This window comes from Kribbella sp. NPDC023972 (assembly GCF_040639075.1).
In the GTDB taxonomy this organism is placed as follows: domain Bacteria; phylum Actinomycetota; class Actinomycetes; order Propionibacteriales; family Kribbellaceae; genus Kribbella.
The window spans coordinates 1-56,137 of the sequence record NZ_JBEZZH010000009.1; the positions used below are offsets into that span (position 1 = coordinate 1).

51 protein-coding genes and 1 pseudogene (1 of these 52 cut by a window edge) are annotated in these 56,137 nt (G+C 68.0%); 28 read left to right on the top strand and 24 right to left on the bottom strand.

Going from position 1 to position 56,137, the window contains the following annotated elements:
* The first annotated feature begins 1,157 nt into the window (after positions 1–1,157).
* From AB0F43_RS29540 to AB0F43_RS29550, 3 genes are all read left to right on the top strand, one after another.
* Positions 1,158–2,150: an NADPH:quinone oxidoreductase family protein gene (locus AB0F43_RS29540; RefSeq protein WP_360483953.1), complete on the top strand. Its 993-nt coding sequence runs from the start codon at positions 1,158–1,160 to the stop codon at positions 2,148–2,150.
* 65 nt (positions 2,151–2,215) lie between these two features.
* The gene (locus tag AB0F43_RS29545) at positions 2,216–2,557 is read left to right on the top strand and encodes an EthD family reductase (RefSeq protein ID WP_360483956.1); all 342 of its coding nucleotides are present in this window, start codon (positions 2,216–2,218) and stop codon (positions 2,555–2,557) included.
* A 121-nt stretch (positions 2,558–2,678) separates the two neighbouring features.
* Positions 2,679–3,668: an RNA polymerase subunit sigma-70 gene (locus AB0F43_RS29550; protein ID WP_360483959.1), complete on the top strand. Its 990-nt coding sequence runs from the start codon at positions 2,679–2,681 to the stop codon at positions 3,666–3,668.
* A 150-nt stretch (positions 3,669–3,818) separates the two neighbouring features.
* Here AB0F43_RS29550 and AB0F43_RS29555 read toward each other — a convergent pair whose 3' ends face one another.
* The gene (locus AB0F43_RS29555; RefSeq protein WP_360483962.1) at positions 3,819–4,115 is read right to left on the bottom strand and encodes a helix-hairpin-helix domain-containing protein; all 297 of its coding nucleotides are present in this window, start codon (positions 4,113–4,115) and stop codon (positions 3,819–3,821) included.
* A gap of 88 nt (positions 4,116–4,203) precedes the next feature.
* On the opposite strand from AB0F43_RS29555, the gene AB0F43_RS29560 reads away from it, so the two are divergent.
* Entirely contained in the window at positions 4,204–4,677 is a 474-nt protein-coding gene (locus AB0F43_RS29560) for an AAA family ATPase (RefSeq protein ID WP_360483965.1), read from the top strand.
* On the opposite strand, the gene AB0F43_RS29565 is transcribed toward AB0F43_RS29560, so the two are convergent.
* Both AB0F43_RS29565 and AB0F43_RS29570 read right to left on the bottom strand, forming a co-directional pair.
* The gene (locus AB0F43_RS29565) at positions 4,674–5,324 is read right to left on the bottom strand and encodes a hypothetical protein (protein ID WP_360483968.1); all 651 of its coding nucleotides are present in this window, start codon (positions 5,322–5,324) and stop codon (positions 4,674–4,676) included. The two genes, AB0F43_RS29560 and AB0F43_RS29565, sit on opposite strands and share 4 nt — an antisense overlap.
* Positions 5,325–5,859: 535 nt before the next feature.
* The gene (locus AB0F43_RS29570) at positions 5,860–6,912 is read right to left on the bottom strand and encodes an aldo/keto reductase (RefSeq protein WP_360483970.1); all 1,053 of its coding nucleotides are present in this window, start codon (positions 6,910–6,912) and stop codon (positions 5,860–5,862) included.
* A gap of 176 nt (positions 6,913–7,088) precedes the next feature.
* On the opposite strand from AB0F43_RS29570, the gene AB0F43_RS29575 reads away from it, so the two are divergent.
* On the top strand, positions 7,089–8,045 hold the full coding sequence (locus tag AB0F43_RS29575) for an AraC family transcriptional regulator (RefSeq protein ID WP_360483973.1): 957 nt from the start codon (positions 7,089–7,091) through the stop codon (positions 8,043–8,045).
* Here AB0F43_RS29575 and AB0F43_RS29580 read toward each other — a convergent pair.
* The 4 genes from AB0F43_RS29580 to AB0F43_RS29595 all read right to left on the bottom strand — a co-directional run bounded on the left by AB0F43_RS29580 (position 8,042) and on the right by AB0F43_RS29595 (position 13,985).
* Entirely contained in the window at positions 8,042–11,164 is a 3,123-nt protein-coding gene (locus tag AB0F43_RS29580) for a chromosome segregation ATPase (RefSeq protein ID WP_360483976.1), read from the bottom strand. The genes AB0F43_RS29575 and AB0F43_RS29580 overlap by 4 nt on opposite strands.
* A gap of 67 nt (positions 11,165–11,231) precedes the next feature.
* Positions 11,232–12,092, bottom strand: a complete 861-nt coding sequence (locus tag AB0F43_RS29585; protein WP_360483979.1) for a hypothetical protein — start codon at positions 12,090–12,092, stop codon at positions 11,232–11,234.
* Positions 12,085–12,798: a hypothetical protein gene (locus AB0F43_RS29590; protein ID WP_360483982.1), complete on the bottom strand. Its 714-nt coding sequence runs from the start codon at positions 12,796–12,798 to the stop codon at positions 12,085–12,087. Before AB0F43_RS29590 ends, AB0F43_RS29585 begins: the two co-directional genes overlap by 8 nt.
* Positions 12,795–13,985: a hypothetical protein gene (locus AB0F43_RS29595; RefSeq protein ID WP_360483985.1), complete on the bottom strand. Its 1,191-nt coding sequence runs from the start codon at positions 13,983–13,985 to the stop codon at positions 12,795–12,797. Before AB0F43_RS29595 ends, AB0F43_RS29590 begins: the two co-directional genes overlap by 4 nt.
* Before the next feature lie 347 nt (positions 13,986–14,332).
* Between AB0F43_RS29595 and AB0F43_RS29600 the strand changes: the two genes are divergently transcribed.
* The 3 genes from AB0F43_RS29600 to AB0F43_RS29610 are packed head-to-tail and all read left to right on the top strand — an operon-like array spanning position 14,333 to position 16,555.
* Positions 14,333–15,127 carry a TrmH family RNA methyltransferase gene (locus tag AB0F43_RS29600; protein WP_360483987.1) on the top strand — a complete coding sequence of 265 codons (795 nt, stop codon included), beginning with the start codon at positions 14,333–14,335 and terminating at the stop codon, positions 15,125–15,127.
* Positions 15,128–15,172: 45 nt separating this feature from the next.
* Complete coding sequence (locus AB0F43_RS29605) at positions 15,173–16,153, top strand: GDSL-type esterase/lipase family protein (protein ID WP_360483990.1); 981 nt, start codon at positions 15,173–15,175, stop codon at positions 16,151–16,153.
* Positions 16,154–16,201: 48 nt separating this feature from the next.
* Positions 16,202–16,555: a DUF1801 domain-containing protein gene (locus AB0F43_RS29610; RefSeq protein ID WP_360483993.1), complete on the top strand. Its 354-nt coding sequence runs from the start codon at positions 16,202–16,204 to the stop codon at positions 16,553–16,555.
* Here AB0F43_RS29610 and AB0F43_RS29615 read toward each other — a convergent pair.
* Together AB0F43_RS29615 and AB0F43_RS29620 are read right to left on the bottom strand one after the other, a co-directional pair.
* Positions 16,539–17,840 (bottom strand): SWIM zinc finger family protein, encoded by a 1,302-nt coding sequence (locus AB0F43_RS29615; RefSeq protein ID WP_360484706.1) that lies wholly within the window; start codon positions 17,838–17,840, stop codon positions 16,539–16,541. The two genes, AB0F43_RS29610 and AB0F43_RS29615, sit on opposite strands and share 17 nt — an antisense overlap.
* Positions 17,830–20,718 (bottom strand): DEAD/DEAH box helicase, encoded by a 2,889-nt coding sequence (locus AB0F43_RS29620; RefSeq protein ID WP_360483996.1) that lies wholly within the window; start codon positions 20,716–20,718, stop codon positions 17,830–17,832. The genes AB0F43_RS29615 and AB0F43_RS29620 overlap by 11 nt, the downstream gene beginning before the upstream one ends.
* Before the next feature lie 90 nt (positions 20,719–20,808).
* On the opposite strand from AB0F43_RS29620, the gene AB0F43_RS29625 reads away from it, so the two are divergent.
* Positions 20,809–21,786 carry a zinc-binding dehydrogenase gene (locus tag AB0F43_RS29625; RefSeq protein ID WP_360483999.1) on the top strand — a complete coding sequence of 326 codons (978 nt, stop codon included), beginning with the start codon at positions 20,809–20,811 and terminating at the stop codon, positions 21,784–21,786.
* Here the strand turns inward: AB0F43_RS29625 and AB0F43_RS29630 are convergent.
* Positions 21,783–23,117 carry a GGDEF domain-containing protein gene (locus tag AB0F43_RS29630; protein ID WP_360484002.1) on the bottom strand — a complete coding sequence of 445 codons (1,335 nt, stop codon included), beginning with the start codon at positions 23,115–23,117 and terminating at the stop codon, positions 21,783–21,785. The two genes, AB0F43_RS29625 and AB0F43_RS29630, sit on opposite strands and share 4 nt — an antisense overlap.
* A gap of 120 nt (positions 23,118–23,237) precedes the next feature.
* On the opposite strand from AB0F43_RS29630, the gene AB0F43_RS29635 reads away from it, so the two are divergent.
* Positions 23,238–23,435: a DEAD/DEAH box helicase gene (locus AB0F43_RS29635; RefSeq protein WP_360484005.1), complete on the top strand. Its 198-nt coding sequence runs from the start codon at positions 23,238–23,240 to the stop codon at positions 23,433–23,435.
* 78 nt (positions 23,436–23,513) lie between these two features.
* On the opposite strand, the gene AB0F43_RS29640 is transcribed toward AB0F43_RS29635, so the two are convergent.
* Positions 23,514–24,758 carry an MFS transporter gene (locus AB0F43_RS29640; protein WP_360484008.1) on the bottom strand — a complete coding sequence of 415 codons (1,245 nt, stop codon included), beginning with the start codon at positions 24,756–24,758 and terminating at the stop codon, positions 23,514–23,516.
* A 405-nt stretch (positions 24,759–25,163) separates the two neighbouring features.
* Here AB0F43_RS29640 and AB0F43_RS29645 point away from each other — a divergent pair, with 405 nt between their 5' ends.
* The 4 genes and pseudogenes from AB0F43_RS29645 to AB0F43_RS29660 all read left to right on the top strand — a co-directional run bounded on the left by AB0F43_RS29645 (position 25,164) and on the right by AB0F43_RS29660 (position 30,274).
* The gene (locus AB0F43_RS29645; protein WP_360484011.1) at positions 25,164–27,728 is read left to right on the top strand and encodes an MXAN_6230/SCO0854 family RING domain-containing protein; all 2,565 of its coding nucleotides are present in this window, start codon (positions 25,164–25,166) and stop codon (positions 27,726–27,728) included.
* Positions 27,729–28,532: 804 nt separating this feature from the next.
* The gene (locus tag AB0F43_RS29650; RefSeq protein WP_360484014.1) at positions 28,533–29,105 is read left to right on the top strand and encodes a hypothetical protein; all 573 of its coding nucleotides are present in this window, start codon (positions 28,533–28,535) and stop codon (positions 29,103–29,105) included.
* Positions 29,106–29,284: 179 nt separating this feature from the next.
* Positions 29,285–29,434 (top strand): annotated as a pseudogene (locus tag AB0F43_RS29655) (type IV toxin-antitoxin system AbiEi family antitoxin domain-containing protein); the annotation flags it as partial.
* A gap of 342 nt (positions 29,435–29,776) precedes the next feature.
* Entirely contained in the window at positions 29,777–30,274 is a 498-nt protein-coding gene (locus AB0F43_RS29660) for a hypothetical protein (RefSeq protein ID WP_360484738.1), read from the top strand.
* A gap of 68 nt (positions 30,275–30,342) precedes the next feature.
* Here the strand turns inward: AB0F43_RS29660 and AB0F43_RS29665 are convergent, their stop codons facing one another.
* From AB0F43_RS29665 to AB0F43_RS29675, 3 genes are read right to left on the bottom strand one after another with little or no spacing between them, the layout of a single operon-like run.
* On the bottom strand, positions 30,343–31,734 hold the full coding sequence (locus AB0F43_RS29665; RefSeq protein ID WP_360484017.1) for an ATP-binding protein: 1,392 nt from the start codon (positions 31,732–31,734) through the stop codon (positions 30,343–30,345).
* Positions 31,734–33,383 carry an FAD-dependent oxidoreductase gene (locus AB0F43_RS29670; protein WP_360484020.1) on the bottom strand — a complete coding sequence of 550 codons (1,650 nt, stop codon included), beginning with the start codon at positions 33,381–33,383 and terminating at the stop codon, positions 31,734–31,736. Before AB0F43_RS29670 ends, AB0F43_RS29665 begins: the two co-directional genes overlap by 1 nt.
* A gap of 51 nt (positions 33,384–33,434) precedes the next feature.
* Positions 33,435–34,193: a FadR/GntR family transcriptional regulator gene (locus AB0F43_RS29675; RefSeq protein ID WP_360484023.1), complete on the bottom strand. Its 759-nt coding sequence runs from the start codon at positions 34,191–34,193 to the stop codon at positions 33,435–33,437.
* 194 nt (positions 34,194–34,387) lie between these two features.
* On the opposite strand from AB0F43_RS29675, the gene AB0F43_RS29680 reads away from it, so the two are divergent.
* The 9 genes from AB0F43_RS29680 (at position 34,388) to AB0F43_RS29720 (ending at position 44,196) form a co-directional block, all read left to right on the top strand.
* Positions 34,388–35,917 carry an ABC transporter substrate-binding protein gene (locus AB0F43_RS29680; RefSeq protein ID WP_360484026.1) on the top strand — a complete coding sequence of 510 codons (1,530 nt, stop codon included), beginning with the start codon at positions 34,388–34,390 and terminating at the stop codon, positions 35,915–35,917.
* A 10-nt stretch (positions 35,918–35,927) separates the two neighbouring features.
* Entirely contained in the window at positions 35,928–36,878 is a 951-nt protein-coding gene (locus AB0F43_RS29685; protein ID WP_360484029.1) for an ABC transporter permease, read from the top strand.
* Positions 36,875–37,693, top strand: coding sequence for an ABC transporter permease (locus AB0F43_RS29690; protein ID WP_360484032.1), 819 nt, complete (start codon positions 36,875–36,877; stop codon positions 37,691–37,693). Before AB0F43_RS29685 ends, AB0F43_RS29690 begins: the two co-directional genes overlap by 4 nt.
* 76 nt (positions 37,694–37,769) lie before the next feature.
* Positions 37,770–38,765: an ABC transporter ATP-binding protein gene (locus AB0F43_RS29695; RefSeq protein ID WP_360484035.1), complete on the top strand. Its 996-nt coding sequence runs from the start codon at positions 37,770–37,772 to the stop codon at positions 38,763–38,765.
* A complete protein-coding gene (locus AB0F43_RS29700; RefSeq protein WP_360484038.1) occupies positions 38,758–39,615 on the top strand; it encodes an ATP-binding cassette domain-containing protein in 858 nt (285 codons plus the stop codon). Before AB0F43_RS29695 ends, AB0F43_RS29700 begins: the two co-directional genes overlap by 8 nt.
* Entirely contained in the window at positions 39,612–41,045 is a 1,434-nt protein-coding gene (locus AB0F43_RS29705; RefSeq protein WP_360484041.1) for an aldehyde dehydrogenase family protein, read from the top strand. The genes AB0F43_RS29700 and AB0F43_RS29705 overlap by 4 nt, the downstream gene beginning before the upstream one ends.
* Positions 41,046–41,064: 19 nt before the next feature.
* Positions 41,065–41,832 (top strand): SDR family oxidoreductase, encoded by a 768-nt coding sequence (locus tag AB0F43_RS29710; RefSeq protein WP_360484043.1) that lies wholly within the window; start codon positions 41,065–41,067, stop codon positions 41,830–41,832.
* Between the two features lie 90 nt (positions 41,833–41,922).
* Positions 41,923–43,299 (top strand): amidase, encoded by a 1,377-nt coding sequence (locus AB0F43_RS29715; protein ID WP_360484046.1) that lies wholly within the window; start codon positions 41,923–41,925, stop codon positions 43,297–43,299.
* Between the two features lie 12 nt (positions 43,300–43,311).
* A complete protein-coding gene (locus tag AB0F43_RS29720; RefSeq protein ID WP_360484049.1) occupies positions 43,312–44,196 on the top strand; it encodes a hypothetical protein in 885 nt (294 codons plus the stop codon).
* Between the two features lie 5 nt (positions 44,197–44,201).
* Here the strand turns inward: AB0F43_RS29720 and AB0F43_RS29725 are convergent, their stop codons facing one another.
* From AB0F43_RS29725 to AB0F43_RS29740, 4 genes are all read right to left on the bottom strand, one after another.
* A complete protein-coding gene (locus AB0F43_RS29725; RefSeq protein WP_360484053.1) occupies positions 44,202–44,423 on the bottom strand; it encodes a hypothetical protein in 222 nt (73 codons plus the stop codon).
* A gap of 190 nt (positions 44,424–44,613) precedes the next feature.
* A complete protein-coding gene (locus AB0F43_RS29730) occupies positions 44,614–45,414 on the bottom strand; it encodes a L,D-transpeptidase (RefSeq protein ID WP_360484056.1) in 801 nt (266 codons plus the stop codon).
* A gap of 71 nt (positions 45,415–45,485) precedes the next feature.
* A complete protein-coding gene (locus AB0F43_RS29735) occupies positions 45,486–45,716 on the bottom strand; it encodes a GNAT family protein (protein ID WP_360484059.1) in 231 nt (76 codons plus the stop codon).
* A gap of 205 nt (positions 45,717–45,921) precedes the next feature.
* Positions 45,922–46,338: a hypothetical protein gene (locus AB0F43_RS29740; protein ID WP_360484061.1), complete on the bottom strand. Its 417-nt coding sequence runs from the start codon at positions 46,336–46,338 to the stop codon at positions 45,922–45,924.
* 134 nt (positions 46,339–46,472) lie between these two features.
* On the opposite strand from AB0F43_RS29740, the gene AB0F43_RS29745 reads away from it, so the two are divergent.
* Positions 46,473–47,360, top strand: a complete 888-nt coding sequence (locus AB0F43_RS29745) for a LysR family transcriptional regulator (protein WP_360484064.1) — start codon at positions 46,473–46,475, stop codon at positions 47,358–47,360.
* A gap of 76 nt (positions 47,361–47,436) precedes the next feature.
* Here AB0F43_RS29745 and AB0F43_RS29750 read toward each other — a convergent pair whose 3' ends face one another.
* Together AB0F43_RS29750 and AB0F43_RS29755 are read right to left on the bottom strand one after the other, a co-directional pair.
* On the bottom strand, positions 47,437–47,748 hold the full coding sequence (locus AB0F43_RS29750) for a nuclear transport factor 2 family protein (protein WP_360484067.1): 312 nt from the start codon (positions 47,746–47,748) through the stop codon (positions 47,437–47,439).
* A gap of 170 nt (positions 47,749–47,918) precedes the next feature.
* A complete protein-coding gene (locus AB0F43_RS29755) occupies positions 47,919–48,923 on the bottom strand; it encodes an aldo/keto reductase (protein ID WP_360484070.1) in 1,005 nt (334 codons plus the stop codon).
* Between the two features lie 61 nt (positions 48,924–48,984).
* Here AB0F43_RS29755 and AB0F43_RS29760 point away from each other — a divergent pair, with 61 nt between their 5' ends.
* Entirely contained in the window at positions 48,985–49,848 is an 864-nt protein-coding gene (locus tag AB0F43_RS29760) for a LysR substrate-binding domain-containing protein (RefSeq protein WP_360484073.1), read from the top strand.
* A 305-nt stretch (positions 49,849–50,153) separates the two neighbouring features.
* Here the strand turns inward: AB0F43_RS29760 and AB0F43_RS29765 are convergent, their stop codons facing one another.
* Positions 50,154–51,128 (bottom strand): aldo/keto reductase, encoded by a 975-nt coding sequence (locus tag AB0F43_RS29765; RefSeq protein ID WP_360484076.1) that lies wholly within the window; start codon positions 51,126–51,128, stop codon positions 50,154–50,156.
* A 136-nt stretch (positions 51,129–51,264) separates the two neighbouring features.
* On the opposite strand from AB0F43_RS29765, the gene AB0F43_RS29770 reads away from it, so the two are divergent.
* Positions 51,265–52,026 (top strand): alpha/beta fold hydrolase, encoded by a 762-nt coding sequence (locus AB0F43_RS29770; protein WP_360484079.1) that lies wholly within the window; start codon positions 51,265–51,267, stop codon positions 52,024–52,026.
* A 221-nt stretch (positions 52,027–52,247) separates the two neighbouring features.
* Here AB0F43_RS29770 and AB0F43_RS29775 read toward each other — a convergent pair whose 3' ends face one another.
* The 3 genes from AB0F43_RS29775 to AB0F43_RS29785 all read right to left on the bottom strand — a co-directional run bounded on the left by AB0F43_RS29775 (position 52,248) and on the right by AB0F43_RS29785 (position 54,171).
* A complete protein-coding gene (locus tag AB0F43_RS29775; protein WP_360484709.1) occupies positions 52,248–52,883 on the bottom strand; it encodes an aminoacyl--tRNA ligase-related protein in 636 nt (211 codons plus the stop codon).
* The gene (locus tag AB0F43_RS29780; protein WP_360484082.1) at positions 52,787–53,527 is read right to left on the bottom strand and encodes a hypothetical protein; all 741 of its coding nucleotides are present in this window, start codon (positions 53,525–53,527) and stop codon (positions 52,787–52,789) included. The genes AB0F43_RS29775 and AB0F43_RS29780 overlap by 97 nt, the downstream gene beginning before the upstream one ends.
* 218 nt (positions 53,528–53,745) lie before the next feature.
* Complete coding sequence (locus AB0F43_RS29785; RefSeq protein WP_360484085.1) at positions 53,746–54,171, bottom strand: hypothetical protein; 426 nt, start codon at positions 54,169–54,171, stop codon at positions 53,746–53,748.
* Between AB0F43_RS29785 and AB0F43_RS29790 the strand changes: the two genes are divergently transcribed.
* Positions 54,134–55,006 (top strand): hypothetical protein, encoded by an 873-nt coding sequence (locus AB0F43_RS29790; protein ID WP_360484087.1) that lies wholly within the window; start codon positions 54,134–54,136, stop codon positions 55,004–55,006. The two genes, AB0F43_RS29785 and AB0F43_RS29790, sit on opposite strands and share 38 nt — an antisense overlap.
* A gap of 425 nt (positions 55,007–55,431) precedes the next feature.
* Positions 55,432–56,137: the 5' portion of a DNA (cytosine-5-)-methyltransferase gene (gene dcm / locus AB0F43_RS29795; protein ID WP_360484090.1), read on the top strand. 542 nt of this gene lie beyond the right edge of the window; the window shows 706 of its 1,248 coding nt (coding positions 1–706); it begins with the start codon at positions 55,432–55,434; the stop codon falls past the right edge of the window.

The window sequence follows — 56,137 nt, forward strand, 5'->3', positions numbered from 1 at the left end:
ACTGCGACCGGGAGGTCGTGGGAGAGTAGGACGCCGCCGGACATTCACACTGTTAAGGGCCACCCCAATGGGGTGGCCCTTAACAATTCCCCCCAGAACTGCTGGCACCGCCAGCGCTGTCGGCTGTCAGCTGCTGCCGACGCCGGCCACGGCTGCCGCGCACCGGGCGTTGTCCCGCGGCCGTTGTGCACGGCTGTTGTCCGCGGCCGGCGCGTACGGTGACTGGTGTGCGGTCGCTGGCGCTCGCGCTGGCTGCTGTCCGCTGCCGATGTCCACGGCGTTGTCCCCACGCTCGCTGTCGATGACGGGGGCGCCCGATCGCTGCCGCTTGCGCTGGCTGTTGTCCGCCGCGGCCGCTGTTCACCGGAGCTGCCGCTCGCGCAATCCAGCCGCCGTGCACGGTCTGGCTGGGGCGCCTGAGGCCCCGCACCCAGCCGGCGGGCATTGCCCGGATCGTGTCTACCGCCGGGACGCCCGCTGGCCACGGCGGGATCGCCCGATCGCTGCTGTGCGGGCGCTGCCGCTTGCGCTGGCGTACTGTGCGGGGCCGCGGCCAGTGTCCGACGGTCTGCTGATCCGCTTGATGCAGCAGGTCGATCGTCCCAGCGAGCACAAGACACAGCACCGCGCGGCATAGAGCAGAACGGCATAGTGCGGCGCAGAGCGTCGCGGCTGGACGACGCGGCTCGTTACCGCAGTGCGAGAACCTGGGGCCAAGCCCCGGTCATGAAGGCGTCGAGCTCCGCCATCCTTCGTAACGAGACGACGCGGGCGAGTCGACTGGAACTGTTCCGCCAGCAGGAACTAGCCGACGGCGGGCTGGTAGAGCGAACTTGTGGCTTTCAGCGTGGGTACTGGTGGGGTCGGCCGACCCTGCCAGGCGTGCGCGCCGCTTGGGCGCCTCACCCGTACGTCGTCGCTACACGCCCTGACCGCCACTGCCGGCGCGAGCCCATGGCCCAAGCAGCGCTCCCCGGCGCGGACAAACGCCATGGCCCTGCACAGTAACGGCTGGCTCATCGCGGCGGAACCTGACGCCGTGCGGTTCGGGAGAGATCGATTCCTTTGTGTGGTAACGGCGGTCTACATGAGAGAGGCGGGCCCGCGGGACGGGTCGATCTCTCTCATGTACGACGAGCAAGAAAGGCTGATCGCCAATGAGCGTTCCCGCGACTATGCGCGCGCTGCAGCAGACTTCCCTCAACGGACCGCAGGACATGCGCTTGATCACCGGCGCGGTGGTCCCTGGCCCCGGGGAGGGGGAGGTCCTGATCCGCGTTGCCGCCGCTGGCGTCAACTTTGCCGACATCTCGAAGGCACGCGGGACGTTCCTGGACGGGCCCCGGCCACCGTACCTGGCCGGGTTCGAGGCGGCAGGCGAGATCGTCGCGGTGGGCGAGGCGGTGACCGGTCTGCAATTGGGAGACCGCGTCGTCGGCGTCGGAAATGGTGCTTTCGCCGAGTACATGGTTCTGCCCGCGGCCGCGGCGATGCCGGTGCCGAGCGGCTGGACGGAACAGGAGGCGTTGGGGCTGGTCGTGAACTGGCCAACCGCGCTGGCCGCACTCAAGCCTCTCGGCGGCATCACTGGAGGGCAGACCGTGCTGATCCACGCCGCGGCGGGCGCGACCGGACAGGCCGCGGTCACGATGGCCAAGCATTACGGTGCGACAGTCATCGCCGCCGCCTCGCCGGGTAAGCACGAGACCGTGGTAGCACTGGGAGCCGACCACGTCCTGGACTCCCTCGGTGGCGACCTCGCTGCCGAGGTGCTGCGGCTGACCGGCGGCGTTGGCGCCGATCTGGTGCTGGAGTCGGCGGGCGGCGCCACCTTCGACGCCAGCCTCGCCGCGGCCAAGCGGGTCACCGGCCGGGTCGTCGTCTACGGACTGGCAGGCGGCGAAGGCTCGATCACCAACTGGGACCTGGTGTACAAGCACCAGGTCCACGTCATCGGCCTCAATATCGGCGTGTTGATCCGGACCGCGCCGCAGATCTTCGGCGAGCTCATGGGTGAGCTGTTCGCGCTCATCGCGGCCGGCGTGCTGACCCCCGGCCGACCCACCGCGTACGACTTGGCCGATGGCCCGAAGGTGATCGCGGAGCTGGAAGCCAGGGCCACCGTCGGCAAATTGGCCCTGCTGCCCTGAGAGCCCCAGGCACCGAGCTGGTGACATCGCACACCGGAGGCTCCCATGACAGGAGTTGAAACAGAATGACCGCGACCGCGGAACCGACCGCCAAGCAGATGGCGCGATTCGTCGTGATGTACGACGTCCCCTCCGACGTCGACGCGTTCGAACGTCACTACAGCGGTGTCCACATCCCGTTGGCGAAACAGTATCCAGGCCTGCGTCGTTACACGCGGAGCCATGAGCCGGCAGCCGTGATCGGCGAGCCTTGCTACATGGTCGTCATGCTGGACTGGAACGACATGGCTGCGCTGCAAGCCGCACTCGGGTCCGAGATCGGCCATCGCATCGCCGTGGATGCCGCGGTGAACCTGGCCCGCTACGCGACCTTCCGCGGCCTGATCCTGCAACTCGATGAGGTCTGATGGCGGACGCCGCCTCTGCGAAAGGGCGCCCGCGGGGTCGATGGTGGCTGAGGCAGGCCTCGGGCTGTCGGCGGCGTCATGTGGACCACGCCCAGACATGTCGCAGTACTAGGGTCGCGGCGTGACATCGCATCTGCGGGCGGCACCGAATCAAGACCGGTTCACCGCCGAGACCGAGCGGTTCCGCCGGGAGTTGTTGGCGCACTGCTACCGCTTGGTCGGCTCGGCGCACGACGCCGAGGACTTGGTGCAGGAGACCTATCTGCGGGCGTGGCGGTCGTACGCCGGATTTGAGGGCCGGGCGTCGATTCGGTCCTGGCTTTACAAGATCGCCACCAACGTCTGCCTGACGGCGTTGGAGCCCCGGCGGATCCGGGTGCTGCCCTCGGGTCTGGCAGGCCCGTACGACGGACCCGATCGTCCGCCGAGTCCCGTTGCGGCGAGCGAGGTCTCGTGGCTGGAACCGTTGCCGGACGCATGGATCGCTCCGCAAGCCGACGATCCGGCCGCGGTCGTGATCGCGCGCGAGTCGCTGCGGTTGGCGCTCATCGCGAGCCTGCAGCACCTGCCCGCCCGCCAGCGCGCGATCCTCATCCTGCGGGAGGTGCTCGCGTTCTCCGCGGCTGAGACCGCGGAGATCCTCGACACCACCACCGCGGCGGTCAAGAGCGGTCTGCAGCGCGCCCGGGCCCGGCTGGGCGAATTGGAGCCCGAGAAGCTGCTCGAACCGACCGATCAACGGGCACGCGCGCTGCTCGACGGCTACATCGCGGCCTTCGAGCGCTCCGATGCCGCCCTGCTGGAACAGGTGCTGCGTACTGACGCCACGCTGGAGGCGACGCCATTCCGCGACTGGCAGTCGGGCCGGACGATGTGCATCCACGTGCTGGGCGCGTACGTGCTGGGCACACCGGGCGACTGGCGGATGATCGCCACCGCCGCCAACGGCCAACCCGCCGCCGTCGTGTATCACCGGGATGCAGATGGTGTGCTCCGAGCCGACGGCGCCGTGGTGCTCGCGGCGACTGTCACCGGCGTCTCCCGCGTGATCAAGTTCCACGATCCCGCGCTAGTCACGACGTTCGGCTTCCCGGACGTGCTCGAGCACTGACCCGCCAGCCCGCAAACGCCCACAGAGGCTGGGGGCAGCCAGCGGTACGGCGCTGTGCCTCGGCGGTGAGGTGGGCCAGCCGGTCACGGCCAGCGCGCGGCGTCCACTGGACCGCTGAGCGATGGTTGACGACCGAGAAGGTGCTCAGGTCTATCGATGGTCAATAGGTGCCGTCGCCTCCAGGAGCTGTTTGCGGTGTGGGGTGTAGGTCCACCAGGGGCGGGCGGGGTTGCCGTTGGCTTGGTCGACAGCGGACATGATGGTGTCGAGGAGGCACGGGTCGTGGCGGCGGTTGTCGATTCGGCACATCGTGTCGTAGAGCTCGACGGGGTCCTGGCCGACCAGTTGGTCGATCCGGGTGATACCTGCGCGTTCGAAGTACGCGGCGACTGACTTTCCGACGTTCATCAGGTCGGTGAGGTTCGAGGTTGTGCTGAGGTGTGGCATGTCTTGATCGTCTCGGAAGCCAGCGGGACCTGTCTTGAAGGATTCGGACGTCGGGGGTTCGTAGGGGTCGGGTATGCAGCGTGCGGTGATGGTGTTGATTGTGGGGTTGCCGGGAGCCGACAAGACCACGATGGCTCGGCGGTTGGAGGAGGAGCGGGCGGGGATTCGGTTTACGCCGGACGAGTGGATGGAGCCGCTGTTCGGCGTGGGTGACGACGGCGGGCGCCGATGGGTTTTCGGGTCGCAGTTGCTCTGGGGTGTCGCCGCACGTGCGTTGTCGCTGGGGGTGAACGTGGTTCTGGACTATGGATGCTGGTCCGAGACCGAGCGGGATCTGTTCCGGAACCGGACGCACGAACTCGGTGCGCGTGCGGAGATCGTCGTACTGAATCCGCCGCTGGAAGTGCTGTGGGAGCGGTTGGTGGCGCGCAATGCGGCAATGCCGGAGGGGACGTTTCACATCAGCCGGGAGGCGTACAACTCCAAGTTCCAGGCTCCGGATGCGGCTGAGTTGGCGCGTTGGGATCACCAAGTCGTGGTGATCGACGTACCGGCGGGCTAGCTCTCGGGGGAGATCCCGACGAGCGCGGCGGCGGCGCAGATGTGGACGGGGGTGAGGTCCGCTGGGGCGACCGGAGCCTGGAGAAGGGTGCCGCGTTCGAACGGGGTCAGGTCGATGTCGATGCCGTGAGCACCTGCTACGAGGCCGCGGACGTACGTCAGCCAGCCCATCATCGGGATCCCGCGCCGGAACACGCCGGCCGCGGCGGCTAGCTCGGTGTCGGCGATGCTGGCCCACTCGGGCTCCCAGATTGTCACGACGGCGCGGAGCACCTGGGCGAAGCGCTCGGACTGGGCGAGGGCGTCCTCGTCACTCCAGTGCAGCGTCAGCTGGTCGGAGACGGTGGTAAGAGTCCCGCCCATCGACAGGTCGAACAGCCATGGGAGGTCGCCGGTGCTCTGCAGGTGCAGGCGGGTGGTGCTCGAGCCGTTCGCGAGGACCTTGGTGGTGGCCTCGACCATCTCCTGCAGTGGGGTCGAGGCGTCGGCCTCGAGCACGTGGTAGCCCCACCGCTCGTCCTGAGTCCAGATGTGTACGTCGGGGAACGCCACGGCGACCGCGGTCAGGGTACGGCCGACCCGGAGGGCGCGGTGCTCGACGGACTCGTCTCGGTGGGTCCACTGGGCGCGGAGGAGCCAGGATGCCATTCACGCCCTCCGATCACGAGCCGGCCGGACCTGCGCAGCAGACGGTACGCCGGTGGTCGCACGGTTGGCCAGAGTTCCGCCTACGCGGCGTGAGCAGCCTGGGCGGTTCTCCGGGTATTCCACCGGTCCAGTTTGAAGCACCGACAGGTCGGCGGTCAGCACCGGGGTCCGGTTTTTGCAAATACATGACTGAAGTGGGGTGACGCCTGTGTGGGAGCGCTACCGCAGACGCCCGGGGTTCCAGGCGCCGTGCGATGAGGTCGCAGGTGGTGTCGAGCGGCCCTGAGGTGGTCGTGGGTGGGTTGGTGGGGATGTGAGGTACGCCGTGAGCCGGGAAGCGGATCGCGGTGGGGCCGAGATGGTGCGGTGCTGCCGGCCTGGGCCACGCGGGCGCGGTGAACGGATGGTGGCGTGGTTTGTGGGCGAGAGGTGCCGGTGAGGTGGTCAGCAAGGCGCAGGAGGGGGTCGACGCTGATGTGGTGTGGTCGCCAGGCGGTGGTGTCGCCTGGCGACCGAACCATGCGGGCAGTTGGGGTCAGGCGGCGGGGCGGTTGGGGATGAGGCGGCGGCGTAGGTGGGGCTTGAGGATGGCGGGTGGGTTGTAGGCCATGTCCAGGGTGCCGATATCGGTGCCGGGGGGAACGATCTTGTCGATCTGGTCGAGGAGGTCGTCGGTGAGGGTGACGTCGACGCCGGCCAGGAGGTCGTCGAGTTGCTCCATGGTGCGGGGGCCGATGATCGCGGACGTCACGCCAGGGTGGGTGATCGCGAACGCCATGGCCAGGTGGGTCAGCGGGATCCCGGCGTTCTGGGCGAGGTCGATGAGCTGCTCGACCGCATCCAGGCGGCGCTCGTCGCTCAGGTGCCGGAAGCCGAACTGAGACCGGTGCGTGCTGTTCTGCCGGTTCTTCCGGTAGCGGCCGGTGAGTAGGCCGCCGGCGAGCGGGCTCCAGACCAGGGTGCCCATGCCGTACTCCTCGACAGCGGGCAGGACCTCGCGCTCGATGCCGCGGTTGAGGATCGAGTACGGCGGTTGCTCGGTGCGGAACCGGGTCAGGCCGCGCCGCTCAGCGATCCAGTGGGAACGGACGATGTCCGAGGCGGGCAGTGACGACGTACCGATGGCCCGGACCTTGCCGGCCCGGACCAGGTCGGTGAGCGCGGAGAGCGTCTCCTCGAGGTCGGTGTCGGGATCGGGCTGATGAATCTGGAACAGGTCGACATAGTCGGTGCCGAGGCGGCGCAGTGAGCCTTCGAGGGCACGGATCAGCCAGCGGCGGGACGCACCCGACTGGTTGGGCACGACCGGGGTGGCGCCGCTCGGATCGAAGTTCACCGGGAACCGCGCCTTGGTGGCGAGTACGACGTCTTCGCGGCGGCCCTTGAGCGCCTTGCCGACGATCTCTTCCGACTCGCCGCGGGAGTACATGTCGGCGGTGTCGACGAAGTTGATCCCGGCATCCAGTGCACGGTGGATGATCCGGATCGAGTCGTCGTGGTCGGGGTTGCCGACGGCCCCGAACATCATGGCGCCGAGCGCGTACGGGCTGACCTGGATTCCGGTCCGGCCCAGGGTGCGATACCGCATATCTGTTCTCCTGAGGTTGTGGTCGACGGGTACTACGCCTGAGCTACTGCTCGCTCAGGTCGGAGACGCGAACCCGGTCCGAAGGGGGTTGTTTCTGGGGCATGCCGCCAGTCTGCTCGGAGTCGTCCGGACTCTGAATAGTTGTCAGTCCGTATTTCTTGCGCGAGAGTACGGATATGGCCACTGATCAGCTGTCCGAGGTGTTCGACCTCGTCGAGGTTCGCGGGGTGATGTCGGGCGGCTTCGCGATGCGCGGCCCGTGGGTGACCCGCACCGCCTTCAGCGAACCGCTGAAGTTCATCGCGATGGTGTGGGGCCGGGCCCGGCTGACCACCGATGGCATCGACGAGCGGATCGAGCTCGAACCGGGCGACGTCGCGATCCTGAACAATCGGTCGTGGCTGGAGCTCGAAGGCGGCGCCGGCGACGGACCGCGTCGCGAGATCGTGCCCGAGCGAGGCTTTCCGTCCCCTCCGCTCATCGGTGCCGACAGCGAGACCGACGACATCGTCATCGGCGGCCGGATCGAGCTCAACCCGGCCGGCCAGGCACTGCTGCTGCAGGCACTGCCGCCGGTGGGACATGTCCGGGGTTCGGCTGCCACGGCGGCCAACCTGCGCGGGAGTCTGCACCGGCTGTACGACGAGGTCACTGCGAACCGACTGGGTTCCGCGTTCGCGATCCGCCAGCACAGTCAGCTCGTGCTGCTCGAAGTGCTGCGCGCGTACATCGACCAAGCCGATTTGCCGCCGGGATGGCTACGCGTGCTGGCCGACGAGAGGCTTCGGCCGGCGCTCAGCCTCATGCATGCGGAACCTGGAAAGCCGTGGGGTCTGGAGGAACTCGCACGTGCCGCGGCGATGTCGCGTACGTCGTTCGCCGAGCGCTTCCGGACGGTGGCCGGCCTACCGCCGCTGACCTATCTCAACCGGTGGCGGATGGTGCTGGCGCAGCGCGCACTTCGGGACGACGACGTCCGGGTCGGATCGCTGGCCTTCGACCTGGGATACGCGTCGGAGAGTGCGTTCAGCACCGCGTTCAAACGAGAGGTGGGCGAGTCGCCGTTGCGGTACCGGCACCGCGTGCAGGGCGAGATGTCCGCCACGCCCGCGGAAGCGGCGAGTGGGCTCTAGGGGGTGAGAGTCGGGGTCGGGAGGTCGAGGGTGGGGGTCGGGCCTCGGTAGGACTCGAGCCAGGTGCGGAGAAGTTCAACTCGGTCGGCGTACTCCTCGTTGCCCTTGACGACCGGGGCCTGGTTGTACGGCATGGTGTCGGAGCTGCGGCGGAGCTTGACGTACAGGCGGGACGAGGCCAGGGCGTACCGCTCCATGTCGTCCTGCAGGGCGCCGATGACGGTGATGTTGCGGTCGCGGCCGATCTGCTCGAACAGGGCGACGGCTTCGCGGCGGTGCTGCGAACCCAGGTTGCGGCCCAGCTCGTCGAGGATCAGCAGCAGCGGTCGGTCCGAGCCGCCGGCGAGGGCCGCGGCGCAGACCAGCTTGACCGCCTTCTCGTCCATCTGGGCGGTGTTGCCCTTCACGTTGAACGCGGAGAACGGCCCGCCCTCCGAACGCCGCCACTTCGGCGTGACCGTCCAGCGCCACGGCTTGTCGGGCTCGGCCGGCGGGTCGGGTTCGGGGAACTCGAGCTTCGCGCCGTAGCCGCCGTACTGCTGATCGAGGCGGTCGAACTCCTGCGACACCAGGCGGAGTCGCGCTTTGATGCCGTCGGCAAGGGATGCGCGGTGGGCGCGGGCCGTGCTCTCGGCCTCGGCGAGTCCTTCGCGGGCGCGTTCGAGGGCCGCGTTGCGTTCGGCGCGCTGGCTGGCGATCTGCTGTTGTTGCAGGCGGTCGAAGGTCTCGTGTTGCGCGAGGTGGCTGCTCAGCGTCCGATGCAGAGCCGGGACCAGGCCGACGCGGGCGCCGAGTGTGCCGTTCGTCCAGCCGTCCGGGCCGTTCAGGATCTCCCACAGTTCGGTCGGGATCTCCTCGCGCGATCGGGCGTTCGGAAAGCAGCGGCGGATGACGTCGTCGAGTTGCGTACAGGCCTGGTGGTTCCAGTCGGCCGTCGTACGGCGCTGGGCGTCATCCGGCAACCCGAGGATGAACTCCTCGGCCTCCGCCGGCGTGGATCCCCAGGCGGTGGTCCGCCCGGTCAGGTCGAGGGAGGTTTGCTCTTCGAGGAGAGCAAGCCGTCGGGCGGTCAGGTCGTCGAGGAGCCGTTCGTGATCGCGACGGGTCGCCTCGAGGTTCTTGAGCCGTTCGTCGCGGACGAGTTGCTGGCCGGCCGCGGCCTCGGCGGACTCCTTTGCGGCCTGGAGTTGCGGCGCGAGCGAATCGCGGTCGGACTCGTGCCGGTCGATGGTTTCGCGCAGCGCGAGGATCTGCTCCTGCACCGATTCGGCGTCGGCGAGCGCGCGGGCGGCCGCCGTACGACGCTCTGCCTGCTCGACTCGGGCACGCGCCTGGTCGAGGGCCGCGGAGGCGACGGAACGGGCCTCGACCGCAGCTTCGAGCCGACGGCGGGCCGCCTCGATTCGCGCCGTCCGGCCGGTCAACGGCTCGTCGAACTGGCCAACCGCCACAACTCCGGCGACGTCGTCGATGTTCTCCTTGGTCGCACGTTCACCCAGCGACGCGAAGAAGGCATCCAGCTTGAAACGCTTGTCGGCGGATTTCGGCCCGCCTCGCCCACTCTTGCGCTCACCCGGCCGATTCGCGAGCACCAGCAGGAACCCGGCGTACCCAGCATCCGCCAACGCTGATGACGCGACCGCGGCGTCGCCGAAGTCGATGACGACGGCTTCCCGGTACGGCGCGAGTCGCGGCTCCCACTCGGGACGCTCCGAAGCCGACAACTCGGTGATGTCGGTCAGCGCGCCGCACTCGATGCCCGCGTTCTCCAACACCTGTTGCTGAGGCGCCGACACTGTCTGACCGCTCTCGGCCTCACGCAGCTCGGCGGTCGCGAAATCGACCGCGGACCGGGCGGCGTGGTCGCGCCCGATGTGCTCCTCGAGTACGGCGCGAGCCTCATCCTGCTCCGCGGCGGCCGCGGCGAGATCGCGACCGTCCGCCGAACGTCCCGCGTCCAGCAGGCGCCGGTGCTCCTGCCCGAGTCGTTCGAGTTGCTCGCGCACCGAACGCTGCGCCAGGTCGAGCTCGCGGTCCCGTGCGTCCAGCTTGTCCCGCTCCTGGCGGGTCAGCTGGACGTCCCGGAGCAGGACCTCCTCGTTGCCAAAGGCATCGATCTCGGTGTCGACCGCTTCACGTCGCGCCTCCTGCTCGGCGACGCGCTCATCGAGTACGGCGAGTTCCTGCAGGATCTCGCTGTTCCGCGCGTCGCCGTCGATCAGGTGCCGCGCGCAGCGCGCCTGCCAGGACTCCTTCGCGGCGGCCAGCGCCTCCCGGGCCGCGGCGCGCTGCAGGATGCCGGCCTCGACCGCCGCCATCTCCTGCTCCCACCGCTGCAGGTCGGCCGTCGCCTGTTTGGTCGCCTCGCGCTGGGTGTGCTCGGCGGACCGGTGCGCCTGCTCCTGCTCGAGCTCGTGGTCGAGACCGGTGAGCGTCGCGATCGCGTTGAAGATCCGCGCCGGGCCGAGCTCGTTCAGCGGCTCGGCCAGCAGGTTCGCGGTCGGGCTCGACCGGACCGACGTCGACAGGAACGAGACGCACCGCACCTGGCCGCCGTACAGAACCGTGGACAGCTTGTTCGCGTGGAAGTCTGTGCGGCCGTTCGAGTGCGGCAGCGCCGACCAGAGCGCGTCGGCTCCCGCGGCACGCTCGGCCTCGGTCGCGCCGTATGGGACGTGCAGGCCGTTCTTCCAGCGCAGGTCGATGTACGACGCCTTGCGGTTGATCCGGATCCACACGGTGATCGCGGCCGCCTCGATCTCGGCCAGGTCGGTGAGCTCGGGATCGGAGAAGACGCCGATGATGTAGCCGCGGTCGACGTTCGACCAGTTGCCCTCCTGACCGGCGGCCTCGGCAGTGAACAGCAACTCCGACGCGCCGGGCGCACCACTGGTCAGGCGCCACTGGTCGTCGGCGTGGAGCAGGCTTAGCGCCGCGATCCAGGAGGACTTGCCCGCGCCGTTCGAGTCGGTCGGGCCCTGGCCGGCGACCGTGACGAGCCCCTGGCCGACCATCGGGATCGGGTGCGTCGACAGGCGGGACAAGTCCACAACCTGAACGCCGAGCAGCACTTTCGACCCGAGGATGTCGAACGGACCGTCTTCCACCGGAGTGCTCATCCATGTCCTCGCTTCGCTCCGGGCGCGGATGAGGCACAACACGCGCTGTGCTTGTCGATGACCTCGCTCATGCGTGTCCTCCCGTGGTGTCGTTCGCTGTACGCCGCTCAGCCGCGTGCTCGGTCGCTGTCGCGCCATCCGTGAGAGCGCCCGCCGTCGTGCCGGCAGGCGGACCGTCGCCGGTCGTGCCTTCCGGGGAGCCGGCCGCCGACGGGCCGGAAACCTTGCTCTCGTCGCGTGGTTGGGCTGCGTCGCCAGGTGGGTTGGGGGCTTGGGGCGTTTCGGCCGTCGTGGTCCAGGTGCCGTTGCGGGCTCGGATGGCTTCTGCGATGGGGCTGGCCGGAGCTGCGGCCAGGATGAGTTGGTCCTGCAGGCGGCGGCGTGCTGCCGGGGTGAGCCGTTGGAGCTGTGGGCCGGGGATGTAGCTCGGCCCGCCCGAGTGATCACCCGACAGTTGGATCAGCCCGGCTGCGCGCAGGCGCTGCAGGGCGAGGCGACGTTCCTCGCCGCTGATCCTGGTGGTGCGTAGCTCGTCGACCGTGGTCGGGCGGGCCGACTTCCAGCTGTCGCCGGTCAGGATCCCCTCGCTGCGCGGAATCGCGACCGAATGGATCAGCACGAGAACGAGCACCGCGCGGTCGACGACCGACAGCGGTTGCCAGCCTTGCGCGGCTAGAGCCGCGGCGATGTCGTCTGCATAACCGGATGTCCAGTGCGTGCCGTCGACGTGGACCAGGGTCCGCCCGATGAGCTTCAGCATTCGCGAAACATGTCGACGTAGGGTCACGTCGCGCAGTCCGGCCAACTGCACCTCGGCCACCGGGTGAGCGGCGTACGACACCGCGCTGAAGGCAGCCAGCACCTCATCACGCGCCCGATCGCTCAAGTCCTGCAGCAGCGGATCGAACAACGCATGCTGCTCAGTCATCCGCCACCGCCGTACGACGTCCGCCCGGAGGCTCGGCGGCGGCAGGTAGCGGAGGTTTGGCGTCGGACAAACCGGTGTCGTCGGATGCGCCGGTGTCATCGGATGCAGGTAATGGATCGGGGTCGGCCTCCTGGGGCGGAGTGCTGCTGAGGACCGCCGCGGGTGGGTCGGGCAGGTGACGGCAGAGGTCTCGGAGGGTGGCCAGATCGGCAGAGTTCCACGTGATGACGCGTGGGCCGAGGCGGACTTCGCCGGCCTTCTCGTTCCAGAGCAGCCAGTGGGTGGCGTGCAGGCGACGCAGACTCCCGATGATTAGCGTCAGATCGCTCGACTGCTCGGGTCGTCCACGCATCCCGGCGTACACGGATCTGACCTGGGCGAGTGTGCCGACGGAGCCGGGCCACGCCGGTCCGCTGCGATCCGTCCAGCAGCACGCGACGCAGATCGACAGGACACGCGCGGTCTCGTTCGGCTGCTCGACGGCGACCGGGGGAGTGTCCAACTCCTCGAGCACGGTATGGCCGGCGCCGGACGGCAACGTCGGCACCAGCCACACCGTCGAGCCATCCGGCGATGCGGCACGCGTGAGCCCGGCCACGGCAGGCGTATCCGGCGCAACCTCCAGTGGGCCCGCAGACTGCACCTTCGCCCACCACAACGCGTTGTAAAGCCGCCGCTCGACGGCCTCCGAAGACGGCGTACTCATCGTGTCACCCGCCTGAACACGCCTTCGGTCGCCCACGGCGTCCCGGCGGTCGGGTCGATCCGCATCCCGTCCGACCACACCAGCTCGTACTCGAGCTCGTCATGCAGATGCGCCGCCGTCAGCTCGGCCAGCACGCGCCGCGCCGTGACCCAGTCGCCGGCCTCGTCGACCACCTCGACGATGTCGACAGATGGGCGCCCGGCGAGCACTCGCTCGGCCTCGGCCCGCAACTCCTCGCGATCCGTCGCGGCTGCCGACTCCGGCGCGACCACGTCATCCGTCGGCCGCGGCGGCGCCATCCGTGCGGTCCCGGTCCGGCGACCGGTCTCGACCGCTTCCACCATGGTCTGGGGTGAGAAGTCCGGCGCGGCCGCGTCGAACAGCAGCCCGTCGAGCACGCTCGCCAGTACGTCGGGCTCGCTGCTCCGTGTGAACGTCAGCCACGTCTCGATCGGCAGTAGTCCGAGTGCGCGCGTCGTACCGGCTCGCTCCACCAGGCGCCCGGCGGCGAGCTGCACCGCGTCCGCGTAGGCGGCCAGTGCCATCCGTAGCGACGTACAGGCGCGATGTAGGGAAGGCCAGCGGTCGAGGACGATCCGGTGGACCTTCTCCGCCTGCTCGATCAGCCGCTCGTTACCCCAGGCGAGTTGTGCGTTCTCGCGCAGTTGGGCGGTCGTGCTGGTCGAGACGAGGATCGCGAGCTCGTTGCCCAGGAGCCGGAACACCTTGGTCAGCCGCTCGGTCGACGCCAGCCCGTCGCCCTCGGTCGCGCCTGGGTCGCTGACACTGTGCGCTTCCAGCGTGAGCAGCTGGTGCAGCTCCGCCTGGCCGCCCTGCACCGACATCCGGCGGAGGAACATCAGCATCACGTACGGCGCGAAGGCGGCGCGGTGGCGCAGCTCGTTGGGTCGATCGACGAGCTTGGTGATGGCGCCGTACTGCCGGAGCACCTCGAAGCGGCGCACGATCACGTCGTGTGGATAGGCCCGGCAGGCGAGAGTCGCCTGCTCGACCGTGAGGCCGTCGCTGCCGGCCTCGGCGAACGCGTCCAGGATCGCCTGGTCCACGTCGAGGAGCTCCGGGTCGACGATCATCGCGCCGGCCTCGCGGGCGAGCACCGCAAACACCTGACGGTAGACGCGCAGTACGGCCGCCTCGGCCTCGGCGTCCAGCAATGTCGCGTCCATCGGTACTCCCTCCCGTGTGATAGCAGCCGGCTACCAGAGAAGGGACTCTAACCACCCGCGCCGACAGACCAAAACCCGGCTCAGCCGACCTGTGGACAACTGCAAAGTGGTGCTGGGGTGGCTTGCGCCGACAGACCAAGGCGGGCTTTGAAGGACGGGGGGTGGAAAACGGGGTGACTGGTTGGGTGCGGGTGCCTAGCATCCGTTGGGTGAAGAGAATCCTTGGTTGATGCGGTCCAGGTAGACCGCGTCCAGACCACGGCGCCTTCGGGCGTTCGCCACGCCGGCGCGGACCCACCACAGGGTCCCCGGCGCGCTTGCTGATTCTCTCCTTCCGGAGCTTGCACATGACCGTGCAGAACGCGCGCCAGATCGGCGCGCAACACCCCCGTGTCCGCGACCTGCTCACTGTCCGCAAGGACGGCGCACCCGGGCGGATCATGATCGAGGGCAGCTGGGAACACGACCGCCTGCTCGCCACCAAGACCCCGATCGAGACCTTCTTCTGGTGCCCTGAGGCCGGTACGACGTACGCCGCTGAGCGGATCGCCGAACGCGCCGCCGAGGTCTACCGCATCTCGGAGAAGCTGCTCACCCGGCTGGCCCGAAAGACCCGGTCCGACGGCTTGATCTCGGTCGTCCGGCTGCCTGTCTGGCGACCGGAGACGTTCCGGTTCACCAACTCGTCGCTGGTCCTGGTGGCCGACGGAGTCGAGTACGCCGGCAACCTCGGCACCCTGATCCGTACCGTCGACGCGGCCAACGCCGACTGCCTCGTCCTGACCAGGAGGCAGGCGCGGCCGAGCCACCCGGCGGTGTACTCCGCCAGCCGCGGCACCATCTTGTCGACTCCGGTGCTCGAGTTCGACGAGATCGCTCACGCGGCCACGTGGTTGCGCGGGCACGGTTTCCGCCTGCACCTCGCCGATCCAGCGGCCACCGGTAGCTACCGCGCTGGTGCGTACGACGGTCCGACCGCTTTCGTCGTCGGCTCGGAAGGCTCCGGATTGTCGAAGGCTTGGCACGAGCAGGAGTGTGAGGCGGTGTCGATCCCGATGCTCGGCCAGGCGGACTCGCTGAACGTCGCGCTGTCGGCGGGCATCCTGCTGTTCGAAGCGCGGGCTCGGAAGGAGGGGTGGTGACCGGCCAGGCAGAATTGCACCGCCACCGAAGACGAGGAGTGAGACGTGCCGTTCGAGCCAGGTGAGGTTGTTGCCCCGGGAGATCCGCGCATCGTCCTGGAGGGCCAGTGGGGCCACCAGCCGGGGGTGGCGATCACCGTCAACTCCGGCTCGCGGATCTCGTTCTCCTTCGCGGGTGAGCGGCTGCAACTGCTCTTCGACACGACCGGCCTCACCGTCGCGCCACACCTGTGGATCACGATCGACGACGGCGAGCCGAAACTGCAACTGGTCGAGCACCCGGTGATCGAGTTGTCCGCACCGGACGGGCGTCACCAGGTCGAGGTCGTGGTCAAGGACGTCAACGAGCACGTCAACCGGTGGAACCCGCCGTTCGAGTGCGCTGTCGTGTTCGCCGGGATGGTGCTGGACGTGAACAGCCGGCTGCGGCTGAGCGGCCGTCCGGGCGGCCCGCGGCTCGAGTTCTACGGTGACTCGATCACGCAGGGCGTTCTTGCGTTGAGCACCCATCCGGAGTCCGAGGGTGCGGACGGTACGGCGTCGTACGCCTATCTGACCGCGCGCGCATTCGGCGCAACGTCGTACCAGGTCGGCTTCGGGCGCCAGGGCATTCTCCGGCCTGGCAACGGGGACGTGCCGCCGGGGATGGAGTCGTTCGGCTGGAACTTCGCCGGGTCGCCGGCCGAGCGGGTCGAACCGTCCGACGTGGTCGTGATCAACCTCGGCGTGAACGACGAGACGCTGGCCCCGCAGCAGTACGCCGACTTCGTCAGGCGAGTGCGGTCGGCGTACCCGGGGACGACGATCGTGTCGCTGACTCCGTTCAGCGGCAAGCACGCCGATGCGATCAAGTCGGCGGTCAAGTCGCTCGACGACCCCAACGTCGTCCTGGTCGACTCCACCGGCTGGATCACCGAGGCCGACACCACCGACGGTGTCCACCCCTCGGTCCCAGGCCACGCCAAGATCGCCGACCACCTCATCACCGCCCTCGAGACCCACACCTCCCTCCGCCGCCGCTCCTGATCCCGCCAGTGCTTGCCGGGTACGGCGGGCCTGGTCACGATGAAGGACATGGCGGAGAACAAGTTCGCAAGCGTGGACGAGTACATCGGGTCGTTTCCCGCTGACGTCCAGGAGGTGCTCGAGGAGGTACGGCGTACGATCCGGGCGGTCGTGCCCGAGGCGGGGGAGAAGATCAGCTACCAGATCCCCACCGTCACGCTGGACGGTAAGGCGTTGATGTACTTCAGCGGGTGGAAGGAGCACATCTCGATCTACCCGATCCCGCCGGTCGACGACGAGCTCGCGGCGCAGATCGAGCCCTACCGCTCCGGCAAGGGCACGTTGAAGGTCCCGCTGAACAAGCCGATCCCGTACGACGTGATCACCCGGCTGACTCAAGCGTTCGTCAAGGCTCGGGCCTAGGACTCACCAGCTCTCGTGGGTCGGCGGACGGTGGTTGGGTCAGGGTCCAGTCGTTGAAGTGCTGGTCGAATCGGTACCAAAGCCTGTCAGCGCCCAGGCGGAGCTGGATCTTGCCCGCTGTGACGCGGTTGGCGTGGATGGTGGCGCCGGGGAGGGCTTGGGCCGCCTCGGCGAGAGCTTGTTCGTCGGTGTCGGCTGGTGCGTCGACGGCGGCTGAGAGACCGCCGGGGCCGCCCTGGCGCCAGGCGACTGCCCAGCTGGTGAGTTGGCGGGCGGGCACGCCGGCTCGGTGCGCCAGGTCGGCCAGCTCGGGCGTGCCGAGGAGTTGAGAGGCGCGGCGGGCGAGGTCTTGGTCGAACGTCAGGTGGAGGCCGCCGTCACCGTCGCCGGAGGCGAATTCCCAAGCACGCTGGGCGGCGTCGGTTGCCAGGGCGACCAGGTCGCGCACGTCCACACCAGACGAGCGCGGCGGGTCCAGAGCCCGGACAGCCGCCGGCAACCCCGGCGCCCCCATCGGCCGCGGCGGCACGGGCACAGGCACAGCCCAGCCGGATGCACCTGCCGCAGCGGCGCCTGCCGCGGTGGCCGGTTCGGCAGGCGTGAGGTGCCGGGCGAAGGCTGTTCTCGCCGGAATCCCCGGGGGCGGTGGTTGGCGGGCTGGGGCGCTCGGGGCCGTGGTGGACCGCCGGGAACGAAGGGATGAGAGAAGCTCGTCTCGCCGCCGGCCACGGAGGAGGAGTAAGGCGAAGGGGTCGTCGTCGAGAGCGTCGGCTACCAGGTAGCAGACGGCGGCTGAGTGTTTACAGGGAACGGCGAAGTCTGGACAGCTGCAATTGGTGAGGACTTCGCCGGCGCCCGGGAACAGATCCAGGCCGGCGGCGTGGACGTCGTCGACCACCTCAGGAGGTAGCTCACCATCGAGCAGCGCGGCAACCCGGCCGATCTGTGCCGAGACGATGTCGAGTACGGCGTCCCACTCGGCCGTCGTGAACGCCCGGATCCTGACCGTCACCTGGTACGGCGTGACGCGGCTGCCCTGGACCACGGCCTCCACCTCACCGGGTGAGACCGTCAGCTCGAGCACACTCCCGCGACGCGCGTACGAACGTCCACGCGACAGCCGATTCGGGTCGAGCCGAGCCCGTTGCTCCAACGCCTCGAGCCACGCCCGCCCCCACCACGTCGCCCCGAACGGCCGTCGGCTACCAGGTCCCCTGGCCGCGGGCAGTCCCGCATCCTCGCCCTTGCGCCGCCACCCCTGCCACGGCACCCGCTCATTCATCATCCTCACCTGCCAAAGACTGGGTGGCTGGAAGCGTCCCGCCCGAGCGGCCCACCGCAGAAGGGTTGTAGGCGCTCGCCGAGCCCGACTTGGCCGGCCCGGTCGACAGCTCCACGAGCTCGGTCAGCTCCGCATCCGACAGCTCGCTCAGCCAGGCCTCACCCGATCCGACGACCGCGTCGGCGAGGTCGCGCTTGCTTGCGATGACGGTGGAGATGCGGTCTTCCAACGTGTTCTCGGTGACCAGGCGGTGGACTTGGACCGGCCGGTCCTGTCCGATGCGATAGGCACGGTCGGTTGCCTGGTCCTCGACGGCCGGATTCCACCAGCGGTCGTAGTGCACCACGTGGGTCGCGCGGGTGAGGGTCAGCCCGACCCCGCCGGCCTTCAGAGACAGCAGGAAGACCTGAGCCTCCCCGGCCTGGAACTCCGCGACCAGCTGCTCCCGCTTCCGCACCCCGATCCCGCCGTGCAGGAACAACGACTTGATCTGCCGAGCCGCCAGATGTGCCTCGATCAGCCGGCACATCTCGACGTACTGGCTGAAGATCAGGACCGACTCGCCCTCGGCCAGGATCACGTCGAGCAGCTCGTCCAGCGCGGCCAGCTTGCCCGAGCGTCGCTCCAGCGGACCCGGCTCGTGCAGGAACTGGGCCGGATGGTTGCACACCTGCTTCAACTGCGTCAGCAGGCTGAGCACCAGCCCGCGCCGCGCGATGCCCTCGGCAGACTCGATCTTCGCCAGTGTTTCCTTGGCAACCGCCTGGTACAGCGTGGCCTGCTCCACCGTGAGTGGTACGACGACATCGTGCTCGGTCTTCTGCGGCAGCTCCGGCGCGATCCCCGGATCGCTCTTCCGGCGCCGCAGCAGGAAGGGCCGCGTCACCCGCGCGAGCCGGGCGGTCGCCTCCTCGTCGCGATACCGCTCGACCGGTACGGCGACATCGTGCCGGAACCGGTCCAGCGTCCCCAGCAACCCCGGCGCGGCCCAGTCCAGAATCGACCACAGCTCGGACAACCGGTTCTCCACCGGTGTCCCGGTCAGCGCGATCCTGGTTGCCGATGGCAACGTCCGCAGGGCCCGCGCCGTCCGGGACAACGGGTTCTTCGCATGCTGAGCTTCGTCCGCGACCGCGAGCCGCCAGAACACCTCACCGAGGGCGCGATGGTCCTGCCGCACCACGCCGTACGTCGTCAGCACGACTTCGTCCGGCGCGAGGTCGCTCAGCGTCCGCCCGGCACCGTGATACCGCCGGGTCGGCACGTCCGGCGCGAACCGCGCGAACTCCCGCTCCCACGTCCCGAGCAGTGTCGACGGGCACACCACCACCGTCGGTCCACGACCCCGCAGCTGAAGGTGCAGGGCGATCACCTGGATCGTCTTGCCCAGACCCATGTCGTCAGCCAGACATCCGCCCAGACCGAGGTCCGCGAGCTGGGCCATCCATGCCACACCCCGCCGCTGGTACTCGCGCAGCGTCGCCTGTAAACCGGCCGGCTCCGCGAACGGCACCGGCTCCTCGGCGGCTCGCAGCCGGGCGAGCATCGACGCCAGCGATCCGTTCGGATCGAAGGCGACCAGCTCGCCGTCGACCTCGATCGTCCCGGTCAACGCCGCACCGAGTGCCTCCGCGCCGGTCAGCTTCCGGGTGCCACCGCGGCGCAGCTTCCGCACCAGGTCGTGGTCGACGCGCACCCAGCGCCCGCGCATCCGGATCATCGGCCGCTTCGCCTCGGCGAGCGCCGCGACCTCCTGCTCGGTCAGCTCCTGTCCGTCCAGCGTCGGTCGCCACCGGAACGCCACGAGCTCGTTCAAGTTGAAGTCAGGCCCGGTCACCGCGCCTGGTGTCGGCGTCGCGACCGTCCCACGCACAGCCAACTCACCCGCGAACAACTCGGTCGGCCAGAGCACCTCGATCCCGGCGCCTTCCAACGCCGTACTGCCCTCCGCCAACTCTTCCAAAGCCGCGTCGTCGACTTCGACCTCCGACGGAGCCGCATCCCGCAGTGCGGCACCCAGCGGCGGCCAGACCCGGGCACCACGCCGCAACGCCAGCAGCAGATCGGTCTCCGCCCGCTCGCCGAGCGCGGCGAGGACCGCAGCCGGCGCACTCCACACGTCCTCGACGTCCACCAACAGGCTCGGATCGACGCCGCTGCGCAGCTGCAAGACCGCCCGGAAGTCGGCATCGTCGTCCGGCGGCTCGATCCGCAGCACCAATCGCGCTCCGGCCGCCTCGCTCTGCGCGGTCTCCTCCAGCCACGCGGTCGGCCCTGTCACCTCGACCGGCTCCGCCGAGGCGAACGCCGCGGCACCGGGACGTACGGCGACCGTCGCCGCAGGCGTCCGCACCAGCGTGTCCGCGATCGCATCCCAGAACGCCCGCACCAGCTGCTCCGGATCGACCAGCCGCACCGGCCGTGTCCCTTCGATCGGCAAGGCATGCCCGTACGGCGGGATGGCGGCACCGAGGTTCTTCAACCAGCCGCGATCCAACGGATCCAGCGGCGCCACCCGCCAAGCGCCGTACCCGCTCGGGCTGCGATCCGGGACGAGTCGTCCCCGCGCGATCAGCCCCATCCCAGCCAGCGCCGCCGCGCGCCAAGCCTCCCAGCTGGCCGAGTCGACGGATCGGTCCGATCCCTGGCCCAGCCGATCGAGCACCTCCGAGATGCTCAGCAACCGCGCCGGCACCGTCGTCCGCCGTACCTGCGAGCCCTTCGGCAGCACGAGCTCGACCGTCCCGTCCGCGACCTCGCCCGCCGCCGCCAGGTCGCCGTACAACGCCAACCGGCCCGCGCGCGGCGGGTCGGCTGGGACGAAGACGGCGTCGAACATGCCCTGCACAGTACGCCGGACCGCCGACAGATTCCTGCCCATCGGCGACACCTGTGGACAACCGCCGGATTTGACCTCAACTCACGTTGAGGTTGCAGTCTCAGAGCACTCAAGAACCCACAAGGAGCAGCCATGCGAGCAGCTGTAGTAACCGAGTTCGGCGGTCCCGAGGTGATCAAGACCCAGGACTGGCCCGACCCGGTGCCGGGCGCCGGCGAGGCCCTGATCGAGGTCGCGGTGGCCGACGTCATCTTCGTCGACACCGCGATCCGGCAAGGCCAGCACAGTGACTACTTCGACGTGAGGCCGCCGTACGTGCCAGGGAGTTCACTCGCCGGCACGGTCCGCGCAGTCGGCCCGGACGTGTCCACCGACTGGATCGGCAAGACCGTACTCGGCCGCGCCTTCGGCTTCGGCGCGCAAGCCGAGCTTGCCCGAGCCAACGCCACCGACTTGGTCGAAGTCCCGGCCGAACTCAACCTGGAAACGGCAATCGCGGTCTTCGGCGATGGCTTCACCGCACTCATGCTGGAGGACCTCGCTCCGCCGATGCAGGGCAAGGAGGTGCTGATCACGGCGTCCGCGGGCGGCATGGGTCTGCTCCTGATCCAGCTGGCCCACAGCGCGGGTGCACACGTGATCGCCGCGGCGCGCGGGCAGGCGAAACTCGACCTCAGCAAGGCACAGGGCGCGGACGTGGTGATCGACTACTCGAAGCCGAGCTGGGAGAAGTTGGTGCTCGAGGCAACCGGCAACCAAGGTGCGGACATCGTCTTCGAAGGCGCCGGCGGTCAGCTCGGCGCGACCGCGTTCACCGTGGTCAAGGACGGCGGCTGGTTCTCCGCCCATGGCGCCCCGAGCGGCGACTTCGCGGCATACGACGCAGACGACGCCGAACGACGCGGCATCACGGTGAAGGGCATCAACGATCTCAGAGCCGACACCACCAGTACGACGATCACGGGGGCCGACGTGATCGCCAGAGCCGTCGCCGGTGACCTCAAACCCGTGGTGGACAAGGTCTACGACCTCGACCACGTGGCCGACGCCCACACGGCCCTGGAGCAGCGCACCCTGCTAGGCAAGGCGCTTATCCGCGTACGAGGCTAGTCGCCGACCGGCTGGTCCGAGTGGTCGGTAACAGCAGGTGGGGTCGGGCGGGCCGCGACGATGCGGTTGCGCCCGTCCCGCTTCGCACTGAGCAGTGCGTTGTCGGCCGCGAGGACCAGCTGGTCCATGGTGTCAGCGACATCCGGATACACCGCTGCACCGAACGAGGCCGGCACACCGGTGATCACCGCAGTGGACGCAGTGGCTGTATCCACTGACACGCTCAACGTGCTGAGCCGGTCCCGGACCCGCTCGGCCACCTCCAGCACCTCAGACTCCGAGGCACCGGGCAGCAGCACGGCCAGCTCGTCGCCACCGACTCGAGCGACCAGATCGCCCTGCCGGACCTCCGCACGCACGCACTCACCGACCGCACGCAGCGCCTGGTCCCCAGCCGGGTGGCCGTAGGTGTCGTTGATCTCCTTGAACTTGTCCAGGTCCAGCATCAGCAGACCGACCGAGCTGCGCAGGGTCTCCGCACGAGCCAGCTCAGCCGGCACCGCACTGGCCCAGTACGCCGGAGTCGCCAGACCGGTCTTCACGTCAGTACCTGCAGCGCGCTGGAACTGCGGTAGCAGTAGGTCACGGTGTAGCGTCAGTACAGTCACCATCAGGATCGGTACCACCCACGGGTACGACGCCTGCAGCGCGGCAACCGCCACACCGAGTCCGAGACCGGCCACCACGACAAGCTGGTCGGCGAGGTCACCCAGGGCGCCGCGGGCGGTGGCGTCGGGGGAGGAGAGCAGGATCGCGCCGATCACCAGCGCGAAGTTCACCAGCCACCAGGTCGCGGCAGCACCCACCACGACCAGCAGCGTCCACGGCCCGGTCGGGACACGGGGCTCGGTCAGCAGGCCGCCACCACGCAGTACGCCGGCAGCGGCCGCGCTGGCCAGGATGAAAGTACTAGCCGAGAACACCTTGCGGTGCGCAATCGTCCGTCCGTAGACCCGGATCCAGGAGTACCCGTAGGACACGACGATCAGTGCGACCACCAGACTGAGCGGAAGCAGCAGCAGGCCGGCGAAGACCCAAAGACTCTTCAGATTGGTGTAAGGCGAAGTGTTCGCCGCCATCTCGCGTCGGCGCTCGATCCCGCGGGCTGACTCCAGATGGAGCACCGAGGCGGCTGCCAGCACCGCGAAAGCGGCCCACTCGGTCGGCCTGACGCCGGTTCCGGCGCCGGAGACCGTCGAGGCCAGAGCCAAGGCGGTGATTATGACTGCGACAGCGTCGACGCCGAGCACATAGCTCAGCGCAGGACGCGGCAACGACCAGAGCTTCCACCGGCGGGGTGGCACCCAATTGCTCCGACCGATCAGAATCATGGTGGCCTCACACGGATAGACCTGAACGGTTATTCCGTAATAGTAACTGCCCGTTCACGCGAGGTCATCCCCGGGCCCGCATAAATCCATCTGACGGATGGCGAAGGAAGGATCAGCACCATGTCGAAGATCAGCACCGGCAACGAGTGGTTCAACGGCGGCAACGAGTGGTTCACCGGCGGTGGGAACGAGTGGCTGCACGGCGGGAACGAGTGGTTCCGCGGCGGGAACGAGTGGTTCACGCAGAGTGGCAACGAGTGGCTCCGGCGGCCGGGCGGCTCCGGTAACGAGTGGTTCACCACCGGTAACGAGTGGTGACCGCCCGAACACTCCCGACATTTCTTTACTGACAATTTACGGAGTCCGTCCGGAGGTATTCCCTGAATCTCCGGACGCTCATCCGGTCGCCATTTCGGGGGAGCCGGTCCCGGATCGGCGGGCGCGTGTCCAGGCGGTGCCCGCCGCCAGGGCCGCCACCGCGCCCACGGCGCCCGTGACGCCCAGCGCGAACGACGGCGACGACTGGTCCGCGATCAGGCCGGCCAGCAGGATGCCGACGCCCTGGCTGCTCTTCAACGCCGTGCTGGCGACTCCGAAGGCCTGACCGCGCTGTGAGTCCGGCACGGCCTGAACGAAGGCCGCGCTGGTCGGTAAGTGGTACGCCGAGGCCAGACCGGACACGGCCCACAGCGCGACCGTGGGCAGCAGGCCCGGCGCCAGGAAGCAGACAATCAGTGGTGCACAGGCCAGGACGGCAAGCGGCCCCAGAATTCCCATCCGCCGCTCAGGCGGAAGCAGAGTGATCAGCCACATACCCGCGACAGCACCGGCCGGGCTCGCGGCGAGCAGCAGGCCGGCGGCTTCGGTCCCTCCACCGATCTCATGCGCGTAGGGGACCGCCAGACCCTCCACAGTCACGTAGAACCCGGCGATGGTCGCCAGCACGACCAGCGTGCGCAGTTTTGGCGTACGGGCGACCAGTGAGAAGCCGGAGGCGAGTTCTTTGAAGTAGGTGCCCGGTGGCTCGTTAGTGCCACGGGTCGGCACCGGGCGGCGTCGTACGCCGAAGGCTATGAGGGCCGCGGACAGCAGGAAAGTGGCGGAGTCCAGCAGCAGACCACCTGATGTACCCACTGCGACCACGACGACACCACCGGTGCCGAAGCCGAGCACCTGGCTGAACTGCACGACCATGTCGTTGGCAGCCTTGCCCAGCACGTAGTGATCCCCTGGCAGTACGGCGGGGAGCGTGGCAGCGCGTGCAGCGTTGAAGGGCGAACCGAAAGCCTGCACGGCGAGCAGGAGCAGGATGACGACCAGCAGCGGCAGAGCCTGAATCGCCATCGCTGCAACGAGAACGGCGCGAGCCAGGTCGGTGACGATCATCACAGTGCGGCGGGGGTAGCGATCGGCGAACCCGGCGAGCAGCGGCCCGAACACCAGGTCGGGCACGTAAGTCAGCGCATAAGTCAGGGCGGTGAGACCGGCGGACTCGGTGCGGTCGAAGACCAGCACGGACAGCGCGATCCGAGCCAGCTGGTCGCCCACGACGGACAGTACGCCGGCCAGGAACAACGCCCTGAACTCCGCGTGACTGAACACGTCCCGCCAGCGGGCACGCTCGATCACCCCACCCTCCATACTTTGACCTTAACCACAATCCGTGGCGTGACACCTCCCGCCTGTGACTGAAAGGGTTTCCCTGCAGCGGCAGGAGGATGGTTCAAAGGTTTGATCGCGGCGCATCAGTGCCACATGGTGAACCCGGTGGCGCCCGATTTGGATGAAGGTTCTACTCTGGAGATCTCTGGTACCGGGGTCTGGGCGGGGCGGCCCCGACCCTGGTACCGGAGCTCTTCTTTGTCCGGCCCCTGTCGTCGGCCGGTCCGACAAAAACTGTCGGTGGCGCCCGGTAGCGTTCTCAGTGCCAGGGGCGGCTCCTGGACGTGCTTCCTTCTCCTTCACCAGGCCAAGTAGCGCGTTCGCTCTCCGCCCCTGGCGCGTTCTTCCATGGAGTCGAGCCGGAGCCACTGGGGAGGTGCCGTGATGCCGGATCAGCACGCGCAGGCCGCCGTACTGCTGCGCCGCCGGCGGCTGGTCGACCCGACCACGCTCACTCCATCGGTCCGGCGTTCCGCCTGGCGATGGCTGCGTCGCCCGCTCACGATCCAGTCGGGGCTGTCCGCTCTGCAGGCCGAGCTGGTTCAGCGCGGCTTCCTGTTGTCTGTGGCGCTGTATCGCCACTGCTCCGGTTTGTCGGCGCCTGCTCTGGCGGGCTTCGGCCGCGCGTTGCTCGAGCTGCTCGACGCGGAGTCCGGGCACGACCAGCAGCATGTGCCACTGTTCCGCGGCTTCCCGGAGAGCGTGCCGGGCAACACCGAGGCTTTCTACATCAACAGGGTCTTCGCGCGGTTGCTGCAGGAGCCGGAGCAGCCGTGCGTGCTCTGCGGCGATGCGAAGTCGGTCCACGCCGTCTCGCCCTGCGCGCACCTGGTCTGCCGGACGTGCTGGGACGGCTCCGCCTTCAGTGCCTGCCCGTTGTGCCTGCGCCGGATCAATCCCCACGATCCGTTCCTGAAGCCGTCGTTCGACGAGGTGCAGCCCGCCCACGTGCGCTCCGACCGCCTGCGGTTGCTGACCGTGGCGCCGGCCGACGCGGTCCGGACGACAGTCGATGCCCTGCTGGTACGGCGCTCGCCGCTGTCTGCTGTGGATCGTGCCGATCTGCAAGTTCTGCTGTCCGAAGCGGACCCTTCGTGGCTGCCTGACGAGATCCCGGTCCGGGAGACGCGGGCGCTGGTCCTCGCTCACTTCCTCCGCGACCACCCTGAGGTGATCGATCGCGCCAGTACGGCGACCGATGTACTGCGGCTCCTCTATGCACTCATGGACGCCGACCCAGGGTTGCGGACGCCGCCGGTCCGGCGGAAGTCGTTGCCGCGGGCAATTCGGCGGCTGGTGCTGGCGCGGCTCGACCGGTTGCCGGCCGAGACCTTGATCGAGGACATGCGCCGGCACGAACGGGCCTGGAAGCGGATCGCGGAGAACCTGCACCCGTTCGAGTTCGCGACGCGTCACCCGCTCGCCGCGCTAGCGTTCGCGGTGCTGCGCCGTACCAATCTCGATCTGAGCACGGCGGCAGGGCGAGCGGTGGCGGGGGAGGCTGCCCGGCATCCCTTTGTCCGCGTGGAGGGCGGGCGGCTGAGTACGAGCACCTTCGCGTCCCGGGTCGAGGCTGCTTTCGAGACCAGGCCTGGGCATGCGCTCGACCTGTTGCGGCAGCGGCCGGGGGAGTTGGTACGGCGACTGGTGCAGCTGGCGCGGGCGTTGCCGGCGGATCAGCACGGTGCGCTGGTGGATGCGTTGGCGACGGCTGTCTCGGACGTGTCGCCGGTGGTGCTCACGGCGGCGCTCGGTCAGGTCCGCACGCCACCGGGCGATCTGCGGCTGTTCTTCCCTCGTGGTGGGACCGCACGGATCTGGACGTCGGTGGACGAGCGGGAGCCGTTGCCGACCGAGCTCGCCACCGCGCTGTCCGGCGTACTGGTGGGGGAAATGTTGCGGCGGGCAACGGGCTTGCCGCGCTTGCGGCGGGTCTTCCTGGACGAGGAGCTTGCTCGGCTGGCGGCGCCTGGCTCGGAGCGAAGTGCGTCGTCGACGTTGCTGCGGATGACGCGGGGGAGTGCGGTGCCGATCCCGCAGGACGAGTTGCTGCGGTTGTTCCTGCACTGGGTCGAGCCGCGCGGGCGGCGTGTGGATCTTGACCTGTCGGTCGCGGTGTTCGACGAGGGGTGGGGCTTTGTCGGGCTGTGTGACTACACGCGGCTGCGGTTCGACCAGGACGCGTTGGTGCACTCGGGTGATCTGACCTCGGCGCCGGGGCCGCATGGGTCGACGGAGTTCGTGGATCTGGACCTGCGGGCGGTGCGGCGGGTCGGCGGCCGGTACGTGCTGCCCGTCGTGTTCAGCTACAACAACGTGCCGTTCGACGAGCTCGAGCGTGGGTTCGTCGGGGTGATGCGGCAGCCGACCGGGCTGTTCGATCCGGCCGCGGTTGGGGAGCGGTTCGACCTGGCCGGGCCGGCGAAGATCCTGCTCCCGTTCGGCGTGGACCTGCAGACGAAGGAACTGCGCTGGTACGACGTCAACCTCAGCGCGGCCGGGTACGGGCACAACATCGTGCGGTACGGCCGTCACCTGGCGCTGATGGCGGCGACGATGGAGGAAGTGCACGGCGCCGGGGACCGGGTGAGCCTGTGGGAGGTCTGCTGCTGGCACGCCGCCGCGCGGTCGGACGAGGTCGTCGTGCGGTGTGCAGACGGCTCGGTGGTCGGCTACCTGCGGGATCCGGCTGAGGATCTCTCGACTTTCGCCCGCCGCCTCACCGCCCGGTTGGAGCCGGACCGGGCCTGGGACCAGGACGCCGCCGAGCGTTCCGACTTCGCCGCCGTACTCAGCGCTGACATCACTCCACGGGCAGGCGCCCAGGTCTACGCCCTCCACCCCCAGCTCCTGGATCCCGCCACCCACACCCTCATCGACGCCCCCCACCTCCTGACCACCCTCGCCCCCGACACCCGAGCCCAGACCCCCGCAAACCTCCCCAACTGACCCCCGGGGCCTGCGGGTCAACTCCAGAGCGCGACCGGGCGTCAGCACGGGCACGCTGCAGCCCGGGTATGCACAGGAGCGTGGGTGGGCGCGGAGGGCGGGTCTGCACAGCAGCGTGGGTGGGCGCGGAGCGCGGTGTACAGGTCAGCGTGGGCTGCACGGAGGGCGGCGTGCGTATGTGTGGGCGCCCGAGGGCGGGTGCGGAAGGCGGGCGCGGCGGGCGGGTGTGCACGTCAGTGTGGGCTGCACGGAGGGCGGCGTGCGTATGTGTGGGCGCCGAGGGCGGGCGCGGAATGCGGGCGCGGCGGGAGGGTGTGCACGTCAGCGTGGGTGCACGTCAGCGTGGGTGTGCACGCAGGGCGGCGTGCATGAGTGTGTGGGCGGGCGTGGAGGGCGGGGTGCACGTCAGCGTGGGTGTGCGTGGAGGGCTGGTGTGCACGTGTGTGCGGGCGGGGGCCGCGGTCGCGAGGCTGATGCGCAGACCCGCGCCGTCCTCGCGAACTGGTGCGCCATCCGCGCGGGAGCTGAGTGCACCTCGCGCCCCCGCCGCGCTCGCCAGCCGGTGCGCCCATCCGCGCATGTGAGACGACGTGCACTCCGCGTCGTCCCGCCGCGCTCGCCGGCTGATACGTCCACCCGTGCTCTGGCGCCCACCCGCGCCCGTGAGCTGACGTGTACACCCGGTGGGACTAGCGGGGTGGGGGTTGGCTGGGGAGTTTGACAATTCTGTGACGCGGGGGGTCTTTTGCTTTGGCTGGCCGGGGAGCGGGGGTACAACGGAATTGACTGCGAAGGGAGCCACGAATGACATACGACGTGGTGGTGCTCATCGAGCGGGAGATGAGCGAGGGCGACGCGCGCCGCGTTGCCGCCCTGCACGCAAGGTACGAGGAACCCGTTCAGTACCACCTGCTCGTCTCCAGCCATCCGGAGAGTGGATTCGGTGGCCCGATGGCGTTGCTGGGGTCGAGTTTCGCCGACGTGGCCGGTCTGACCGCCGCCTCGCCCGTCGCCGAACCTGTCACGGCCCCGCCCCCCACGAGATTCGGTGCGACGCTAACCTCATCCGGCCCGCCGGCTGTGAGCAGGTCCAGTACGGCGGGAACGCTCGCTGACCCCGCTGTCGACCTGGCGTCGGTGATCGAGCACAGTTCGCGCCGGCTTCGAACAGTCAGCGGACGTCCGGTGCACGTCTCCATCACGCACGGCGAGGTCCTGCTGGCCTTGATGACCCTGGTCAGGAGAACCGAGTGCCACGAGGTCGTGGTGGTCGCCTGGCCGGAGACGGCCGCGAGCTTCCTCTGCTCCGACTGGACCACGAAGGCCCGCAAGGTCCTGAAAGTCCCCCGAGTCCGAATCCTCGAGCACGACACCTGACCCCGGCTGACCGGTTGTTTGACCGCTGACCTGCTGTAACCCGCCAGCGGTCAAACAACCCGTCATTGGCAACCAGTCACAGGCAACCAGTCATCCGCCAGCCACCGTCGATGTGGGTCAGCCGCGGCAGGCTGTCCACAGGTTCAAAGTGGACGGCGGGGGCGTGGGCCTAATGCGGCATGTTCTTGGGTGTGAATGGAAAACTCAAGGTGATTGCGGCTGCCCGCGGCGGCTGGTTCGCGCGGGACGACGTACTCGCCGCGGGGTATTCGGACGCCGAGATCCGGAGTCGGGTGGCTTCGGGCCAGTGGGTGCGCCTCACGCGCGGTGCCTATGCCGAGCCCGGGTCTGAGGTTGAGGCCATGGCTAGCTGGGATCGGGAGGTGTGGCGGCACGTTCGCACGGCCAAGGCTGTCTACCAGCGTCTTGGCGGGCGGGCTGTGGTGAGCCACCAGTCCGCACTGCTGCTCCATGGAGTCACGGTGTCTGAGCTCGAACTCACGCGGGTGCATGTGACCAGGCTGACGGGCAGCGGACGGTCCGGTGACTCCGTTTGTCAGCACGCGGCTCGTCCGCCGGTTTGTGAGTGGGCCGAGGTAGATGGCGTCCGGGTGACACGTGGTGCGCGAGCTGTGGTGGAGGCAATTCGCGCAACGTCGTACCCGGTTGGTGTGTCAGTGGTCGATCTGGCGCTTCGGCTGCGTGTGGCGACGGTGGAGCAGTTGAGCGACGCTCTGGAGCTGTTCGCCAACCGGCCCGGCATCAGGTCGGCGACCAGGGCGGTCCAGTTCGCCGACGGCCGGGCAGAGTCGGTCGGCGAGTCACGGCTGCGGGTGCTGCTGGCGGAGCTCGGGTTCCCCGCCCCGATCCCGCAGGCCGAGATCTACGACACCTCCGGCCGGTTGGTCGCACGCGTCGACTTCCTTTTGAGTGACTGGGGCGTCGTGGTCGAGTTCGACGGCGCCGTGAAGTATGGCGGTGGTGCTCCGGCCGCCCTGATCGCGGAAAAGGTCCGCGAGGACCGCCTGCGCGACCTCGGCTACGAGGTCGTCCGCGCCACCTGGCCAGACCTCAACCACCCACCCCACCTCCGAGCTCGCCTCGACCGGGCGATCAACCGCTCGCGCCCGTCGTCGCTGACGGGTTATGTCACCACTGGCGGGTTGTAACACGCCATCGGTGACACAAGACGCCAGCGACCACACGGCCAGCGACTGGGAGACGGCAGCTACCGGGCTCAAGTCGCCGTGGGTTGGTGGGGGAGGCGGACTGAGACCGTGGTCTCGCCGGGGTGGGAGGTGATGGTGATGGTGCCGCCGTGGTGTTCGGTGATGATGCGTTGGGCGATGTCCAGGCCCAAGCCGGTGCCCTTGCCGACGTCCTTGGTGGTGTAGAAGGGCTCGAAGGCCCGGGCGACGACCTCCGGCGACATGCCTGGTCCGGTGTCGGTGAACTCGACCACGATCCGGTCGCCCTCGGCCCGGGTGGTGATCCGCAAGGTGCCGGTGCCGTCCATCGCGTCGACCGCGTTGTCGATCAGGTTCGTCCACACCTGGTTCAGTTCACCGGCGTACGCGTCGATCCGGGGTACGTCGGCGCCGTACGCGCGGATCACCTCGATCCCGTCGCGGAGTTTGTGGCCGAGCATCACCAACGTGCTCTCGATGCCTTCGGTGACGTCGATCGTCTGGATCGAGCCGCGGTCCATCTGAGAGTACGAGCGCACCGCGGCGACGAGCTCGGAGATCCGCCGGGTCGACTCCTTCACCTCGCCGAGCAAAGTCGACGTTGCGAGCGTGCTCGCGACCCACTCGAGTCCCGGCTCCAAAGCGTCGCCCAGGACCGACTCGGCCCGTTCACACCACTCAAGAGTTGCTCCGGCGGCGGCCAGTGGCGGCGCGATCAGCCAGTCCCGCTCGATGTCGTGCCGATCCAGCCATTCCGAGATCGTGTTCTCGGCGTCGGCCAGGTCGACCGGATCCGGAGCCGTCGTATCCGACGAAGCCACCTCGACCCGCAGCTTGTCCAGCGCGCTGAACTGAGCGGCCGTGATCTCGCCCTCGGCGAGCCGGGCCAGCGCGGACAGCAGCGACGTACAAGCAGTGTCGAGGGCGCTGACCGAGCGGGCGGCCGCGGCGGCGGGGTTGTTGATCTCGTGCGCCAACCCGGCCGACAGCGTGCCCAGGGTGATCAGCGCGTCCCGCTGCCGCGCTGCCGACTCGATCGCGCGCGCGGTCCCGTACACGCCCTTGATCAGATGCCCGCCGAGTGGGAACCAGTCGTCGATCCGCTCGCGCAGTACGTCGGCCGGCACCCGGAGCACTCGCCCTTCGGCGATTCCACGGCCGGAGGCGAGGTAGACGCCGTGCTCGTCCCAGGCCCGGAACCCGCCGGCCCACCGGCCGGGTACGTCGATCTTGCCCATCACGGTGTCCTCGCGCCCGATCTTGCGGTGCAGCGCGATCGCACCGTCGACGAGCACCCACCAGAAGTCGGCCGGCTCGCCTTCGTGGAACAAGCTGGCACCCGGCTCGATCGGGACCTCGGTACTGCCGTCGATCAGCTCGCCCAGTTGCTCGTCGGTCAGTCCGGCGAAGAGCGGGATCCCGCGCAGGTCGGAGATGTTCATCAGACGGTCGCCAGGTAGCGGTGGACGAGGTAGACCGACATCGCGCCTTCGCCGACGGCGGACGCGACGCGTTTCATCGAGTCGAGCCGGACGTCGCCGGCCGCGAACACCCCCGGCAGGCTCGTCTCCAACGCGTACGGCGGTCGTGTCAGCGGCCAGCGATCCATCGCGACCAGCTCCGGCCCGGTGACGATGAAGCCCTTGCCGTCACGGACCAGCGTGTCACCCAGCCACTCGGTCCGCGGCGAAGCACCGACGAAGACGAACAACCAGCTCGCCTGCACTTCCTCGATCCGGCCCGAGGCCCGGTCGGCGAGTGTCAGCGACTCGAGATGCCCATCGCCACCACAACCGGTGACCACCGTGCGGCAGCGGACCTCGATGTTCGCGGCGGCGGTGATCTTGTCGACGAGGTAGCGCGACATCGACGTCGTCATGGTCTCGCCACGGACCAGGAGCACGACCCGCTTGGCGAAGCGGGCCAGGTTCAGGGCCGCCTGACCCGCTGAGTTCGCGGCACCGACGACGTACACCTCGTCGCCCTGGCACTGACTCGCCTCGCTGGCCGTGGCTCCGTAGTACACACCGCGGCCGGTGAGGTCGGCGAGTCCGTTGACGTCAAGGCTCCGGTACGAGACGCCGGTCGCGATGATCACTGAACGAGCCTCGATCTCGCCGGATCCCTCCAGCAGTACGGCGTGCACCGGTCCGCGCGACTCGAGTCCGACGACGCCTCGCGCCAGCACCATCTCGGCACCGAAGCGGGAGGCTTGCGCCACTGCCCGGGCGGCGAGGTCGGAGCCCGTCAGGCCGCGGGGAAATCCGAGGTAGTTCTCGATCGCCGCGCTCAACCCGGCCTGTCCGCCGGGTGCCTCGCGCTCGACGATGACCGTGCTCAACCCCTCGGACGCCGCGTAGACGGCTGCGGCCAGTCCCGCGGGACCGCCTCCGACGATGCACACGTCGTACAGCGGCTGCTCGGCGCGGGTCCGCAGGCCGAGGGCGGAGGCCAGGTCGACTGTGGAGGGGCAGCGGAGGGTGTCGCCCTCGGGGACGAGGACCAGCGGAAGATCGTTGTCTGTGGCATCGGCCAGGTCGCGCAGCCGTTGCCCCTCGGCGTCGCGCTCGACGTCGTACCAGCGATAGGGGACGTGGTTGCGGGCCAGGAAGGTCTTGATGTCGTGGGCGCGGTCGGACCAGCGGTTCCCGACCACGCGGACGTCGGAGGTGTGCTCGGGGTTCGCTTGCTGCCAGTCGCCGAGCAGGTCGTCGACGACGGGGAACAATTGGTCTTCCGGCGGGTCCCAGGGCTTGAGCAGGTAGTAGTCCAGGCCGATGTCGTTGATCGCCTTGATCGCGACCTCGGTGTCGGCGTACGCGGTGAGCAACAGATACTTCGCGGTCGGTGCCTGTTCCCGGGCGCGTTCGAGCAGTTCGATGCCGGTCATCCCTGGCATCCGCTGGTCGGTGGCGATCAGGGCGATCGGCTGGTTACGCAAGGCGAGTCTGGTCAGTGCAGCCAGGGCCTGCTCACCCGATGTCGCCTTCACGACAAGGTATTCGGCGCCGTACCGCCGGCGCAGGTCACGGGAGATGGCGGCCGAGACCATCGGGTCGTCGTCGACAGAGAGAATCGCTGGTTTGCTCACGCGGTGCCCCCCACAGCAGTGAACTGTCAGCCCAGCATGACACGACAGCCTCTAGTCGTCGATGAGCGCGCGCAGCGTCTCGCGCTCCGGCTCGGGGACGTAGCCGGCGTAGTAGTCGTACATGTTCTGCCGGGCGAGCCGGGCGGCCGCGTGACCGTCACCGGCCCGGATCGCCTTGACCACCTCGGCGTGGTGCTGCAGCGATTCGAGCATCAGGGCACGACTGTTCTGGGCGTGCGCGATCTTGTCCGAGATCAGGGTGAGTACGACGCCGCGGACGACGTCGTTGCAGGTTTGGATCAGCGAGTTGCGGCTGATCCGCGCGATCACGTCGTGGAAGGCCAGGTCGGCCTCGCTGAACGCCTCGAAGTCGACGTCGATCGCGGCCCGCATGGCCACCAGCGTCTCTTCCATCTCGGCCAGCTCCTCGGGGGTGCGGAGCCGGGACGCGACCTGGATCGCGGCGCCGTCCATGATCATCCGGAAGCCGATCAGCTCGCTCAGCGTCAGCTCGTCCACCCGCGCCAGCCGGACCATCTGCTTGCGCAGCGCGGTCTGGGAGAACGGCAGGATCTCCGGCCCGTTCGGGTCACCGGGCCGCGACCGGACCACGCCGTTGCTCTCCAGCACCCGCAACGCCTCACGCACCGTCGACCGGCTGACCGCGAACTGCGCGACCAGCTCGCGCTCACTCGGCAACCGCTGACCGGGCGCCAGGTCACCCCGGGCGAGCGCCTCCTCGACCTGCTCGACGATCCGCTGGTACGCGCGGACTGGCTGCACCGGCTGGAATCGCGGATTTTTGGTCATTCCGGAGCACCCCAATCGCTTGACAGACCCCTGCGTAGCGATAAAACCTAGTGGACCACTGACACCTAGTCCACTGGTCGGACCAGTTACAGCCGTACGGCGGAGCGCGCCGGATCGGCATGGCCCCGGCCGGCGGACTCCGCACAGATCGCCAGAATGCGGCGAGGACAGCCGGCAGCACTGGAGGAGTTCGCATGAAGTCCCAGTTCATCAAACGCAGGCTGCCGAGCCGGGCGATCGCGGTCCTTGCCTCCGCGGCACTCCTGGTCCTGACCGGCTGCTCGGCCGGTTCGAGTACGACGCCCGGCAGTTCGCCCGGCGGCGATCAGTCCCTGTCGATCGGCCTGGTCGCGGAGCCGGCCAGCCTCGACTTCACCACCACCGATGGTGCCGCGATCCCGCAGGCGCTGCTGGGCAACGTGTACGAGCGCCTGGTCAAGCAGGACGACTCCGGCAAGATCGTGCCGGCCCTGGCGAAGTCGTGGACGGTCTCGCCGGACCGCAAGAACTACACCTTCGACCTGGTCGACAACGCCAAGTTCACCAACGGCAAGCCGTTCACCGCGGCCGACGCGGTGTTCAGCATCAACCGGGTGAAGTCGGCCTGGACGACGTCGCTGGCCGCCGCGATGGACGTCGTACAGGAAGCGAAGGCGCTGTCGCCGACGCAGTTGCAGGTCACCTTGACCAAGCCGAGCAACGGCTGGCTGTTCCGGATGACGACCCGGATCGGTGCGATGTTCTCCGAGACCGGGGTGAGCGCGCTGGCCACGGCGCCGATCGGGACGGGGCCGTTCAAGTTCTCGAAGTGGAACCGCGGCGACTCGATCGTGCTGCAGCGCAACGACGACTACTGGGGCGAGAAGCCGTACTTCAACCAGATCACGCTGAAGTACTTCAAGGACCCGACCGCGCTGAACAACGCGCTGCTCACCGGGACCATCAACGTGATCGGCACCGTGCAGGCGCCGGAGGCGCTCAGCCAGTTCACCAGCAACGACAAGTACCAGGTGATCGAGGGGACGACGAACGGCGAGGTGCTGCTGTCGTTCAACAACTCCGAGCCGATCTTCAAGGACATCCGGACCCGGCAGGCGATCCGGATGGCGATCGACCACAAGGCCCTGCTGGACACCTGCTGGGCCGGCCGGGGCAAGCTGATCGGCAGCATGGTCCCGCCGACCGACCCGTGGTACGAGGATCTGACCGGGGTCGCGCCGTTCGACCTGGCCAAGGCGAAGTCGTTGCTGCAGGCATCGGGTGCCGCGGGCAAGACGCTGCGGTTGAGGCTGCCCACCCTTCCGTACGCGATCTCCTGCGGCCAGGTGGTGAAGAGCCAGCTGGAGCAGGCCGGGCTGAAGGTCGCGATCGACCAGCAGGAGTTCCCGGCGCAGTGGCTGACCACGGTGCTGAAGAACGCCGACTACGACATGTCGATCATCGCGCACGTCGAGCCGCGCGACCTGGGTACGGTCTTCAGCCCGAAGTACTACACCCGGTACGACGACCCGACCCTGCAGCAGCACCTGGCCGCGGCGGACGCGGGTGACGAGGCGGCGCAGGTCGACAACATGAAGAAGGCGGCCCGGCGGATCTCCGAGCAGGCCGCGGCCGACTGGCTCTTCCTGCTGCCGAACCTGATGGTCGCGGACAAGAACGTCACCGGGCTGCCGCAGAACGCGATCACCGAGAACTTCGACCTGACCAAGCTGGCCCGCTCCTGAGGACTGACCGATGATTCTCCGCCTGATCGAGCGCACCGCGGTGCTGCTGGTCAGCCTTGCGGTCAGTTCGGTGCTCGTGTTCGGGTTCCTGGCGGTGCTGCCCGGGGACCCGGCCCGGGTCGCCCTCGGCGTCAACGCGTCCGACCAGGCCGTCGCGGAACTGCGCCGCCAGTTCGGTCTCGACCGGCCGCTGCCGACGCAGTACTTCGACTGGCTCGGCGGACTGCTTCGCGGCGACTTCGGCACGTCGTACGTGTCGAAGGCCGAGATCGGGCCGCAGATCGTCGACCGGTTCCAGGTGACGTTGTGGCTGGTGGTCGCCGGCATGATCATCGCGCTGGTGGTCGCGGCGCCGGCCGGCACGGTGATGGCGGCACGGCACCGCAAGATCTCCGGATTGGCGCTGTCCGCGATCTCCCAGGTGGGCGTCGCCGTACCGGCGTTCCTCGCGGGCATCCTGCTGATCATGGTGTTCGCGGTGAAGCTCGGCTGGCTGCCCGCGAACGGCTGGACACCGCCGGCGCAGGATCCGGGGATGTTCCTGCGGCAGTTGGTGATGCCGGCGTTGTCGCTCGGCCTGGTGCAGGGCGCCGTACTGACTCGCTACGTGCGCAGTGCGGTGCTCGACGTACTGCGGGAGGACTACCTGCGGACCGCCCGGGCCAAAGGGCTCCGACCGTTTCCGGCGTTGTGGCGGCATGGCATCCGCAACGCAGCGGTCCCGGTCGTGACGGTGCTCGGTCTGCAGCTCGCGACCTTGCTGATCGGCGCGGTCGTGGTCGAGCGCGTGTTCGTCGTTCCCGGGCTCGGCAGCCTGCTGCTGGACGGTGTGTCGAACCGCGACCTGCTTCTCGTCCAGGACGTCGTGATGGTCCTGGTGTTCGCCGTACTGCTGGTGAACTTCCTGGTCGATCTCCTGTACGTCGCGCTGGATCCGCGGCTGAGGGTGGGGTCACGATGAGGCGGCTGAATCCGAGCCTGATCGCCGGCGGCGTGATCGTCGGGCTGATCGTGGTGATGGCGCTGGTCTCGTTCGTCTGGACGCCGTACGACGCCACCTTCGTCGACCCGGCGGTCCGGTTGGCCCAGCCGTCGTGGGACCACTGGTTCGGGACCGACAAGTTCGGCCGGGACCTGCTCAGCCAGATCATGGTCGGGTCGCGGACCACGCTGTTCGTCGGTGTGGTCGCGGTCGGCGTGGCCGCGGTGATCGGCGTACCGCTGGGGATCCTGGCCGCGATGGCGCGGCGGTGGCCGAGCGAGATCATCATGCGGACCAACGACCTGCTGCTCGCGTTCCCGGCGTTGTTGCTGGCCATCATGTTCGGTGCGGTGTTCGGGGCCAGCACGCTGACCGCGATGGTCGCGATCGGCATCGCCTCGGTGCCGAACTTCGCCCGGGTGATCCGGAGCGGGGCGATGCAGGTGATGCGGACCGAGTACGTGCTCGCGGCCCGGGCAGCCGGGCGACGGCCGTTCCCGATCGCCCTACGACACGTGCTGCCGAACGTGACCAGCCTGATCACCGTGCAGGCGTCGGTGTCGTTCGCGATCGCGGTGCTGGCCGAGGCGGCACTGTCGTTCCTCGGCTACGGCACACCGCCACCGACGCCCTCGTGGGGGCGGATGCTGCAGGAGAGCCAGGAGTTCCTGTTCAGCGCGCCGCGGCTGGCGATCTTCCCGGGCGTGGCGATCGCGATCGCCGTACTGGGTTTCAACCTGCTGGGCGACGGGCTCCGCGACCGGTTCGACCCGAAACTGGAGGACCGCCGATGAGCGAGCGGAGCGAGTTCATGATCAAGCACAGCGCGCCTCGTGTCTCATCCGCGCCCGGAGCGAAGCGAGGACGTGGATGAGCGACGCCCTGGCTGAGTCGCCCGTCCGGACGGCGACAAGCGACGTACTGACCGTTCGCGGGCTGACCGTGACGGTGCGGGACAAGACGCTCGTGTCCGATGTGGATCTGACCGTCGGGCCGGGGGAGCGGGTGGGGCTGATCGGCGAGTCCGGATCGGGGAAGTCGCTGACCGCATTGAGCGTGCTCGGACTGCTGCCCGAGGACGTGATCGCGTCCGGGTCGGTCCGGGTGACCGGAGTCGATCATGAGTTGATCGGTGCGGACGAACGCCGGATGTCGCGAGTGCGGGGACGGCAGTTGGCGATGGTCTTCCAGGAGCCGATGACCGCGCTGAACCCGACGATGCGCATCGGCGACCAGATCGCGGAAGCCATGCTCATCCACCGGACGCGTCCAGGCCGGGGCGCCGCCCGGGCAGCGGCGATCGAGTTGCTCGAGCGGGTGCAGTTGCCGACCGAGACGATGCGCGCGTACCCACACCAACTCTCCGGCGGCCAACGGCAACGAGTCGTACTGGCGCTTGCCCTGGCCAACGATCCCGCACTGCTGATCTGCGACGAGCCGACCACCGCGCTCGACGTGACCGTGCAGGCGCTCGTCCTGGACTTGATCGTCAAGGGCGTGGTCGCGCGTGAGGCCGCCTTGCTGTTCATCACCCACGACCTCGCCGTCGTCGCGACCGTGTGCGAGCGCGTCCTGGTCATGTACGGCGGCCGCGTGGTCGAGTCCGGGCCGGTCAATGAGGTGTTCACCCGGCCACGTCATCGCTACACCGAGGGATTGCTCGCGGCGTCCGACCTCGAAACGTCTGAACGGCGGCTGACCACGATCCCGGGCAACGTGCCGTCGGCCGGCCAGTTCCCGTCCGGGTGCGTGTTCCGCACCCGCTGCCGCCACGCCACCGACGTCTGCGCCACCACTCCGGAGTGGGAAGGCATTCCAGCCACGGGCTTCGCCTGCCATCACCCCGCGGAGGTTGCGCATGTCTGATCACGAGCCGGACGCACCGCCCGCCATCCAGTTGATCGATGTCGTGCGCAACTACACCCGCCCGCGTACGTCGTTGCTCCGCGCGGCTCCCGTCGTCCACGCGTTGCGCGGTGTGAACCTGGAGGTCAAGGAGGGCGAGCGGTTCGGCATCGTGGGCGAGTCGGGCTGCGGCAAGTCGACGCTGCTCCGGATCATCGCGGCGCTCGATCATCCGACCTCCGGTCATGTCGTTGTCGAAGGCACCGACATCACCCGGCTGCCGGAACGCCGGCTGCGGTTCCTGCGCAAGAACCTCCAGCTCGTCTTCCAGGACCCGATGAGCTCACTCGACCCGCGCATGCGCGTCCGCGACATCATCGCCGAACCTCTTGTCGTTCAAGGACATCCGGCCTCCGGCCAGCGCGTCCGCGAGCTGCTCGAAGCGGTCGGGCTGTCGGCCGACGCGGGCGACCGGTATCCGCACCAGTTCTCCGGCGGCCAACGGCAGCGCATCTCGATCGCGCGTGCCCTGGCCCCGCGTCCGCGCATCCTGGTCGCGGACGAGCCGGTCAGCGCGCTCGACGTCTCGGTCCGCGCCCAGGTGCTCAATCTCATCTCGGATCTCGTCGACGAGCTGAACCTCACGCTGGTGTTCGTCTCCCACGACCTGTCGGTCGTGAAGCACGTCTGCGACCGGGTCGCCGTGATGAACGCCGGCCAGATCGTCGAGACCGGCTTCACCGGTGACGTGTACGCCGCGCCGCAGCACCCCTACACCCGGAGCCTTGTCTCGGCCATCCCCACCCTGCACAGAGCGTTGTCCGGAGCAACCACCACCGACCTCCTCGCAGCGAAGGGAGAACCCGGATGAAGTACCCAGCCGGCCTACCGATCGGAGAGACCTGGGTCGAGGCACCGGCCACCGAGCCGGTGATCTTCCCGTACGACGGTTCGACGGTGACGGACGCTCCCGTCGGAAACGTGGACCTGGCCCGGCGGGCGCTCGACCTCGCCCTCGCCGTTCGCGACACAGTCGGCCGGCTGCCGTCGTACGTACGCCGGAAGGCCTTGCAGAGCGTGCATGCCACGATCTCGGCCGAGCGTGACGCGTTCGTCGACCTGCTCGTGCTGGAGACCGGGAAGCCGCTGGTGGACTGCCGGGTCGAGGTCGATCGCACCTTGTTGACCTTGGAGACGTCGGCCGAGGAGGTCGCTCGGCTGCACGGGGAGACGGTGCCGCTCGATTTGCTGCCGAGTGGCGACGGGCTGGTCGGGTTCTGGGTGCGGAAGCCGATCGGTGTCGTGGTCGGGATCACCGGGTTCAACTATCCGTTGCTGCTGGCATCGCACAAGATCGCGCCGGCGCTCGCCGCCGGTTGCCCGGTGATCGTCAAACCCGCGCCGCAGACGCCGCTCGCGACGTTGTGGCTCGTGCATCTCATCCGTTCGGCCCTGCTCGAGGCCGGTGCGCCGGAATCCGCCGTCCAGCTGGTGACCGGGGGAGCGGACGTGGGCGCTGTGCTGACGACGGACCGGCGGATCGGCGCGGTGTCGTTCACCGGCTCGGCCGCGGTCGGTCACCAGATCGCCCGGGACGCGGCGCCGACGAAGGTACTCCTCGAGCTCGGGTCGAACTCGGCGCTGATCGTTGCCGAGGATGCCGATCTCGACGCGGCCGCGGACGCGATCATCCGCGGCGGGTACTACGCGTCCGGTCAGGCGTGCATCTCGGTGCAGCGAGTCGTTGCCGTCGAGAGCGTTCGAGCCGCGCTGCTCGCGAAGCTGGACGAGCGGCTGCCGTCGGTGGTGGTCGGTGATCCGCGCGATCCGTCCACGCGGGTGTCGGCGCTGATCGACCCCAAGTCGACGGCCCGGGTCCGCGAGTGGATCGACGCATCGGTGGCGTCCGGTGCCAAGGTCGCCTACTCGGACGACGGGGAACTCGTGGGGCCGACCGTGCTGACGGATGTGCCGTCCGGTCAGCTTGCCTGGGACGAGGAGATCTTCGGGCCAGTGGTCGCGGTCCGGTCGGTGCCGGACCTCGAGACCGCGTACGCGACGGTCAACGCGTCCCGATACGGGCTGCACGCAAGTGTGTTCACGTCCTCGCTCGACACCGCGTTCACCGCGATCGACCGGCTCGACGTCGGCGGCGTGGTGATCAACGAGGTGCCGGGGTTCCGCTCCGACGTGATGCCGTACGGCGGCGTCAAGGACTCCGGCATCGGCAGGGAGGGACCGCGCTTCGCGATCGAGGAACTGACCACGACCCGGATGGCCATCATCCGCCCGAGGACTTGATCATGCCCAAGGGGGAAGCATGACGGACTACACCAAGCTGTTCCGGCTGGACGGCAAACACGCGCTGGTGATCGGCGCCGGCAGCGGCATCGGCCGCGAAAGCGCCCTGGCGCTGGCCGCCCACGGCGCCCACGTCACCTGCGCCGACCGCGACCTCGCCGCCGCCAAGGAAACAGCCGCTGCCGGCGGACTCCCGTCGTACGAACTGGATGTGCTGGATGACGAGGCGGTCGAACGGGCGGTGAGTGAGCTCCGGCCGGTCGACGTACTCGTGTTCACCGCGGCGACGAACGTGCGCAAGCGGATCCTCGACTACACCGGGGAAGAGTTCGACCGGGTCGTGAACCTCAACCTGCGAGCGTCGTTCCAGCTGATCCGTGCCTTCGGCAAGCAGATGGCCGAGCGCGGGGGCGGCAGCATCATCGGGTTCAGCTCGATCCGGGGTACGACGGTGGAGCCCGGCCAGTCGGTGTACGCGGCAACCAAGGCCGGGCTGGTGCAGCTGCTCCGGACCGCCGCCGCCGAGCTCGGGCCCAACGGCGTACGCGCGAACGCGATCGCACCCGGCGTCGTCGAGACCCCGCTGACCGCGCAGATCAAGGCGAACAAGGCCTGGTACGACGCCTACGCGCAGAAGGGCGCGCTGGGTCGCTGGGCCCGCCCGGACGAGCTCGCCGGGGCGGTCGTCTACCTCGCCTCCGACGCCGCCAGCTTCGTCACCGGCAGCGTGATCGCGGTCGACGGCGGCTGGACCGCGGTCGACGGCCGCTTCGACCCACCCAACTGAGGGAGCCTGCATGAACGAGCGGAGCGAGTTCATCATCGAGCACAGTGTCGTTCGTGCCTCATGGGCGCCCGGAGCGAAGCGAGGACGCGCATGAGCTCCGCCGACTTGACCGCGACTGAGTTGTTGTCGAAGTTCCGCGACGGAACGCTGTCACCCGTCGAGGTGATCGAGGATGTGCTCGCCCGGGTCGAGGAGCTCGAGCCGCGGATCTGCGCGACGTACGCGCTCGATCCGGCCGGCGCTCGGGCCGCCGCCCGCGAGTCGGAACGCCGCTGGCGTGATGGGTCGGCCGGGGTGCTGGACGGCGTACCGGCGACGGTCAAGGAGAACATCGCGACCCGGGGCACTCCGGTGCCACAAGGTACGGCGGCGACCGAGCTGGTCCCGGCTGCCGAGGACGCGCCGGCCGCGGCCCGGCTCCGCGAGGCCGGCGCGGTGATCTTCAGCAAGACGACGATGCCGGAGTACGGGATGCTCTCGTCCGGTGTCTCGACGTTCCATCCCCTCACCCGCAACCCGTGGGATCTGTCGAAGACGGCCGGCGGGTCGAGCGCCGGTGCCGCCGCGGCCGCCGCGGCTGGTTACGGGCCGTTGCACCTCGGAACCGACATCGGCGGCTCGATCCGGCTGCCGGCCGGCTGGTGTGGTGTCGTCGGCATCAAGCCCACCCACGGACGAGTGGCGGTCGGCAACCCGTACCCGGGGCGGGCGATCGGTCCGCTGACACGTACGGCGGCCGACGCGGCGCTCGCGCTGTCGGTGATGTCCGGGTACGACGCACGCGACCACACCTCGTTGCGGGCTGTGGACGAGGCGTACACCGAGGAGGTGACCGTCCAGGGCCTCCGTGTGGCACTCCTGCTCGATGCCGGCCTCGGCCTCCCGGTCGATCCCGAAGTGACCGCGGCCGTGTCGTCGGCGGCCGCCGTACTCGAGAAGGGCGGGGCGACCGTCGAGCCGATCGCACCGATCATCACCCGCGAGATGCTCGACGGGCTGGACCGCTTCTGGCGGGTCCGGTCGGCCGCGGACATCGCCGCGTTGCCGGAGGATCGGCGGGCCAAGGTCCTTCCCGAGATCCGCGCCTGGGTTGCGACGGCCAGTGAGCTGTCCGGGTTCGACGTGTTCCACGGTTACAGCCAGATGGGTGCGATGGCTCTGGCCGTCAGCACGGTCTTCCAGTCGTACGACGTGATCCTCTCGCCGGTCACACCGATCACGGCCTTCCCGGCGGAGCTGGCCTACCCGACCGACGATCCGTCGAAGCCGTTCGAGCACATCGCGTTCACGGTGCCGTACAACATGTCCCAGCACCCGGCGACCACGGTGAACGTCGGCTGGTCGGCGTCAGGGCTTCCGATCGGCGCGCAGCTCGCCGTACCGCACCATCAGGACCTGACCGCGCTCGGATTGGCGGCGTACCTGGACAGTCAGCAGGCGGAGCGGAGAGACTGGCCGACGGGATGAGGCATCGGTCTGATGGACGGCTGGGACGAGGTGACGCCGCCCCGCGCTGACCAACCACAGCGTGGGTTGATCTCGCACTGCTACCGGATGCTCGGCTCCATCACCGAAGCCCAAGAGGTCGCCGCGCGGACCGACAGCCTGGCCGCAGCCACCTTGGCCTGTCTGCCGCTGGCCGCGTCCCGCCCGCTCCCGACCGACCTGGCCGCCGCGAGCAACGACCCCGAGGGCGAACTCCACCAACGCCCCGAGGTCCTCTGGCTCGAACCGATCCCCGACGACCTCGCCGACGACCGGCCCATCGACCTCGAGTACGTCGCCGCGCTCCAGCGCCTCCCCGCACCCGAGCGCGCCGCCGTGATCCTGCACGACCTCGAAGGCTGGTCGCCGGACCGGATCACCGACCTCGTCGGTCCCGTCTCCCCGGTCCACCTCAGCTCGCGGGAGGGCCCGCCACCGGATCCGGTCCTGCTCGCCCGCTACCAGGAGGCCTTCGAGCAGTACGACGTACCGGCCATCGTCGAGTTCTTCACCGACGACACGATCTGGGAGATGCCGCCGTTCACCTCATGGTTCCGCGGCGCCCGCAACATCGGCCGGCTCATCTCCACCCACTGCCCGGCCAAGGAGGCCGGCGACCAGATCCTGGTCCCACTCAAAGCCAACGGCCAGCCCGGCTTCGCCGTCTACATGCGCGACCCGGCCGACGACATCCACCGAGCCTTCCAGATCCAGGTCCTCACCCTCACCGCCACCGGCATCATGCACGCCGTCGCCTTCTTCGACCTGACCCTCTTCGAAACCTTCAACCTCCCCGACCTCCTCACCACCCTCCCCAAGAACCCCTACGAGCCCCAGCCAAGCCTCCACCTCGGCCGCGCCGACAAACACCACGAGTGAGAGGGCTACCCGACAGCCGCTTCGAATTTGGCGATCGCCTTGCGTGCCAGTTGCAGCGCGGTCGCATCGGGGAGGTCCGGGCCGTAAGCCCAGTCGAGTGCATGGTCGCCGCGCACGGCGTACAGGTGGTACTGGACGAGATCCTGACCTGGCTCGGGGAAAGTAACCCGCACGGCTATGCCGTCGGTGAGGCCGGGAACTGCAAGCCGCGTGGCATCGATGGTCATCGACCCCCGCCTACCTTTGGCGCAGCGTGAAGCGTGCGCAGTGAGGCACGGCATCGCCCACCTGCCGCACGAGCGGCACAGGTCGCGGCCAGGTCGTGATCGTCTCGCCGATCGATCGGTCCAGAGGTGTGGACGTGAAGGAGGCTTTGACTTCTGCCAACGGTGTGCCGTGCTGTTCCAGCGGGTGCCGTCAGTAGTCGCCGTAGACCTGGACCTTGGTGCCGATGGGGGTCTCGTTGAAGATCTGGCTGATTTCGGGGCGGGGGACGCGGACGCAGCTGTGGCTGGCGGGGTACGGCTTGACCAGCGAGTTGACTCGGGAGCCGTGCAGCGCGATGCCGGGGCGGTCGCGGAGGAAGTAGAGCGAGTCGTACATGTACGCCTCGGGGTAGAGGCTGCTCTCGTGCGCGCCGGCCCACTTGCGCCAGACCTTGCCGGTGCGGTTCGGGGTTTCGTGGCCGGGGGCACCGGTCGAGACCCAGACGATCCGCTTGTAGGCCTTGCCGACGATCTGGTACGCGACCTGGCAGGTCTTGTTGACGTAGATCCCGGGCTCACGGGTCGGCGTCGGCTTCCTGGTTGCGTTGAGCACCGAGTACGCGTCGGCCAGGCTGAGGCCCTTGCGGCTGACCGGCATCCCGTGCGTCTCACGCCACGCACACAACGCCTGCTTCGCCCGGACGGTGATGTCACCGTCGACGTCGCCGACCGGATACCCGAGCTTGTCGAGCTGGCGCTCCACCCGCAGTGCGTAGTACTGCGGATTCTGCTTCACCTTGGGCTTTGGCTTTGTCGTCGTTGTCGGCTTGGCGGTCGGCGTCGGGCTCGGAGTGCTGGACGGGGTCGTGCTGGTGGCCGGCGTACTCGACGACGACGTACTCGACGATGGGGTAGCGGCTGGACCGGACTCAGTGGCGGCTACATCGGAACAGCCGACCAGAGCGAACGACAGTACGACGGCACCGGCTACCAAACCACGTCGACGAGACACGATTCCCCTCTCCCTCAGCATTGTCAGAGTCGCAGAACCATGTCGTTCGAGCCTGCAACGAAACGCCGAGACTATTGCTCCGAGGGTTCCCCAGACGTGTCGTTGCCCGGACCCGTCACCGAACCGTTGTCGACCACGGGTCCCGGGTCGTCCCGCAACCTGCTGTACAGGTACCCATCCCGGTACTTGCCGGCCCGGAACTCCGCGGCCCGGATCACTCCCTCGAGCCGGAATCCCGCCTTCTCCAACGACTTCTGCTCGGTGATGTTCTCCGGATGCGTCCCGGCCTGGATCCGTTGCACCGGCGTGTGCTCGAACAGGTAGTCGGTCAGGATCAGTCCAGCCCGATCAGCCCCGGCTCAACCGCAAACTGCCGGAACATCCCCAGATCTCCCGCAACCACCGGCCGCAGCTCAACGCGCATTGCGTCGGCCTAGGCGGCCAGCTGGCTGGGTGTGACAACTACCGCTGCGTGCGCCGGCTTAGAGCCCGAGGTGCGCCGGGGAGCTACAGCCCGAGGTCGCGGAGGAATTCCGGCTTGTACGCCTGGATCACGACGTACCGCGGGTCCGGCACCTCGACACCGGCGTTCTTCGCCGCGTCGCTGGCGGCATCGTGCTCGCCGACCGGCACGCTGGGATCCGTCCACTCCTGCTCAGCCGGATTCCATCGCGTCACCGTGTACTTGGCGGCGAGGTCGTCCTCCGCGACGACGTCCTTGACCGTCCGCTCGGCCTCCAGAGCGTCCTCGAGGCTGTGCGTGTAGAGCAACATCCGGTTCCCGTCCCGGGTCACCGTCACCTGGCTGCCCAGCCGCTTCCGCGCGTCGTCGTCCAAGTCCAACGCCCGCAGCCGCTCCCAGAACGACAGCCCGTGCTCATCGCTGCCGAGCTCGACCTCAACCCGAAACTCCTCATCCGCCATGCCGCTCACCCTACCGATCTCACCAGCCCCTCCGTCTGCCTGGGCCTCGAGAATTCCCGGCCCCTCCGTTGGCCTGGGCCCTGAGAGTTGCGACAGGAGAATCGTATTGCTTCGATCGACTACAGTTCTTAGTCATGGAGCTGAGGCACTTGGAGCACTTTGTCGCGGTGGCCGAGCAGAAGCACTTCACCCGGGCCGCCGAGGCGATGTCGATCTCGCAGTCCGGCCTGTCCGCCTCGATCCGTGCGCTCGAGCGTGAGCTCCGCGCCTCGCTCTTCGTCCGCAACACCCGCAGCGTCGAGCTCACCGAGGCCGGACGCGCTCTGCTGTGCGAAGGACGCCGTACTCTCGCCGCCGCCGAAGCCGCCAAGGACGCGGTCGCCGCGGTCCAGGGTCTGCTCCGCGGTCACCTCACCGTCGGGCTCGAGCAGTGTCTCGGGGCGGTCGACGTACCGGCGTTGCTGGCCAAGTTCCGCTCCGCGTACCCCGGTGTCGAGATCGAAGTACGCCAGGGCGGCTCCACCCCGATGCTCGACGAACTCGCCTCCGGCCGCCTCGACGTCGCCTTCGTCGCCACCGCCGGCGACCCGGTCGACGGCCTCGACCTCCGGCCGCTCTCGCGGGAGTCAATGGTCCTCGTCTGCGCCCCCGACCACCGGTTGGCCTCGGCGTCCGCGGTCTCGCTGGCCGACCTCACGGGGGAGTCCTTCGTCGACTTCGACCCGACCTGGGGCGCCCGCGCCATCTCCGACCGAGCCTTCGCCACCGCCGGCGTCGCCCACCCCGTCACCATCGAGGTCAACGACGTACACACGCTGCTCGCTTTGGTCGCCCACAACCTGGGCGTAGCTCTCGTCCCCGAACGCATCGCCGCCAAGCGCGGCGACCACGCCACGGTCCCGTTGGTGCCCGGCAGCGCCTCCGACTGGCAGGTCGCAGTAGCCGTCCCCACCAGCCCCTCCGCCTCGCTGGCCGCCGACGCCCTCATCGGCATGCTCCCCACCACCGCGGTCCACGCCTAGTACGACGTACGCGCGCCGTCTACCAGGGTGGACGTAGCCCGGCGCACGCGCGCCGTCGACCGGGGACGCTGAATGCTCATGCGTACTGCAGGTTCGCCACACTGATCCTGCCGTCGCGAACCGTGAAGTCGTAGTGCGCCCGCCACCCATCCGACCCAGCCGGCGCCCAGTGCACGAGCAACTTCTGTCCATCGGCCCGCCGCTCGACGACCTCCAGTACTCGCAGGGAGCCGCCGATGACTTCGTTACGAGCCCACGTGCGGATCGCGTCGTGGCCGGCGATCGTCCGCGACACGTCGACAATCCGACCGTCGGCATGGAACGCATTCACCAGCCCGTCGAGATCCCGCCGCCCGACAGCATCCACGTAGGCATGCGCAGCCGGCACCACCTCCATCCCTGGCGTCGGCGAGGGTGCCGCAGGCGAAGTTGTCGACCGCGCGATTGGTGGACCGCTGACAGTCGGATTGTTGACCATCGGATCGCTGCCGCCAGCACCGCAAGCAGTCAACGACAGCATGGCCGACAATCCGACGAGCCCCTTCACCCCGAGAGCATTCACCGTGCGTCCTGCAGCAGCGTCGCACCGACGGGTTCGATCCGCGCGAGTACGGTGTCGATCCGCGCCAGCGTGTCCGGGTGCAGATTGATCTCGGCCGCCGCGAGGTTCTCCACGATGTGCGCCGGCGTACGGCTCCCCGGAATCGGCACCACCGCCGCATCCTGATGCAACAACCACGCCAACGCGAGTTGGCTCCGCGTGATCCCAAGATCCGCGGCCACCGCCTGCAGAGCGGCGTACGACGCGTTGTTCGCCTTCAAACTCTCCGAGTCGAACCGCGGCGCATTGTTCCTGAAGTCGTCCGCACCCAACTGCTGCACGGTGCCAGTCAGGAACCCGGCCCCAAGCGGACTCCACGGTACGACGCCGACGCCAAGCTCCCGCGCCACCTCGAGCAGTTCGGGATCCACCGGCCGCCACATCGACCACTCGGTCTGTACGGCGGCAATCGGATGAACGGCGTACGCCCGCCGCAACTCATCCGGCGTCACGTTGGACACCCCGAGATACCGAACTTTGCCGTCAGCAACGAGTTCACCCATCGCACCGACCGAATCCTCGATCGGCACCTGCGGGTCGGGAAAGTGCAGGTAGTACAGATCGATCACGTCGGTGCCAAGATTGCGGAGACTGTCCTCGGCGTACGTCGTGATGTACTTCGGCTCGGCGTTCACCTGCAACTCCTCGAACGCGAAGCCGACCTTCAACGGATGAGCCTCAGCGCCCTCCGGGACCGCCAGCCCGAACTTGGTCGCCAGCGTGACCTCCTCACGCCGCCCGCGAATCGCTCGTCCGACCAACCGCTCGTTGTGGCCGTCGGCGCCGTACGCGTCACTGGTATCGATGAACGTCCCGCCGGCCCCGATCGCCGCCTGGATCGCCGCGATACCACGGTCGTCGTCGATCTCGCCGTACATGCCGGGGGAGAGCACCATCGCGCCGAACCCGATCGCCGGTACGTCGAGGTCGGCGAGACTCCGGGTGGGAAGTGTGTTTGTCATGGCATCAGCTTTGGCCCCGTCTGACCACGGCGTCCAAGACCTGTTGGTATAACCGTTGGCTATGGATGCGCACTTGCGGGAACTCCGGTACTTCGTCGCCACCGCGGAGGAGCTGACCGTCACGGCCGCGGCCGCCCGCCTGTTCGTCTCCCAGCCCGCGCTGTCCAAGCAGCTGCGAGCTCTCGAACGCCGCCTCGGCTTCGACCTCTTCGTGCGCCTACCTCGCGGCCTGGCCCTCACGGACCAGGGGAGCGCTCTGCTCCCCGTCGTACGCACGATGCTCGAGACCTGGGACAGCGGCTACACCGAAGCACGCTCGCTGAATCATCCGAACCAGCTGATTGTCGGCATGCAGACCGCCGTCGGCCGCGACCTCCAACGCCCAGCCGTCCAACGCTTCCGCGACCGCGCCCCCGGCTGGACGGTCTCGCTCCGCCTGGTCGGCTGGGACGACCCCACCGCCGGCCTGGCCGACGCCACCAGCGACGTCGCCTTCGTCTGGCTCCCCATCCCGCTCGACGGCATCGCCACCCGAGTCCTGGTCCGCGAACCCCGCTGGATAGCCCTGCCGTCAGGACATGGGCTTGCCGACCGCGCCGAAATCCCCCTCAGATTGCTGCTCGACGAACCATTTGTCGCTCTCCCCGCCGCAGCCGGCCCGCTCCGCGACTTCTGGCTAGCTCTCGACGCACGCACCACACCGCCGTTGATCGCCGCCGAAGCCACAGCCGCCGACGAGGTCCTGGAACTGGTCAGCGCCGGCGTCGGCGTGGCTTTGATTGCCGAGGGCAACACCCGCCTCTACGAACGCCCCGGCCTGACCTTCCGTCCGGTGGTAGGCCTTCCCCCGGCCGAATTGGCCCTAGCATGGCGCCAATCCGACCCTCGCGAAGCAGTACACCTCTTCGTCGACTCGGTTGGGTGAGCTGACTGCTACAGCCGCGGCACCTGGACGTACCGGGCCATTGTCACTGGCTATGCAGCTCCTGGTCGATACGGTAAGACGGTGCAGTAAGCGAGCTACCTGCGCACGACCTGCTAGATCCTCGCGGCGAGTCGACCCACGGCCCAGACCAGCGCTCGACGGCCTGCGCTATCTCATCAGGCGATTGCCGGCCATGTCGCCGGCGACATCTGTCGCGGCGCGCTCCCTGGGGCGGCCTACCAACGCTCGGCAAGCGTCGGTAGGCCGCGGTCTCAGCTGGTTTCCGAGGCTGTCCCGGGCGTGAACTACCAGGCGTAGTCCTCGGGGGCCGTCTTGTACCCCGGGAAGATCTCGTCGAGTCGCGTGAGCGCCTTCTCGTCGAGCTTGATGTCCACCGCGCGTACGGCGGACTCCAGCTGCTCCATCGTCCGCGGCCCGACAATCGGCCCGGTCACGCCCGGCTGGTGCAGGAGCCAAGCCAACGCCAGCTCTCCTGGCTGATGCCCGAGCTCATCCGCAAACGCCTCGTACTGCTCGATCTGCGGCCGCAACTTCTCCAGTGTCTCCTTGGCGCGACCCTCCAAGCGCCGTACGCCCTCGTTCTCCTTCCGGATCACGCCACCGAGCAAGCCGCCCTGCAGCGGCGACCACGGGATCACACCGAGCCCGTAGTGCTGCGCCGCCGGCAGTACTTCGCGCTCCAGGTCACGCACAATCAGGTTGTAGAGCGACTGCTCGCTCACCAGCCCGGTGAAGTTCCGCTTCTCCGCCGCGGCCTGAGCCTGCGCAATGTGCCACCCGGCGAAGTTGCTCGAACCGGCGTACAGAATCTTCCCCTGCTGTACGGCGACCTCGATCGCCTGCCAGATCTCCTCCCAAGGAGTGGCCCGGTCGATGTGGTGGAACTGGTACAGATCCACATAATCCGTCTGCAACCGCTTCAACGACGCATCCAGCGCCCGCCGGATATTCAGCGCCGACAACCTACTCGTGTTGGGCCAATCCGCACCCATGTCGCCGTACACCTTGGTAGCGAGCACCGTCTTCTCACGGTTCTGAGGATCCTTCGCGAACCACTCGCCGATGATCTCCTCAGTCCGGCCAGGGTAGATCGCCCGCCCGTACCCATTCGCGGTATCGAAGAAGTTGATGCCCTTGTCATGCGCCGCGTCCATGATCGCGTGCGCGTCCTCGACCTCCGTGTGAGGCCCGAAGTTCATCGTCCCCAACACGATCCGACTGACGTTCAGTCCCGTACGCCCAAGATATGTGAATTCCATACCCTCCAACCTCCCCCGCCGCTGCTGACATGTCCAACAGGGGAATCCGCTCAGTTCGATCACTCATCTTTCTGAGTCGAGTACGACGCACCGCGTTCGCGGCTGGAGTGGTTGCTGAGCCCATAGGCTCGTTGTCATGGCGGCCACCATGTTCGATGTCGGCACTTACAAGCTTGCGGCGGAGGTCTCGGGGAAGGGGTCACCAGCAGTCGTCTTCAGCTCTGGCAGCGGCGACGCGGGTGAGGCATGGGACGCAGTCATATCGGCTCTGCGCTCTTCAACAACTTTGGTGACCTACGCCCGCGCCGGAATCGGCGAAAGCGAGAGGCCAGCCGATTCAACGCCCCGCTCGGTCGGCGAAGCTGCGGAGGAGCTGCACCGGCTACTTGTGGCGACCGAGGTTGCGGGACCCTTTGTTCTGGTCGGCCACTCGCTCGGAGCTCTCGTCGCGCTGACCTTCGCCGCGCAGCGACCGCAGCATCTCGCCGGCCTGGTCCTGGTCGACGCAACCGACGTCCACCTGAACCTCGACATCGAGAAACCCCGTACGGTCGCCGCCGATGGCGATAGGGCCGACCACCTGTCGTTCGACGTACTTGCCAGCGCAGAAGAAGTCGCACGCAGCAGACGTCCTCTCGACGTACCGAGCGTTGTCATCGCCAGCCGGGTCGAGCGCTGGCTCGACCTGGACGACCTCGAGCCCTGGCGCCCCTTCACCCCGGCGGAACTCGACAAACGCTGGCAAAACCACCACCGAGCCCTCGCAGCAAACCTAGGCGCCGTACACAAGATCGCGCGTTTCGGCGGCCACTACGTGCAAAAGGACGACCCAACCATCGTCGCCGAAGCGATCGACGACCTCATAGACTCGGCTCGCGGCCGTCTTGCTGGCCGCTAACTGACCGGTGCCTCACTCAACGGCTATTGGTGGACGCTTTACAGCCGAGGTCGACCACACGCTCCCATGCACGTTCAAACACGTCGGTACGACTCGCCGCCTCCGGTTCGGCGCTCACGTCGTGCTTATGAGCGCCCATCGCCACTGTGCAAGACATCCTCGGACTCGTAGGGCCGGTGCGAGCACGTGTACGTCGGCGCTGATGACCCGACCTCCCACCGCTACCGCCCAGAGCAGACGCTCGATCCTGCCGTAAGAGGCGGGCGGAAAGGGTAATCGCTCGGGAAGGCGCAGACGGCGAGCACTATTCCTCCGTCCGCTGCGATGCGGCGGAAGCCGAGATAGGGAACAAGCGGTTCAGGAAGCAGGATCGAGCCGTCTTCCTGCTGGTACTGCTCGATCAGCGCCGCCAAGGTTCTGCCTATGGGCAGACCAGAGCCGTTCAGAGTGGCGACCAACTTCGGCTTGCCGTCGGTGCCGCGGGTGCGGATGTTGGCGCGCCGAGCCTGGAATGTGCCGAAGTTGGACACCGAGGAAATCTCTCGGTAGGTGTTCTGGCTCGGGAGCCAGACCTCGATGTCATAGGTGAGCTGCGCCGAGAATCCAGTGTCGCCAGCGGCCAGCATGACGACCCGATAGGCGAGCCCGAGTTCCCTCATGCGGGCCTCGGCGTGACCGAGCATCTTCTCCAGTTCGGCATCGGCCTGCTCGGGATCGACGATCCGCACGATCTCGACCTTCATGAACTGGTGCTGGCGAATCAGACCGCGGGTGTCGCGATCATACGAGCCGGCCTCGGACCGGAAGCACGGCGTGTGCGCAGTGAGCGCGATGGGCAGGTCGGCTGCCGGGATGATCTCGCGGCGAACAGGTTCGTCAACGGAACTTCCGCTGTCGGAATCAGGAACAGATCGCGGTCCGCTACACCGGTCTTGAACAGGTCAGCCTCGAATTTTGGCAATTGCCCCGTCCCGGTCATCGTCTTGCGATTCGCGAGATACGGAACGGAGTATTCGACGTAGCCGTGGCGACGGGTGTGCAGATCAAGGAAGAGCGCCGCCAGCGCACGCTTCACCGCTGCACCTGTGCCGCGAGTGACCGCGAACCGACGCCCGGAAAGCTTGGTGGCGCGAGTGAAGTCGAGAATTCCGGTCGCCTCACCGAGATCCACATGATCCTTCGGTGCGAACGCAAATGCAGGCTGCGCTCCTACGCGCCGGACTTCGGTAGCGAACTCGTCCGAATCACCGTCAGGCGTCCGATCGTCCGGCAAGTTCGGAATGCTAAACAGGAGATCGGTGAGCTCCGACTGCATCTTCTCTTGTTCGGCCTCAAGCTCGCGAATCTGCTCCTTGAGCTTGCGCGCGGTGTCTTTCAGCGCCGAGATGTCATCACCCTGCCGCGCTGCCCGTTGGACCTCGCTCGCAACACGCTTTGACTCCGCTCTCAGCTCGTCGATCGAATGGATACTCCGGTTCCGTCGCGACTGCAGATGCTCCAATACCGACAGATCCAGGGTGTATGCCCCGTCGCGCCAACCGACTTACCGCTTCGGGCCCCATCTCGATGAGAGCATGAGCATCATGCAAAGCGAGAGTCCTTCGTTTCCAACAGTGGACATGTGCCGTCGAAGGTAGCAGCCAGGCGACGACGATCGCTGTCGGATATCACTTGTCAGCCTCTGCCAGCGCTATCCGGTCGATAAGACTCGCTACCAGGTTAGTCAATTCCCCGTCGGGCACGGCCCAAGGGCTCGACATTCGGCGCCTCAGGGAGGAAGAGCGGCAGCGTCTCGCGTTGGGGGCCGACTCCCCAGGTCAACACCGAAACCATCAATCCGTGGCCAGCGATCACACGATCGCCGGGGTAGTCGGTCACGGCGCGCAGCGCCGCGAGCATCCGCAAGATCGCCTCCCGCTGGCTCTCGCCAGCGCCCTCGGGTCGCAGGGGTTGCCGGGCGGTGCTGTTCCCGCCGTCACGGTCCACCCGCCGGTTGTGCCATCGGTGTGCTGCCTGCGGCTGATTGGAGCCGATGACCGGGCGCGACAGCGGCTCGGGGACCAGGGGCTTCACGCCCGTGACCGATCGATCTGCAAGAATCTGTGGCGTGGTCTTCATGTTGCCGGACGGCTGGTACTCCGACACGATCGCGGAGCTCATTGACACCAAGCTGCCTGGCCTGATCGGCGAATTGACCGACGAGACAGCCTGGAAGTATGTCTATGCTTGCACGCTCTGGACCGAGGAAATCAAGGGTATTCACTACCTGCATCTGAACGATCGGCTCTCAACGGTGGCGGGGAAGGCCGCGGCTGTTCGCGGCTTGGAGTGGATACAGGAGAACTTCCTGGCTGATAGATCAGATCCTCGTGAGCATCTTGACCAGGTTGGTAAAGCGTACGAAACGGCCCGCAGGCATCAGTCGCCGACCGCGTCGTGGCAGCGCAACAACGTGACTGGGCGAACGTTCGAAGTTGTACTCCAGGAACTGGTCTTTCGGTTGTGCGGTGTGGAGCCGATGCGAGAGCCAAGATTACGCACCTTGCAGGGCTTCGAGCTCACTCCTCCGGGCTATCACTCACAACCTGATCTTGCCCTCTTTGGCCCGAATGACTTCCGGCTTATCATCAGTACCAAGTGGAGCCTGAGGAAAGAGCGTATCGGTACCTATCTGCATGAGTCGTGGTTTTACAAACAACGCCGCTCGGATCTGCAGACGGTCTTTGTTGTCTCGGACTTCAACTCAAACATCGTTTCGTGGCTGGTTGGGGATCCCTTAGTCGACCGCGTTTACCATGTGTCGTTGCCCATGCTTCTCGCAGTTCATTATCCGTTCGAGGGTCGCGTCCAGGTGCCTGTCGCCGATCTGATCAAGCCTACGGCGACGCGTGACCGGTACGAGAGGTGGCTAATGATGAGCAGGCGGGTGCACGATTTATCGCAGTTGTTCAAAGATATTCGCGCACTCAATACCGACTAGATACCGGCCGATGCGTGAGTAGTGACTTCCGGCGCTGCGATTCGATGCGCCATTCAGGGTACGTGGATCCATGAGGCCGCGCGTCTCAGGCGCATGCTGTGTCATGTCCATGACGGACTGTTAAGGCATAGGTCCCGGCACGACACCGCCATGGTGTGCTGGCAGGTGCCGTCTTGCTTGGAAAGCATCGAGGTGCTGCCGGCGGGTGTCCAAGATGGGATGCCGGGCAGGCGCTAGGCTCTGCTTGATCTATCCCCAGGGAGAGCGGAAACCGTCGGTATGAGTCGCGCCAGGACGAGGCAGGGCAGTGGTCGGCTCAAGTGCGCACCTGCTCCTCTGGAGCCTTGGTCATCCAGCAGGCCGGATTTGACTCGCGGATGCCTGATTTCTACACTCGAACAAACGTTCGACTCTCTGGAGGCCTGGTGAACCAGCTGCGAGTTGTGGAAATCTGCGCAGGCGCTGGCGGCCAGGCTCTCGGCCTTGAACGGGCAGGCTTCGAGCACGCGCTGGCAGTCGAGCTTGATGCCATGGCTGTGCAAACCCTCCGGGATAATCGGCCAGATTGGGACGTGCGCCAAGGTGACGTCGCGGACCCAGCAGTGTGGGATCCCGATGAGTTCTCGGGTATTGACTTGCTGGCTGGCGGTGTGCCTTGTCCTCCCTTCTCGATCGCAGGCAAGCAGCTTGGTGCGAATGATGAGAGAGACCTGTTCGCGTGGGCCGTCGAACTCTGTGGGCAGATGCATCCCAGAGCCCTCATGCTCGAGAACGTGAGAGGTCTGTCTGCGCCAAGGTTCTCGGCCTACAGGCAACACGTCCTTGATCGTCTCAATGAGCTGGGCTACGTCGCTGACTGGCGTCTGCTACAGGCATCTGACTTCAACGTCCCGCAACTGCGCCCCCGGTTCGTACTCGTCGCGCTGAGCAAAGATGATGCGCCTTACTTCAGCTGGCCAGAAACAACGCCTGTGCAGCGGACTGTTGGCGAAGAGCTTCGCGACATGATGGGTTCTAACGGCTGGGAGCATGCCGAGCATTGGTCGAAGCGCGCTCACAAGATCGCACCGACGATCGTGGGAGGCTCGAAGAAGCACGGAGGCGCTGACCTCGGCCCGACCCGCGCGAAGC

Excerpts from the sequence above, each read along its gene's own strand:
- AB0F43_RS29540 (WP_360483953.1), top strand. The coding sequence starts at position 1,158 with ATGAGCGTTCCCGCGACTATGCGCGCGCTGCAGCAGACTTCCCTCAAC.
- AB0F43_RS29545 (WP_360483956.1), top strand. The coding sequence starts at position 2,216 with ATGACCGCGACCGCGGAACCGACCGCCAAGCAGATGGCGCGATTCGTC.
- AB0F43_RS29555 (WP_360483962.1), bottom strand. The coding sequence starts at position 4,115 with ATGCCACACCTCAGCACAACCTCGAACCTCACCGACCTGATGAACGTC.
- AB0F43_RS29560 (WP_360483965.1), top strand. The coding sequence starts at position 4,204 with ATGGTGTTGATTGTGGGGTTGCCGGGAGCCGACAAGACCACGATGGCT.
- AB0F43_RS29565 (WP_360483968.1), bottom strand. The coding sequence starts at position 5,324 with ATGGCATCCTGGCTCCTCCGCGCCCAGTGGACCCACCGAGACGAGTCC.
- AB0F43_RS29570 (WP_360483970.1), bottom strand. The coding sequence starts at position 6,912 with ATGCGGTATCGCACCCTGGGCCGGACCGGAATCCAGGTCAGCCCGTAC.
- AB0F43_RS29575 (WP_360483973.1), top strand. The coding sequence starts at position 7,089 with ATGGCCACTGATCAGCTGTCCGAGGTGTTCGACCTCGTCGAGGTTCGC.
- AB0F43_RS29580 (WP_360483976.1), bottom strand. The coding sequence starts at position 11,164 with ATGAGCACTCCGGTGGAAGACGGTCCGTTCGACATCCTCGGGTCGAAA.
- AB0F43_RS29585 (WP_360483979.1), bottom strand. The coding sequence starts at position 12,092 with ATGACTGAGCAGCATGCGTTGTTCGATCCGCTGCTGCAGGACTTGAGC.
- AB0F43_RS29590 (WP_360483982.1), bottom strand. The coding sequence starts at position 12,798 with ATGAGTACGCCGTCTTCGGAGGCCGTCGAGCGGCGGCTTTACAACGCG.
- AB0F43_RS29595 (WP_360483985.1), bottom strand. The coding sequence starts at position 13,985 with ATGGACGCGACATTGCTGGACGCCGAGGCCGAGGCGGCCGTACTGCGC.
- AB0F43_RS29600 (WP_360483987.1), top strand. The coding sequence starts at position 14,333 with ATGACCGTGCAGAACGCGCGCCAGATCGGCGCGCAACACCCCCGTGTC.
- AB0F43_RS29610 (WP_360483993.1), top strand. The coding sequence starts at position 16,202 with ATGGCGGAGAACAAGTTCGCAAGCGTGGACGAGTACATCGGGTCGTTT.
- AB0F43_RS29615 (WP_360484706.1), bottom strand. The coding sequence starts at position 17,840 with ATGATGAATGAGCGGGTGCCGTGGCAGGGGTGGCGGCGCAAGGGCGAG.
- AB0F43_RS29620 (WP_360483996.1), bottom strand. The coding sequence starts at position 20,718 with ATGGGCAGGAATCTGTCGGCGGTCCGGCGTACTGTGCAGGGCATGTTC.
- AB0F43_RS29625 (WP_360483999.1), top strand. The coding sequence starts at position 20,809 with ATGCGAGCAGCTGTAGTAACCGAGTTCGGCGGTCCCGAGGTGATCAAG.
- AB0F43_RS29630 (WP_360484002.1), bottom strand. The coding sequence starts at position 23,117 with ATGATTCTGATCGGTCGGAGCAATTGGGTGCCACCCCGCCGGTGGAAG.
- AB0F43_RS29635 (WP_360484005.1), top strand. The coding sequence starts at position 23,238 with ATGTCGAAGATCAGCACCGGCAACGAGTGGTTCAACGGCGGCAACGAG.
- AB0F43_RS29640 (WP_360484008.1), bottom strand. The coding sequence starts at position 24,758 with ATGGAGGGTGGGGTGATCGAGCGTGCCCGCTGGCGGGACGTGTTCAGT.
- AB0F43_RS29645 (WP_360484011.1), top strand. The coding sequence starts at position 25,164 with ATGCCGGATCAGCACGCGCAGGCCGCCGTACTGCTGCGCCGCCGGCGG.
- AB0F43_RS29650 (WP_360484014.1), top strand. The coding sequence starts at position 28,533 with ATGACATACGACGTGGTGGTGCTCATCGAGCGGGAGATGAGCGAGGGC.
- AB0F43_RS29665 (WP_360484017.1), bottom strand. The coding sequence starts at position 31,734 with ATGAACATCTCCGACCTGCGCGGGATCCCGCTCTTCGCCGGACTGACC.
- AB0F43_RS29675 (WP_360484023.1), bottom strand. The coding sequence starts at position 34,193 with ATGACCAAAAATCCGCGATTCCAGCCGGTGCAGCCAGTCCGCGCGTAC.
- AB0F43_RS29680 (WP_360484026.1), top strand. The coding sequence starts at position 34,388 with ATGAAGTCCCAGTTCATCAAACGCAGGCTGCCGAGCCGGGCGATCGCG.
- AB0F43_RS29685 (WP_360484029.1), top strand. The coding sequence starts at position 35,928 with ATGATTCTCCGCCTGATCGAGCGCACCGCGGTGCTGCTGGTCAGCCTT.
- AB0F43_RS29690 (WP_360484032.1), top strand. The coding sequence starts at position 36,875 with ATGAGGCGGCTGAATCCGAGCCTGATCGCCGGCGGCGTGATCGTCGGG.
- AB0F43_RS29695 (WP_360484035.1), top strand. The coding sequence starts at position 37,770 with ATGAGCGACGCCCTGGCTGAGTCGCCCGTCCGGACGGCGACAAGCGAC.
- AB0F43_RS29700 (WP_360484038.1), top strand. The coding sequence starts at position 38,758 with ATGTCTGATCACGAGCCGGACGCACCGCCCGCCATCCAGTTGATCGAT.
- AB0F43_RS29705 (WP_360484041.1), top strand. The coding sequence starts at position 39,612 with ATGAAGTACCCAGCCGGCCTACCGATCGGAGAGACCTGGGTCGAGGCA.
- AB0F43_RS29710 (WP_360484043.1), top strand. The coding sequence starts at position 41,065 with ATGACGGACTACACCAAGCTGTTCCGGCTGGACGGCAAACACGCGCTG.
- AB0F43_RS29715 (WP_360484046.1), top strand. The coding sequence starts at position 41,923 with ATGAGCTCCGCCGACTTGACCGCGACTGAGTTGTTGTCGAAGTTCCGC.
- AB0F43_RS29720 (WP_360484049.1), top strand. The coding sequence starts at position 43,312 with ATGGACGGCTGGGACGAGGTGACGCCGCCCCGCGCTGACCAACCACAG.
- AB0F43_RS29725 (WP_360484053.1), bottom strand. The coding sequence starts at position 44,423 with ATGACCATCGATGCCACGCGGCTTGCAGTTCCCGGCCTCACCGACGGC.
- AB0F43_RS29740 (WP_360484061.1), bottom strand. The coding sequence starts at position 46,338 with ATGGCGGATGAGGAGTTTCGGGTTGAGGTCGAGCTCGGCAGCGATGAG.
- AB0F43_RS29745 (WP_360484064.1), top strand. The coding sequence starts at position 46,473 with ATGGAGCTGAGGCACTTGGAGCACTTTGTCGCGGTGGCCGAGCAGAAG.
- AB0F43_RS29755 (WP_360484070.1), bottom strand. The coding sequence starts at position 48,923 with ATGACAAACACACTTCCCACCCGGAGTCTCGCCGACCTCGACGTACCG.
- AB0F43_RS29760 (WP_360484073.1), top strand. The coding sequence starts at position 48,985 with ATGGATGCGCACTTGCGGGAACTCCGGTACTTCGTCGCCACCGCGGAG.
- AB0F43_RS29765 (WP_360484076.1), bottom strand. The coding sequence starts at position 51,128 with ATGGAATTCACATATCTTGGGCGTACGGGACTGAACGTCAGTCGGATC.
- AB0F43_RS29770 (WP_360484079.1), top strand. The coding sequence starts at position 51,265 with ATGGCGGCCACCATGTTCGATGTCGGCACTTACAAGCTTGCGGCGGAG.